General features: G+C 64.1%; 49 protein-coding genes (2 of these 49 cut by a window edge). 14 read left to right on the forward strand and 35 right to left on the reverse strand.

All coding sequences use genetic code 11. The features are described 5' to 3' along the window. From H0B56_RS14590 to H0B56_RS14665, 16 genes are all read right to left on the reverse strand, one after another. A protein-coding gene (locus H0B56_RS14590) for an MlaD family protein (protein WP_343063903.1) crosses the window boundary here: on the reverse strand, positions 1–1299 show its 5' portion. Its footprint begins 72 nt before the window's first position; only the first 1299 of its 1371 coding nucleotides appear in the window; the start codon lies at positions 1297–1299; its stop codon lies off the left edge, out of view. After that, a complete protein-coding gene (locus tag H0B56_RS14595) occupies positions 1296–2528 on the reverse strand; it encodes an MlaD family protein (RefSeq protein ID WP_180893618.1) in 1233 nt (410 codons plus the stop codon). Before H0B56_RS14595 ends, H0B56_RS14590 begins: the two co-directional genes overlap by 4 nt. Before the next feature lie 3 nt (positions 2529–2531). Continuing rightward, positions 2532–3386: an ABC transporter ATP-binding protein gene (locus H0B56_RS14600; protein WP_246361210.1), complete on the reverse strand. Its 855-nt coding sequence runs from the start codon at positions 3384–3386 to the stop codon at positions 2532–2534. 26 nt (positions 3387–3412) lie between these two features. Further along, a complete protein-coding gene (locus H0B56_RS14605) occupies positions 3413–4318 on the reverse strand; it encodes an ABC transporter permease (protein WP_343063904.1) in 906 nt (301 codons plus the stop codon). Beyond that, the gene (locus H0B56_RS14610; RefSeq protein WP_343063905.1) at positions 4315–5019 is read right to left on the reverse strand and encodes an ABC transporter permease; all 705 of its coding nucleotides are present in this window, start codon (positions 5017–5019) and stop codon (positions 4315–4317) included. Before H0B56_RS14610 ends, H0B56_RS14605 begins: the two co-directional genes overlap by 4 nt. Before the next feature lie 1548 nt (positions 5020–6567). Then, complete coding sequence (locus tag H0B56_RS14615) at positions 6568–7527, reverse strand: PDR/VanB family oxidoreductase (protein WP_180893619.1); 960 nt, start codon at positions 7525–7527, stop codon at positions 6568–6570. 275 nt (positions 7528–7802) lie between these two features. Then, complete coding sequence (locus H0B56_RS14620) at positions 7803–8378, reverse strand: hypothetical protein (protein ID WP_180893620.1); 576 nt, start codon at positions 8376–8378, stop codon at positions 7803–7805. Then, the gene (locus tag H0B56_RS14625) at positions 8375–8533 is read right to left on the reverse strand and encodes a hypothetical protein (protein ID WP_180893621.1); all 159 of its coding nucleotides are present in this window, start codon (positions 8531–8533) and stop codon (positions 8375–8377) included. The genes H0B56_RS14620 and H0B56_RS14625 overlap by 4 nt, the downstream gene beginning before the upstream one ends. Before the next feature lie 241 nt (positions 8534–8774). Beyond that, complete coding sequence (locus tag H0B56_RS14630) at positions 8775–10292, reverse strand: TRAP transporter large permease (protein WP_180893622.1); 1518 nt, start codon at positions 10290–10292, stop codon at positions 8775–8777. Continuing rightward, entirely contained in the window at positions 10289–10798 is a 510-nt protein-coding gene (locus H0B56_RS14635; RefSeq protein WP_180893623.1) for a TRAP transporter small permease, read from the reverse strand. Before H0B56_RS14635 ends, H0B56_RS14630 begins: the two co-directional genes overlap by 4 nt. A gap of 100 nt (positions 10799–10898) precedes the next feature. Then, on the reverse strand, positions 10899–12197 hold the full coding sequence (locus tag H0B56_RS14640; RefSeq protein ID WP_180893624.1) for a type 2 periplasmic-binding domain-containing protein: 1299 nt from the start codon (positions 12195–12197) through the stop codon (positions 10899–10901). A 291-nt stretch (positions 12198–12488) separates the two neighbouring features. Beyond that, complete coding sequence (locus H0B56_RS14645) at positions 12489–13682, reverse strand: acyl-CoA dehydrogenase family protein (protein ID WP_219632784.1); 1194 nt, start codon at positions 13680–13682, stop codon at positions 12489–12491. 90 nt (positions 13683–13772) lie between these two features. After that, entirely contained in the window at positions 13773–15371 is a 1599-nt protein-coding gene (locus H0B56_RS14650; protein ID WP_180893626.1) for an AMP-binding protein, read from the reverse strand. A gap of 145 nt (positions 15372–15516) precedes the next feature. Next, a complete protein-coding gene (locus H0B56_RS14655) occupies positions 15517–16533 on the reverse strand; it encodes a cyclase family protein (RefSeq protein WP_343063906.1) in 1017 nt (338 codons plus the stop codon). Positions 16534–16535: 2 nt separating this feature from the next. After that, entirely contained in the window at positions 16536–18107 is a 1572-nt protein-coding gene (locus H0B56_RS14660; RefSeq protein ID WP_180893627.1) for an AMP-binding protein, read from the reverse strand. Between the two features lies 1 nt (position 18108). Beyond that, entirely contained in the window at positions 18109–18939 is an 831-nt protein-coding gene (locus H0B56_RS14665) for an acyl-CoA dehydrogenase family protein (protein WP_246361227.1), read from the reverse strand. Here H0B56_RS14665 and H0B56_RS22945 point away from each other — a divergent pair. After that, positions 18847–19308: a hypothetical protein gene (locus tag H0B56_RS22945; RefSeq protein ID WP_246361251.1), complete on the forward strand. Its 462-nt coding sequence runs from the start codon at positions 18847–18849 to the stop codon at positions 19306–19308. The genes H0B56_RS14665 and H0B56_RS22945 overlap by 93 nt on opposite strands. A gap of 2 nt (positions 19309–19310) precedes the next feature. On the opposite strand, the gene H0B56_RS14670 is transcribed toward H0B56_RS22945, so the two are convergent. From H0B56_RS14670 to H0B56_RS14690, 5 genes are all read right to left on the reverse strand, one after another. Then, positions 19311–20204: an enoyl-CoA hydratase gene (locus H0B56_RS14670; protein ID WP_180893628.1), complete on the reverse strand. Its 894-nt coding sequence runs from the start codon at positions 20202–20204 to the stop codon at positions 19311–19313. Beyond that, entirely contained in the window at positions 20201–21091 is an 891-nt protein-coding gene (locus H0B56_RS14675; protein WP_180893629.1) for an LLM class flavin-dependent oxidoreductase, read from the reverse strand. The genes H0B56_RS14670 and H0B56_RS14675 overlap by 4 nt, the downstream gene beginning before the upstream one ends. A gap of 73 nt (positions 21092–21164) precedes the next feature. Continuing rightward, the gene (locus H0B56_RS14680) at positions 21165–22202 is read right to left on the reverse strand and encodes a Rieske 2Fe-2S domain-containing protein (RefSeq protein WP_180893630.1); all 1038 of its coding nucleotides are present in this window, start codon (positions 22200–22202) and stop codon (positions 21165–21167) included. A gap of 128 nt (positions 22203–22330) precedes the next feature. Continuing rightward, on the reverse strand, positions 22331–22519 hold the full coding sequence (locus H0B56_RS14685) for a hypothetical protein (protein WP_180893631.1): 189 nt from the start codon (positions 22517–22519) through the stop codon (positions 22331–22333). Positions 22520–22579: 60 nt separating this feature from the next. Next, on the reverse strand, positions 22580–23716 hold the full coding sequence (locus H0B56_RS14690) for an acyl-CoA dehydrogenase family protein (RefSeq protein ID WP_180893632.1): 1137 nt from the start codon (positions 23714–23716) through the stop codon (positions 22580–22582). An 804-nt stretch (positions 23717–24520) separates the two neighbouring features. Here H0B56_RS14690 and H0B56_RS14695 point away from each other — a divergent pair. Genes H0B56_RS14695 through H0B56_RS23510 form a run of 4 tightly spaced genes read left to right on the forward strand, consistent with a single transcriptional unit; the run spans position 24521 to position 28953 of the window. Then, entirely contained in the window at positions 24521–26500 is a 1980-nt protein-coding gene (locus tag H0B56_RS14695; RefSeq protein WP_180893633.1) for a flavin-containing monooxygenase, read from the forward strand. Further along, on the forward strand, positions 26497–27354 hold the full coding sequence (locus H0B56_RS14700) for an amidohydrolase family protein (RefSeq protein ID WP_180893634.1): 858 nt from the start codon (positions 26497–26499) through the stop codon (positions 27352–27354). Before H0B56_RS14695 ends, H0B56_RS14700 begins: the two co-directional genes overlap by 4 nt. Beyond that, positions 27351–27773, forward strand: coding sequence for a Zn-ribbon domain-containing OB-fold protein (locus H0B56_RS23680; RefSeq protein WP_180893635.1), 423 nt, complete (start codon positions 27351–27353; stop codon positions 27771–27773). Before H0B56_RS14700 ends, H0B56_RS23680 begins: the two co-directional genes overlap by 4 nt. Next, entirely contained in the window at positions 27766–28953 is a 1188-nt protein-coding gene (locus H0B56_RS23510) for a thiolase C-terminal domain-containing protein (protein WP_180893903.1), read from the forward strand. Before H0B56_RS23680 ends, H0B56_RS23510 begins: the two co-directional genes overlap by 8 nt. 721 nt (positions 28954–29674) lie before the next feature. On the opposite strand, the gene H0B56_RS14715 is transcribed toward H0B56_RS23510, so the two are convergent. The 4 genes from H0B56_RS14715 to H0B56_RS14730 form a co-directional block, all read right to left on the reverse strand. Next, positions 29675–31378: an AMP-binding protein gene (locus H0B56_RS14715; RefSeq protein WP_180893636.1), complete on the reverse strand. Its 1704-nt coding sequence runs from the start codon at positions 31376–31378 to the stop codon at positions 29675–29677. Positions 31379–31650: 272 nt separating this feature from the next. After that, the gene (locus H0B56_RS14720; protein ID WP_246361211.1) at positions 31651–33540 is read right to left on the reverse strand and encodes a selenium-binding family protein; all 1890 of its coding nucleotides are present in this window, start codon (positions 33538–33540) and stop codon (positions 31651–31653) included. Positions 33541–33687: 147 nt separating this feature from the next. After that, on the reverse strand, positions 33688–34191 hold the full coding sequence (locus H0B56_RS14725) for a 2Fe-2S iron-sulfur cluster-binding protein (protein WP_180893637.1): 504 nt from the start codon (positions 34189–34191) through the stop codon (positions 33688–33690). 24 nt (positions 34192–34215) lie between these two features. Beyond that, entirely contained in the window at positions 34216–36750 is a 2535-nt protein-coding gene (locus H0B56_RS14730) for a molybdopterin cofactor-binding domain-containing protein (RefSeq protein WP_180893638.1), read from the reverse strand. A gap of 775 nt (positions 36751–37525) precedes the next feature. On the opposite strand from H0B56_RS14730, the gene H0B56_RS14735 reads away from it, so the two are divergent. From H0B56_RS14735 to H0B56_RS14750, 4 genes are read left to right on the forward strand one after another with little or no spacing between them, the layout of a single operon-like run. Next, positions 37526–38359, forward strand: coding sequence for an HpcH/HpaI aldolase/citrate lyase family protein (locus H0B56_RS14735; RefSeq protein WP_180893639.1), 834 nt, complete (start codon positions 37526–37528; stop codon positions 38357–38359). Then, positions 38356–39534: an acyl-CoA dehydrogenase family protein gene (locus H0B56_RS14740; protein WP_246361212.1), complete on the forward strand. Its 1179-nt coding sequence runs from the start codon at positions 38356–38358 to the stop codon at positions 39532–39534. Before H0B56_RS14735 ends, H0B56_RS14740 begins: the two co-directional genes overlap by 4 nt. Before the next feature lie 5 nt (positions 39535–39539). Further along, a complete protein-coding gene (gene fabG, locus H0B56_RS14745) occupies positions 39540–40280 on the forward strand; it encodes a 3-oxoacyl-ACP reductase FabG (RefSeq protein WP_180893640.1) in 741 nt (246 codons plus the stop codon). Continuing rightward, the gene (locus H0B56_RS14750; RefSeq protein WP_180893641.1) at positions 40277–41173 is read left to right on the forward strand and encodes an FAS1-like dehydratase domain-containing protein; all 897 of its coding nucleotides are present in this window, start codon (positions 40277–40279) and stop codon (positions 41171–41173) included. The genes fabG and H0B56_RS14750 overlap by 4 nt, the downstream gene beginning before the upstream one ends. A 46-nt stretch (positions 41174–41219) precedes the next feature. Here H0B56_RS14750 and H0B56_RS14755 read toward each other — a convergent pair whose 3' ends face one another. From H0B56_RS14755 to H0B56_RS14770, 4 genes are all read right to left on the reverse strand, one after another. Further along, a complete protein-coding gene (locus tag H0B56_RS14755) occupies positions 41220–42665 on the reverse strand; it encodes an aldehyde dehydrogenase (protein ID WP_180893642.1) in 1446 nt (481 codons plus the stop codon). 85 nt (positions 42666–42750) lie between these two features. Further along, the gene (locus H0B56_RS14760) at positions 42751–43899 is read right to left on the reverse strand and encodes an acyl-CoA dehydrogenase family protein (RefSeq protein WP_180893643.1); all 1149 of its coding nucleotides are present in this window, start codon (positions 43897–43899) and stop codon (positions 42751–42753) included. A 5-nt stretch (positions 43900–43904) separates the two neighbouring features. Further along, positions 43905–45059 carry an acetyl-CoA C-acetyltransferase gene (locus tag H0B56_RS14765; RefSeq protein ID WP_180893644.1) on the reverse strand — a complete coding sequence of 385 codons (1155 nt, stop codon included), beginning with the start codon at positions 45057–45059 and terminating at the stop codon, positions 43905–43907. A gap of 88 nt (positions 45060–45147) precedes the next feature. Then, complete coding sequence (locus H0B56_RS14770; RefSeq protein ID WP_343063907.1) at positions 45148–45987, reverse strand: SDR family NAD(P)-dependent oxidoreductase; 840 nt, start codon at positions 45985–45987, stop codon at positions 45148–45150. A 56-nt stretch (positions 45988–46043) separates the two neighbouring features. Here H0B56_RS14770 and H0B56_RS14775 point away from each other — a divergent pair, with 56 nt between their 5' ends. The 4 genes from H0B56_RS14775 (at position 46044) to H0B56_RS14790 (ending at position 48973) form a co-directional block, all read left to right on the forward strand. Then, on the forward strand, positions 46044–46496 hold the full coding sequence (locus tag H0B56_RS14775; protein WP_180893645.1) for a MaoC family dehydratase: 453 nt from the start codon (positions 46044–46046) through the stop codon (positions 46494–46496). Between the two features lie 76 nt (positions 46497–46572). Continuing rightward, entirely contained in the window at positions 46573–47373 is an 801-nt protein-coding gene (locus tag H0B56_RS14780; RefSeq protein ID WP_180893646.1) for an enoyl-CoA hydratase/isomerase family protein, read from the forward strand. Next, positions 47363–48172, forward strand: coding sequence for an enoyl-CoA hydratase/isomerase family protein (locus tag H0B56_RS14785; RefSeq protein WP_180893647.1), 810 nt, complete (start codon positions 47363–47365; stop codon positions 48170–48172). The genes H0B56_RS14780 and H0B56_RS14785 overlap by 11 nt, the downstream gene beginning before the upstream one ends. Before the next feature lie 9 nt (positions 48173–48181). Further along, positions 48182–48973: an enoyl-CoA hydratase/isomerase family protein gene (locus H0B56_RS14790; protein WP_180893648.1), complete on the forward strand. Its 792-nt coding sequence runs from the start codon at positions 48182–48184 to the stop codon at positions 48971–48973. A gap of 187 nt (positions 48974–49160) precedes the next feature. Here the strand turns inward: H0B56_RS14790 and H0B56_RS14795 are convergent, their stop codons facing one another. From H0B56_RS14795 to H0B56_RS14815, 5 genes are all read right to left on the reverse strand, one after another. Next, positions 49161–50372: a cytochrome P450 gene (locus H0B56_RS14795; RefSeq protein WP_343063908.1), complete on the reverse strand. Its 1212-nt coding sequence runs from the start codon at positions 50370–50372 to the stop codon at positions 49161–49163. 173 nt (positions 50373–50545) lie between these two features. Further along, on the reverse strand, positions 50546–50956 hold the full coding sequence (locus H0B56_RS14800; RefSeq protein ID WP_180893650.1) for an SCP2 sterol-binding domain-containing protein: 411 nt from the start codon (positions 50954–50956) through the stop codon (positions 50546–50548). Between the two features lie 366 nt (positions 50957–51322). Continuing rightward, complete coding sequence (locus tag H0B56_RS14805) at positions 51323–52867, reverse strand: acyl-CoA synthetase (protein ID WP_180893651.1); 1545 nt, start codon at positions 52865–52867, stop codon at positions 51323–51325. A 350-nt stretch (positions 52868–53217) separates the two neighbouring features. Further along, a complete protein-coding gene (locus tag H0B56_RS14810) occupies positions 53218–53625 on the reverse strand; it encodes a hypothetical protein (protein WP_089302964.1) in 408 nt (135 codons plus the stop codon). A 159-nt stretch (positions 53626–53784) separates the two neighbouring features. Then, positions 53785–54438, reverse strand: a complete 654-nt coding sequence (locus H0B56_RS14815; protein WP_245818832.1) for a TetR/AcrR family transcriptional regulator — start codon at positions 54436–54438, stop codon at positions 53785–53787. A 145-nt stretch (positions 54439–54583) separates the two neighbouring features. Here H0B56_RS14815 and H0B56_RS23515 point away from each other — a divergent pair, with 145 nt between their 5' ends. Next, a complete protein-coding gene (locus H0B56_RS23515; protein ID WP_180893652.1) occupies positions 54584–56974 on the forward strand; it encodes a LuxR C-terminal-related transcriptional regulator in 2391 nt (796 codons plus the stop codon). Positions 56975–56995: 21 nt separating this feature from the next. On the opposite strand, the gene H0B56_RS14825 is transcribed toward H0B56_RS23515, so the two are convergent. Continuing rightward, positions 56996–57671 carry the final stretch of an AMP-binding protein gene (locus H0B56_RS14825; RefSeq protein ID WP_180893653.1) on the reverse strand. Its footprint extends 869 nt past the window's final position, so 676 of the gene's 1545 nt are visible here — the last part of the coding sequence; its start codon lies beyond the right edge, outside the window — the gene reads right to left on this strand; the stop codon is at positions 56996–56998.

Below are 57671 nucleotides of genomic sequence, written 5' to 3' on the forward strand. Positions count from 1 at the left end.
GTCTGAGCTCCCCGAATCACCGCCCACCAAATCATCGGGCACGCCTTCCGGGACCGCCGGCAACTCTTCCGATGCATCGGGCCGTGGAAGTCCAGTCTCGCCTAGTGGCGCACCTTCGTCCTCACCCAGTGGTGCACCTTCAGCAAGATCCGCAAGCGTCTTCGGTGTGACGTGGAATACGCCGCGGAAATAGTGCCCAAGCGCATCCCGCCCGTTAGTACTCAGCGACCATTTCCGCACGAATTCCATGACGCCATGAAGTTGATCATCGAGCAATACATCACCGACAGGGCGAAGGGATTCGGCCGTATCCCGGAGATCAGGACCGGCGTCACGCAGCTTTGCGACCGCGGGCGCGGCTTGTTCGAGCAACGCATCCGCACGCTTGAGCACTGGCGGTAACGATGCCAGGGCGGGATCCGCAGCTTCCGTAAACGTTTGTAGTTCACTGGTCACGTCGGCGAGGTCGTCAGTAACCGGTCGGATAGACTTGAGTGTTGGGGTGGCAGCGTCTGATACCCCAGCCACCTGTCTTAATGTTCGCCTGGCTGTTGCGATCGTATCCGGCAGCTCGCTCAACGTCTCGTTTAGGGCCTGCTTGTTCGCCGCGACGGTCGATAGTGTCCGCTCGGTGCTCTCCACAGTAGCGTCGAGTACTTCCCCATTCTTCGCCGCCAACGCGTCTGCGATCGGGCGCACCCTCTCGGTCAGCTCGTTGAGAACCGCGTTCTGCTCATGCAGTACCTTGCCCAACTTTCCCGTGTTCTTCATGGCCGGTGCCAGCGCTTCGATTGCCGCAGCAGCGTCCGCTCCTGACTTATCCATACCCTCGCCGAGTGTGGTGACCACGGCAGCGAGCGCGGTCGATGTGGGATCGTCGAAGGTGTTTAGCACGTTCTGAAGTGTCGGTCTCCAGCCTGTCTGGTCGGCTGGTATGACGGGCGGCTCCATGAACGGCTCCGACGGCGATCCAGGATCAAGCTCAACGTAATGCTCTCCAAGTAGGTCCACCGGCCGAAGCGTCACGTTCGCGTCACGGTGCAGTGGTAACACGGCCGAATCGACAGTGAGAGAGACATGAGCATTGCCGTCCTCAAGGCTGATCTTCTCGACCGCGCCGACCACTACGCCCGCTGAACGCACCTCGTTTCCTGGTTCGAGAGGTCCAGCGTCGGTGAACACACTGACCACCGTCTTCCTCGCGGGCTCATCCGAATTCGTGAGCCCTACTCCGGCAGCGGTCACGGCTAACATTACTGTCAGCGCTGCACCGATTCGAAAAGCGACCGATCGTATCATCGGATCCCGTCCCCGTTTGCGTCAGTCCACGGCTGGCCAGCGGGCGACCCGGGCGCTGGTCTCGGATCCTGCTTCAGACCTGGCGCCAGGACTCCCGGATTGTCGTTGAAGGCGCTAGCTGAACTCGTAATCAACGGTCGCGCATAGCTCCCGGATTCGGTCCGACTTCCCCATACGCCGGCCCAATTACTCAACCACCCGACTGCTTCAGGTGTATAGGGGCGGAGGAAGGCAACAGCAGGCTGCAATTCGGACGCGGCTTCGGTGACATCAGGCAGCGTGGCGTGTGCGCCATCGAGCAGGTCGGGTGTCTCCTGGAGCAAGGTACCGGCAGACCGCAGCGTAGGCTTAAGCGAACTGACCGCGGGACCCACCTCGTCCAGCACGGGATTGAGGTTGCCTGCTACGGCGGGAAGCTGTTGCGTAGCCGGCCGTATCTCCCGGAGCAAGGGCTTTGCTTCGTCCACCGCGGCCGGCACGTCGCGAAGCGTCGCTGTGGCTTCCTGCACCGTAGACGGCAATTCCGCGAACGTTTCCCCGAGCTGTTCCTGCTTCTCAACGGTAGACGACGTCAGCCGTCCGAGGTTCCCGATCGTTTCCCGGAGCTCGGTGTCTCGCGCAGCCAGCTCGCTTGTCATGTCTTGGAGCCGTTCAACAAGGTCGCGGATCGCTGGGCCGTCCTCACCCACGGCGCGCATCACTTCACCTAGCGCACCGATCGCCGGCCCAGCGGCCTTCAACGTGGCGTTCACGTCGTTCTCGCGGCCATCGAACGTCTCGTTCAGCTGATTCAACAGACCTTGCAGGTGCTTCCTTGTCGGCTCATCCAGCGCAGATAGTACGTCACCCAGCTCCACACGTTCGATCTCAGATTCAATCCGCTTTCCTGACGGCAGCGTTGGGTTATCTTCCGCTCCGGGTATAATTTCGACCACCCGATCCCCGATAAGGGACTGCCAGTTCACCCGCGCCGTAGTACCCGCGTGCAACGGTGCGTGTTTCTCGTCGATCCGCACGGCCACCAGGGCCTGGTCGCCACGCACGCCAACGTCGGTGACCTCGCCCACTACTTCACCCGCGATGGACACCCGGCCACCCTCGTAAGTCCCGTCGGCAGCGGGCATCAACACCTCGAGATCGTAGCCGTTCTGACCCCGCACCGCTGCCGTTACCACGACGGCGACCAGGGTGACGGCCGCCCCCGCGCTCAGCCACTTGAACCACCGCATAAATCAGTCCATTCCCAATGGACCCACGGCGTCACCGGAGAGAAACTGGTGTACGAACGGATCCTCCGAATCGAACGCTTCCTGCGCCTCGCTATACTCCACCAGCTTTCCCTGCCACAGCACACCGACGTAGTCGCTCAGGGTACGCGCACTCGCGATGTCGTGCGTAATCACAATGTAAGTGCCGCCGTGTTCCTTATGGACCTGCGTGATGAGCTCGCACAGCAGCTTCGTTCTTACCGGGTCCAGACCGGAATCCGGCTCGTCGAACAGCAACACATCCGGGCGCATAACCAGAGCTCGCGCCAACCCGGCACGCTTACGCATACCGCCGGAAATCTCGTTCGGAGCCTTCCCGATAGCCGCTTCCAACCCCACCTCCCGCATGTGGTTCATGACGATTTCGCGGATCTCAGACTCCGACCTGTCGGTGTGCTTGCGTAGCGGAAACGCCACGTTGTCATACAGATCCATCGATCCGAACAGGGCGCCGTCCTGGAACAACACCCCGAACCGCTTCCGCAGCTCATAACGCTCCGCCAGACTAATGCGCCATATATCCTGTCCAAAAACGCGCACCTCACCCCCGTCCGGCTCCAACAAACCGACAATGTGTTTCAGCAGCACGCTCTTTCCGGTACCAGACGGCCCTAGGATCGTCGTGATGGCGCCATCATTGATACTTGCCGTGATACCATCGAGAACTCGCGTTGTCCCGTCGAAGCTCTTGCGGATATCGGTCAACTCAATGCTGTTGCCGTTACTTCCTTCCAAGCGGCTGTTCCCGTTACTCCCTTCCAAGGGTGGAAGGCTGCCCGACATACCGCCGCGACGGTCGAACACCGATGCGATCGACATAAAGACTCCAGTCCGCTCGACTTTCCTCAATTTCCAATAGCAGCATTAGGGGAATTACCGTAGAAAAACTGCACCATTATCACCGCGAAGATGCTGATGAACACCATGTTGACGAGCATCGACTGGGCAGTGTTCCGACCGACTCCGAGTGGACCACCCTTGGCCGTATAGCCGTAGTAACATCCCACCACAATTATCGTCAGGCCCATTATCGTCGCCCATATAACCGCGAAGGTGAAGTCTTTAGTGTTTTGCATCAAGAACAATGCCGAAACGAACCCGCCGGCTGAGACCGAACCGAGAAGATGCACATTGAACAAGAACCCGGCAAGGAACTTGAACGACATCGCGATAATCCAGAAGAATGGCATAACGAAGAAGGCTGCAACAAGTCGCGTGCTTACCAAATATGCAACAGATCGTACGCCCATGATATCCGTGGCATCAATTTCTTCGTTGGTCCGCATCGCCCCTATCTCAGCCGCGATACCACAGCCGATCTTCGCAGCGATAATCCATCCGAATGGAACATGGGCCGGCCCTCGTGTCGCGGCCACGGCGCTCTCAGCCCCCATATAACTGGTTATGCCGATATTGGCGAACAAGAAGTGTAGCGTAAGCGCCAGCACAGCGCCAATCATAAACAGCATAAATACGACAATCACAGTATTCTGTCGCACTAGCAGTCCGGCGTGACGCACGATTTCTGATGGATAGTTCCGTATCGCGAACGGCACCTCGCGAATGGCATGTCCTGCGAACGCGACAAGACCTCCGAGGTCCTGTACCGCTGCCTGCCCTCGCGATGCGCTACCGCTCGGTCCCACGCTTGCGGTGTCCCCCGAACCGGACCCTACGGGGCGAGTCTGAGCTGCGCCTCGCATTTCCGTCGACTCCGACTTAGCACCCTCATGTTCTTCTCGCGTCGTCATTTCCAGGCCCCCACTTCCGGGAACAAGCCGAGAAAGATGGCTTGATACGGCAACTGCAGCACAAATACTCCAACCACGGATGCGACGACGGCCTGGTTGACGGCCCTACCGAGTCCGATTGCGCCACCACCCGCGTTGAAACCTTTGTAGCAACACACCGTAGCGATTAACAGGCCAATCAACGCAGAGTTAACTAGAAGTCCTATGAGATCGGTCGTCGTGAGGTTGACGAACAAGTTTGAGTAGAAGGCACCGGTTGGCAAATGTGCGACATAGTCCGCAGACCATTGCATAGCGACTGTTGTGATGAGGATAGACGGAATGCTGAGGATTACCGTTATCAAGGTAAGTGAGATGACGCGCGGTACAGCCAGGTCCCGGACCGGGTCCACTCCCATCACTTCCATCGCGTCAAGCTCTTCCCGCACCTTTCGCGAGCCGATGTCCGCGGTCAGGGCCGCCCCCACAATTCCTGCTACCGCTATCGCGTTAACCCATACAGTGAATGTCCGTACAGATTGAAGATACATCATGGGACCGAACAACTGCTGGCCACCGACCATGGCGAAGAACATCATCGCCACCATCGCCGTAAAAACAGTAAATGCGGCGATCGCGACGGTTAGCGGAAGCCATGCCTGCTTGATTGTACGATGCATGTCTTCGGCGACGGCGCCCCAATATCCCCGGGGATGTCGCACGGCGCTCCACACTACCTTTGCCAGTAGCCGAGCCATACCGCCAACTTCAATACTGATATTGCGTGCGAACCCGGGCACGTAGCCAACTAGCTTAGGTGCCGTCCCCGAATATGCGCGATCTATGTTTGGCGCATGATCAGTTCGTTCCGCATGCACGCTTCGCTGTCTCCCCGTCAAAGTCGACTCCTAGACTGTGCATGACTAAGTCATCAATCATTGGACACAACCAAAGTCACGTACCGTTAGGCTAGGCCTGTCAGGCTTGGCTCCGTGTTCAGACCACCGGACGCCATCGTCATCCTCGCGTCGCCACAGGATCACGCTCACCCGGACTATCCGTTAGCCGGCTAGTCCGGTGATGAACAGCATCTATCCCTGCACCCATCTACCTACGTGTGTCCGCCATCGGCTCATCGAGCCGGCGTACAGCAGACTCCTAACTCGCTTTCCTGATCGGCCACGTAACGCCCGTTCGGGGCTTCGCGCCTGCGGAGGCTCAACTTCTACAAACCAAGCAGATCGCGACACGTCATGTTACGAGCTATGTCACTACCTACAACCTTTAGCTTACCTGGCACTAATACATTGTCAACAGCCGATGCCGAACTAGTTGCTTCGTGTAGCCCTACACACGAGCTCTGTCCTCGCCCATCCTTACGGACGTCGACGGTGCAGGTGCACCGGGTTACTGCCGCCGGCCGACATCGCCGACCGATCCGGCCGGCGCCCGGGGTGGGGGCGGTGCATTCGACTGTCATAGACGCCGACGCCGCGCCCGAGTACCTAAACGATACCTTTCTACCCATCGGCCCGAGACCGTACACACGTCCCTGGGGCTCCTTAGCCTGATCGGAACTCGGCACGTTCCTCTTGTGAGAGCCATCCTGCGTCCGAAGCTGGCCTATCTCAACTTTCACGTCAGCCGCCTGAGGCGATCTAAGGACCCCGTCTGCACGGAGCATGCCACTCGGCGCCGCGCGCTAAGGTTGCTTTGTCGACATGCCCGGTCCGGTGTATCGCACCAATCCACTGACCAGGGTCACTGACACCGTCATTCAACGGCCCTATACCACGGTAGAATGTTATATTCTAGCGGATTCTTATTCACTGTCAAGTGCTCATCCAAGCAGGCTTAGCCCGAAGCTCCGTTCACGTTTGGGCACGGTATATTGCCAAAAAATCGACGCCGCATTCACGGCCTCGAGTTGGCGGTATAAACAACGTCAGTGCGGGTTCGCGCACAGCAACGCTACCCGGCATCCTTCCGTAGTTACGCAATGTAGTCGCAGCGGCACCCAGGGCGACCCTACGGGACGTCGACGTCTAAGCACGGTCGGCTCGAGATGGGCTTGTGTCACAGCTCCGATACAAGGAGTTGGACCAGGCCGACGGTTGCCAAAACCTGGTTGAGCTACATTGCGATACAACTGGACATGACTGGCGCTCCCGATGTTCTCTGACTAATTCTTGCTCCACTCGCGTTGCTTCTTTGGCTCAACACCCGCGCACGGCCCCACACGTCGCGAGCTGCTCTACCCATACAGTTCGTCATAGATCAAGACGTAGTTGCGGCGAACAACTTCGAGATACGCATAGCATCATCGCATCATTCTCCGCTTTCTCTTCCTCAGTCAAGACTGAATCGCGATGATCAGGTATACCGTCCAGAACTGCAGTCTCGCATGTTCCGCAGATTCCTTCCTCGCACGAGACATCTACGTCAATACCCACGTCGCCTAGAACGTCCACAATACTACGATCCGCCGGAACGAGTAGGGTCTTTCCTGATCGTGCGAGCTCCACTTCGAAGGCCGTCGTTTCCGCGTGGTCTTGTACCTTGGGGGAAAAGCGTTCGACGTGCAGACTGGCATTTGAGCAGGACTCACATCGATGTTCCACCGCTTCAAGCAGCGGCTCGGGACCGCAGCAGTATACCGCAGTCCCGGAATCTGCTCCGTTCAGTTCGGAGTCTAAATCCAGCATGCCAAATTCATCCTGAGGGCGAATATTTACCCGGTCTCCATAGCGAGTGACCAACTCATCGCGAAAAGCCATCGACGAGCGCGATCGTCCACCATAGAGAAGCCGCCACTCGGTTGACGTCCCCAGCGCCTCCAACATCGGCATAATCGGTGTGATACCGATCCCACCAGCGATAAATAGGTATTTTTGAGACCCAACGAGGGCAAAATTGTTACGAGGCCCTTTCACTAGTGCGGAGTCACCCTCTTCGAGTACGTCATGTATGTAGGCCGAACCGCCACGGCTTTCGTTCTCGCGCAATACCGCGATCTCGTACGTTGCAAGATCGTTCTGATCACCACACAGTGAATACTGCCTGCATGTGCCATCCTCGAGTAGTAAGTCGATGTGAGCACCTGGCGTCCACGCAGGCAACTCCGCCCCAGAGATGTCGCTCAGAACGAGCTTAACCACACCTTCCGCGATCATCTCCTTGCGAACGACCCGTACCAGCAAGCCAGGTTCAATCGAGCCACTGCCAGGCATTACACCTCCTGACGCGTCTGTGGATGACGCCATATGCTCATCTTAAGGCTTTAGGTTACCTACGTCAAGCTCTCACGATTCTGTTGAGCCCGCTAAGCGTGAAGACCCGGCCACTCACAGTCAACGCCTCCGGTATCATCGCCATCCAACCCGGGTTACTAGGGATATTGCATGCGTGCCGGAGGGCGATCGCGCGTCCTGTATGGCTCGGCTGAAGAATCAGGTGCATTGGTCAGGTCAGGTGCGAACTGATCGAACGGGCCATACCTTCTTCGTCACCTATACGTGATAACGGCGCTACGTCGTTGATTGGACTGAAGTAGTGGTTGTGCGGGCCTGTGAAGGCCCAGCTGTGCCGAGCGTTCGTGGGTGTTGGCGGTGTTCGTTGTGGCTGCGTGGTCGCCAGGGTGCCGGGTATGGGCGACGCCGATGAGCTCGAAGACGCGGTGCTGGTCGGGGGTGGCTTTGACCAGCATGGGCACCTCGGTGTCGGTGCCGGCGAAGTGCACCTGGTTCCGGGTCGGAGTGGCGAGGTGGTCGAACAGATCAGCGAAGCTGCGGTAGGGCTGGCCCGTCTCGTCGTGCTGGCGACTGGCGTCGGCCTGAGCGGATGGGGAGCGTTCCGCGGCGGCGACCGGCGTGTCGCGGTTGGGTGAGGCTCGGTCGGTGAAGGTCCGCGGCGCCCAGGCCTGGCGCAGGTGCCACAGGGGGTAGCGGGCCAGCATGCGGAGCAGCGCGCGGGCTGTGATGCGGTCGGTCAGCCGGTGGTGGATGGGCCGCAGGTCCGGGTCAACGGATTTGCGACTGAGAAAGTCGCGTTCGCTGTGGGCGAGATTTTCGTAGCCTGTCACGACTCCGGCCGCATCGAGGTGATCTTCGACGACGTTGGTGGCGGCACGGAGATCCCGTCGAGGGCGGCCGCGGCGTCGATGCTGGCCTGATCCGGCGGTAGGTGGGCTCCTCGTTGAGCTGGGCCAGGCTCGCGGATGCGGGCTGCAGTGGCCATACTCGCGCACCTCGCCCGACGTCTCCCTACAGGTGCGCCTGTCGCGGCCTACGTGCATCGCCCCGCTACCTGCCGACACGCCCCACAACATGGCGAACGATGGCGCACCATCCCGCGCGACATGCCAGGTTCAGTGGCTACACCCAGTGGATGCGCCTCCCGCCCTTCGCAGGTCACCACCACGATCTCTACGCGGCGTCACCGCGACTTCGGGCTAGCGTGAACTTCAGCCGCGTGACGGTCATTGCATCAAACTCGGCAGCCAGGTACTGATTCCGGGAAAGACAATCAGTAGCAACACGACCACGAAGGCGACAGGCAACAGCCAGCCGATGGCTCGAAATATATCGCCGAGCGTAATGACGTGGCCTTCATTAACGCGGGAATCGCGCGTGATGCCGTGAATAATAAAGGCCAGTATTCCGACAGGCGGCGTAAGCACCGCGAGCTCGGCCAACAGCACGGCGAAGACGCCGAACCAGAGCTGCGATATCTCCAGGGCTCCAACGGTAGGCAGTAGCAGCGGGACGGTCAGCAACAGCATGGATAACGGGTCCAGGAACATACCCATGACGAAATATGCGATGGCGATCACGACGAGGAATTCGACACGGCTGAGATCGGTGTTTGTGACCCATTCAGAAAACGCTCGAGCCAAGCCGGTGACAGCCAACAGGCGCGAGAATATGAGGGCGCCTATGAGCAGGAAAAATATCGCTCCGATGACCTCGATCGTCTCAGCGACCGCATCGTAGACGACCTTCCAGGGCCTACAGCCACGCTGGTACCAGAACGTCAAGGCCAGCGCGCCCAGTGCACCGAGCGCGCCAGCTTCAGTAGCCGTAGTGACACCGGCAAACATGCCACCGAGGACAGCTGCGACAAGCATCGGGACTGGCCAGACGCTGACGATGGAGCGTACCCGCTGACTCCACAACGGAGTGGCGTTTCCGGTGCCGTACGCGGCCGCACCTTCTCGCGCCTCGACTAACCGCGGACGAACAATACATGCCAGCAACATGGCCAAGCTAAAGCACACTGCGAGCAGAACACCGGGGCCTATTCCCGCGATGAGTTGCGGCCCCACTGCGACTTGCGCGACACCGGCGTAGACGACCAATAGGATGCTGGGCGGGATGAGCTGCCCGGAGAGTCCCGCGATCGCAACAGAGCCCACAGCCAGCTTCCGGTGGTAGCCCGCACGCAGCATCTCCGGGATACCGATGCGGGCGAGCGCATAGGTCGTGCCTAGGCTCGTACCCGAAACCGCAGCTAGACCCGCGCCAGCAGCAGTCGTCCCGATCGCCAGCCCACCCGGCAACCATCCCAGCCAGTGACGAGCCGCGATGTACACCTTCGTACTGATGCCTGACTTCACCAACAGAAGGCCCATCAGTACGAACATCGGCAACACCGACAGGGTCCACGAGGCTACCGTGTTATACGGTACGTCCGAGAGCACGTTCTCGATGGCGCCCTCACCGTGCATTGCGTAGAGGCCAACGATGCCGGGCACCGACAATGCGATGGCAACAGGCACCTTCCCCAGCAGCAGCACTATCAAGAGCACGATCGCTGCCGCCCCGATCTGCTCTGGCGACACATCCGCGAACATGGTGGCCGTGGTGGCGCATACGAGTCCCGCGAAGCTGAAGCGGACCAACCAGCGAACTGCGGCCGAGGAGCTCCCGCCGTTCCTCTCCCTGACGTCGTGGGACTGGCGTCGCTCATCGTGCTGCGCGCTGCTTGTCGCGGTCATGGGGACCGCCCTCCGTGTCCCCGGTGACGAACGACCGTCACGGCGTCAATGACCAATTGAACGACAAACAGTAAGAACGCCAAGGGAACGACGAACATTACCGGCCAGATGACTATTCCTGCCATTCCGCCTGTCAGTCCAAGTTTAAACGCGTCCAAGGAGGCCACGAGACCGTAGAAGGCGAACCCCGCACATACCGCCCCGGTCAGTATCAGCGAAGCCAGTTCAAGCTCGGTCCGGTTGGTGTAGGGAACTCGATCGAAGAGCAGCCGAGCTTCGATATGCGACCGAGAGCGCTGGGCGAAGTATACGCCGAGCAGGATGGCTACAGGCATGTACCAGTAGGTTACGTACTCGTTCGTCCCGGTAATCGGACTGTTGAAGAGATAACGAAGCATCACATGGGCTACAGTGTGCAGCAACAATCCCATCAGTGCGATGACCGCACATGCGCGGATAACATGGTGGATAATCGTACCCAGCCAACTTCCGCGGGTAGCTTCCATGTTCACACCTCCGCACACTTCCCTCGGACTTGTTGTAGCCGAGTAGCCAAGGGGTCATGGTGTCGCGCATGGACGCCATGACCCCTTGGACTTTCGCCCATCACTCCGGCCGGTGTTGTGTCATGAATTCTGACTTGAGGAGATCGATGTAGGGGCCCAGGTCGACATCGGCCGAATCGTGCCATTCGGCGAACTCCGGGTAACCGACTTGTTCGTCAAAGCCGAGCTCGCCGGTCACGGCATCATCCCACCTTTCCAGCGCCTGATTGACACCGTTGACGAACGATTCACCGTCGGCTATCGCGTCACTGTCACGCACGCCTTCGACGATCTTTTCATTCGCGGCACGGAGCTCCTCCCGCGCATCGGAGTCGAACTCGTGTACGGAGCCACCTTCCTTGTCGATCTGTTTCAGGCCCGCGGCCGCGGTTTTCCAGATACTGGACTTGATGGAGTGCTCGACAAAGACGTCGAGCCGGTCGTGCAGGAGCTGCTGGCCAGCCAACGGTAGGTCATCCCAGGCCAACTCACTGACAGCAAGTCCCACCATGCCCACCGACACACCGACCTCGGAATCGATAGTGTACTGGTTCGCAATCGGCAGGATTCCGACAAACTCGGCGCCCCACAACGGGAATAGGGCGCAGTCGGCAACGCCGCGCTGCAACGCTTGGTACACCTCGGAGAAGTCGAGCGAAACGGGCGACATGCCCAGGGGCTGGATCTGTTCGGCGTGCACCTCAGCGCTGATACGAGTCTGTGCACCGTCTGTCTCGCTCAGGTTGGTGCGCGGCTCGGTGCAGGCGAAGCCCACCCGATCGGTCGGAACATACGGCAGCAACGGCTTCATGCCGTTGTCTTCGTACTCCCCCATGATCTCGGGCGTGTTGAACGCCGTCTCCATGAAGGCGGCGTTGCTCTGCAACATCCCGGCTACCGGATCCTGCTTGCCGAGAGATGTCAATCTCAGTAACGCATCGTTGGCCGGATAGCGCTTCGGATCGTACGTCGGCGGCGTGTAGCTGATATCGAGCCTGCCGTCCGCCAGCGCGTCATCGATTTCGGTGGGCGGCGCTATGGACGAGGAATGCGCAAGCTCGAAAGTGATCTTGCCGTCGGACCACTCTTCTACCGCCTCGGCATACTTCGTGTACGCATCGGTGACCGGATGTTCAGCGGGGGTCGGGGTCTGCAGAGAAAGAGTTACGGCGTCCATATCCGCCAATGCCCTAGCGAATTCTTCCTGTGACGCTCCCGCTTCTACTCCTTCTGCGTCGCCCGCCGACCCGGTCTCATTATTGTCCGCACACGCGGAAAACACGAGTGCTCCTATGCACAGCAAACTGAGGAGCGTCACGGTGCGCACGCGCCTCTTCGGCCAGCGCGATCGAACAATCATTCTAGTCACCATACCTTTCGTACCCCTTCCACCTCTTTGGCCGAAGCAGGCTACCGGACCTGAGACCTACGACGTCTCGAGTTTCTTCAATCTTCGACTCTGCCCGAAACGCCGCCACGGGAGCCGGAGCGATACAACATGATCTCGACCAGAGGAAGTACCTAAAGGTAATAAACTACTTCGCCAGTCTGAGTGTCAACCAATGCGGCAAGCTACGCTATGTTCGATACCTAAATGTGATAGGTTACTGGCTCGGCGCTTCTCGCGGTGTGGCTGCTGCTGGGCCGGGTGTTATCGCGGCACGTCTCGCCAGGGGCGGTCGCGGTCGACGCGCGGTTCGGGTGGTAGTCCCAGGACCCGTTCCGCGATGATATTTCGTTGGACCTCGTCCGTGCCTCCCGCGATGCGGAAGCCGGGCGCGCCCAGCACGTGCTCGCTCCAGGCATACGTGCCGCGACGTCCGGTGTCAGCGATCATCAGGGGACCGAGTAGCAGCGCCGCGGCTTCTCCGATAGCGATCAAGCCCTGCGACCACGCCAGCTTCCCGATCGATCCCTCTGAGCCGGGCTCCTTCCCGCACCGGCGTGCGTCCTCGACCCGCTGCCGGGTGACTGCCCGGAGCCGCTCGTGCATGTATACCTGCACGATGCGTTGCCGCACGGCCGGATCGCGAACCCGGTCGGTCTCTTTCGCGAGAGTAAGCAACTGTTCCAGCGAACCTCCCACAGCTTCGCTCGACCCGCTCTGCGCCCGTTCGAATTTGAGCATCGTCAAGGCGACCGACCAGCCTTGTCCTACAGCACCTAAGCGCAGGTCGTCGGATATCCGCACATCCGTGAGGAAGACCTCGTTGAATGAGGTCCCACCGGACATCTGTCGGATCGGACGCACCTCTATGCCAGGGCTGTTAATCGGCAGCAGGAACGCCGTCATACCACGGTGTTTGGGAACATCGGGATCAGTGCGTGCGACCAGCACTCCCCACGACGCGAACTGAGCCCCTGAGGACCACACTTTGGTACCGTTGAGCACCCACTCATCACCGTCCGGGCGTGCGGTCATCGCGATTCCCGCGAGATCCGATCCCGCGTTCGGCTCCGAAAAGAGCTGACACGCGAGCTCATCACACCGCAAGAAGCTCCGGACGAACCGCTCCTGCTGCCACGGCGTCCCGACCTCCCGCAACATCGGCGCCGCTAGATTGACCGTGATTCGCAGCGACTCGTGACTGCTTGGCACCTTGAACGAGCGCTCCTCCTCCTGGAACGCCCGCTCGTGCGCGATGGTGAGGCCCGCGCCATCGAACTCGGCCGGCCAGCTGATCGCCCCGTAACCGGCGTCAAACTTCGCCTGCTGCCAGGCCATACACTCGTCAAGCAACTTCCGTTCGTCTTCGAACGACATGTTACGGAAGACGGCGACATCGTCCGGATCGGCGAGCACACCCTCGGTTCCGTCGTACTTCGACGGCCTCCGAGCTGTCAACCAGGCCCGGCACTGTTCGCGATATTCGTCAACTGTCGGTGGTCCCGTCACGGGCTGCCTTTCTGATCCGGCCGACACGTTCGAAGGAGGTCACGTCAGTGTGACGCCTTCCGCTTTTCTGTCCCATGTAGTCGGACCCACAACGGCGTTCGAGCGAAGCTCGACCTTGCGGGTCTTGCCCGTCGGTGTCTTGGGTAGCTCGTCCACCAGCTCGATGTAGCGCGGCACCATGAACTTGGGCAGTCTCGGAACGAGATAGTCGAAGATTTCCTTCGCTGTCACTTGTGTGTCCTGTTTCGTGACAACAAAGATCTTCACGTCTTGATCCGGAAGCGCGTCGCTCTCGTCCGCATAGTCGGACGGGACCCCTACGCAGGCACACTCGACAACGTCGGGATGTGTGACGACTTCGGTCTCCACTTCGACGGACGACACGTTGTGGCCACGGTGCCTGAGGCAATCCTTGAACCGATCGACGAAGTAGAGGTTGTCATCCTCGTCGAAGGTTCCGGCGTCACCGGTATGGAACCATCCGTTCCGCCACGCCTCCGCCGTCGCCTCCGGCTTGCGCAGGTACCCGTTGTTCAGCCGCCAGGGCTTGTCGTGGCGAACGACGATCTCGCCAAGCGTATCCGGCGGGAGTTCCTCGTCGTGTTCGTTGACGATGCGGACCTGGTATCCGGGGAGAGGCTTGCCGTTCGTACGGTGGTTCACCGGATTGTCGGTTGCAGTCACGAACCCGACCTCGGTGTTGCCGAATCCCGCGCTCACCCGGACGCCGAATCGCCGTTCGAACTCGCGGTACTGGGGAATGAGTGGATACATTCCGACCCGAGCGAGCGGATTATCCGAATCATCCGGCTTTTCCGGTTCGTTCAACAGGCGTCCGGAAACGACCAGCAACATCGCGTGAGTGACCCGGTAACGGCGTATGTCGTCCCAGAACTGGTCGAGCTGAAACGACGATCGCAACACCATCCGGAGGCCAAGCTGGGCAGCGTGGCACAAACCGTACTTTCCGCTACTGTGGAATGTCGGCCAACACGTGAACACACCGCCGTCGTCGTGAGCGTCAGGCTGTTCGCCCGGAAAGGCCGCCCAGGGCACCTGTTGAATATTTCCCCAGGGTTGAAGTACACCCTTGGAAGGACCGGTCGTACCGGAAGTGTAGATCACCGCATGAGCGTCGAAGTACTCCGGAGTCTCGTGCGCGACCGGTTTCGCGTCGGCCAAAAACTCCTCGACACTCATCACGCGCCACGGCAGGGAAGGTAAATCCGAAACCGAACCCACCAGTACGATGGTTTTCAGGAATTGAAGGCTGTCGGCGATCGGGGCCAGGCGGTCGACGAACTCGGCGGATACCACGAAGACTTCCGCCTCGGAATTATTTAGCGTGTAGGCGAGAATGCTGCCGCGGTACTGCGTGTTGATCGGCACTTCCGGCGCCCTGAGCCACGACAGTCCGATCCAGCAGTGGTAGGACGTCACCGAGGTAGGAAGCATCGTAGCCACCAGAGAGTCCCGACGCACGCCAGCTGCAGCGAACGCGTCGCACCAGCGCAGCGCTTCCGTGTGGAAGTCGGCGTACGAGTGGTCACTGCCCTCGATGTCCTGGATGAGCACGCGACCGGGATCCCGCTCGGCCGTGTCGGCGATAATCCTGGGTACTGTCGTCTCGTTAACCATGTTCAACTCCTCGGCTTAGGAGAAAATGCACAATCGGCATAGTTCAAAAGGATGAATCTCTAGAACCACCGCCATTCACCTTCCGTGCGCGGTCGCTTTCCGAATATTTTCCGGCGATACGTTGATATTCCGTTCATAGCGATTCCTAGAAGACTGCGAGAGGGTTGATCGGGGATCCGATTCCGCCCGTCACCTTCAGTGGTTGGGCCGCGAAGAAGAACTCGTGTCGCGCCTGCTCGTGACAGGTACGTGCCAGCTCTTCGAGGTCGAAGATTTCACCCAGCCACAAGCCCATGTGCACGATGAAGATGATGTGCAGCGGCTGCGAGACATCAGGAGTTTCGGACGGTACGACCTCCAATGCCCACGTATCGGTCGCCACACCGGCGATGTCGCGTTCGTGGAGCCAGTCGGCGCTGTCGAGGCCGAGGCCGGGTGCGTCGCCGCCCGCGTAGTCGGCCCACTCGCCACGCTCCCGGACTCGGGCCATGGCTCCGGTCCTGATGAGCACGAAGTCGCCCGGGCCGACGGTTACGCCCTGGTCGGTACAAGCGTCTTCGAGGTCTTGCGCACCGATCGCGTATCCCGGGTCGAGCGAAGACGTTCCCTTGACCGCTGGCAGATCGAGGAGGACGCCTCGCCCGACGATCTTGTCAACCGCTCCGGTGATCGCGTTCCGCTGGGCCCCGCTGCTCGTCACGTACGACGCCGAGTAGCCGTTGTACATCTGCTGTTCGAAGAAGACATGGGCGAGACCGTCCCACTGGGTCGCGGCCTGCAGCGGCAAGATCAAGATGTCGTCGGCGTTCTGCAGGTAGCCGCGTCGCCGGTCCCTCTCCTCTGGCGTTCCGGAACCGGCCATGAAGTCGCGCCCGTCGACGCTCATGAGATGGATCGGGTTGAACCGGCCGCTCCCGGGATGTTGTGGGCCGCCAGATCCGAACGGCACCGACAACGACATCACTCGGCCCGTCCTGATCAGCGATGCCGCGGCGACGACGTTCGCCGGGGTGACGTTGTTGAGCGTGCCCAACTGGTCGTCGGCTCCCCACCGTGCCCAGTTCGAGCATCGTGAGCCGATCTCCCGTACGGTCTCGATGTCTGGGGTACGGCGCCGGCACTCGCCAGTCGAGCTCGTATCCATCGTGAACTTCTGGGTCACGGTCAGTCTCCTTCCCCGCTCGCCACTGCCGTTGCCCAGCGCAAGTCAGGTTTGCCCGAGGGTGATCGAGGGACGCTGTCCACGAAGACGACCTGTTTGGGCACCTTGTAGGAGGCCAGCTGGTCTCGGCAGTGCGTTCTGAGCGCGGCTTCGTCGACGGCCCTGCCCGACACGGGAGTAACCAGGGCGACGACCCGCTGGCCCCACCGGCTGTCGGGAGAGCCGACGACTACAGTGTCGGAAACTCCGGGGTGCTGTCGCAAGACGTTCTCGACCTCGTCCGGGTACACCTTCTCCCCGCCAGTGTTGATGCACTGCGAGCCACGCCCAAGGACGATGATCCTGCCGTCGGCGGTGACTTTACCCAGGTCCCCGGTTAAGACGTGGCGCACGCCGTCGATCACGCGAAAGGTAGCGGCGGACTTCTCCGGATCACGGTGGTAGCGGAGTGGGATGGCACCGCGGCGGGCGATGATGCCGTGCCGGTCGTTACCCGGCTCAAGTGGATCAAGGGTGTCGGGGTCGAGGACTACGGTATTCCGGACGAAGAAGGGCGCCGCCGGGTCCGCTCCTGCCGTGTAGACGGACCACCCGTGCACGCCGGTCTCCGAGGACCCGAACGTGTCTTTCACCGTCAGCCACGGCAGGGCCAACACCAGATCCCTGCGCATTGCTGGGCTCAGCGAGGCACCACCCGAGGCAACGGTCTTCAATGACGAGAGGTCGACGGTGCCGGGGTCTGGTAGCGCTTCGAGTAGTGGACCGGCCATCGCGTCGCCGACGATATTCATAACGTTCACCCCGTGGTGAGCCACCGCTTGCCACACCTCCCCTGGAGCGAAGCGCGGGAGCAGGACGACCGTTCCACCGGCGAACAACCAGCGCAGTGTTGTCCACACGCCTGCCGCGTGCACCAGCGGGGCTGCCGGCAGGAAAGTCACCGGCCTACCCAGCCGCTCGAGGACGTGGGAAGGCGCGGGCACCGGACCCAGCTCACCGGTCGGATCACCACCGCCTATGCAGGAGAAGAAGGCGTCCTCCATCCTCCAGACAACACCTTTCGGCTGGCCAGTGGTGCCACCGGTGTACAAGACATAGAGGTCATCTCCCGAGCGGGCGGAAAAGGGCGGAGCGCTCGAGGAGCTCTGGACGGCCGCTTCGTACGAGCTGCCGCGTTCGAGACTCCAAGGAACCGCCACCGCGTCGCACGCCTCCTTGACGCGATCGGCGTCGTCCGGATCGTGCACGACGCCGACGACACCCGCGTCGTCGAAGATCGCGCGCAGCTCGTCGGCCAGGTACCGGTAGTTGACATTGACCGGTACTGCCCGAAGCTTGTAAGCGGCGAGCAACGTCTCTACATACTCGACTCCATTGCGCATAACGATGCCGATGAAGTCATCCTTGGCCACGCCTTGCTCCGCCATCCACGCTGCGAGCCGCGTGGCGCGGTGGTCGAGCTCTGCATAGGTGCGGCGGTCATCGCCACACGTCACGGCAACCCGGTCCGGGACAGCTTCGGCGACTCCTTCCCAGAGATCCGCGAAGTTGTACGTCGTCGGTGCGGTGCGCATCTCAGGACCTCGTCAACTCTCGCCACGGCCGGTCTTTATCGACCCGGATGTCGGCGGGTAGTCCGAGAACGCGCTCGCTGATGATGTTACGAGAGATCTCGTTGGTTCCACCCTCGATAGACATAGCGCGGGTTCGGAGTAGATAGCGATGCGGCGGTAGTGCCGCGAATCGGTCGGAGGGGGACTCTTCGCCTGTCCTGTCCTCGGCGAATGCCTCGTCGTAGTCGGCTCGCGTCAAGATGTCAGGGCCGAGTACCGCAGCCATCACCGTACTCAGCCGCTGTGCGTGCTCGCTAGCCGCCACCTTCGCGATGGCGCCCAGCCGCACCGCGTCATCGGTGCCCGCCACGGCTCGCTGCCGGTTGCGCGACAGCTCGAAAACCGCGGCATCCATCCACATCTTGACGACATCGTCGCGCATCGCGGCAGGCAGGAAACGGCCTCGCCCGCGCCACGAGTCCAAAAGATCCTCGACAGGGCGGATGAAGACGTCACTCGCGCCGCTGCGCTCGGTCTGCAACACACGCAGCGCCACGCCCCAGCCGTCTCCGACCGGTCCCAGTCGCATCGCGTCCGGTATCCGTACATCGGTGAGAAACACCTCGCTGAAGCGAGCGCCACCGTCTGCCTGCCGTAACGGCCGTACCTCGACGCCATCGGCCGACATGTCCACGATGAACATGGTCATACCGCGGTGCTTAGGAACATCCGGATCCGTACGAGCGAGAAGGAGAGCGAAATGCGCCTGGTGGGCGCCGCTGGTCCACACCTTCTGGCCGGTTACGAGCCAATCGTCATCTTCCCGGGCGGCGAGTGTCGCGACACCGGCCAAGTCGGAACCGGCTCCTGGCTCACTGAACAACTGGCACCAGTGATCCTCGCCGGTGAAGATGCTGCGCAGAAATCGCGACTGCTGGTGCGTCTCTCCAATGCTGTTGAGCGTCGTGGCCACCTGGTGAACCGCTACGAAGTCGGCGCGTCCGGCAGGTGCGCCGACCTCGGTGAGTATCCGATCGATCTCGCGCTGGAGACCAGGGTCTTGCCCGAGCCCGCCGTTGCCGGGCTCGAAGTGAACCCAGGCCAGCCCGAGATCGAACTGTGCGCCCAGGAACGCAGCCGGATCCGCCTCCGCGGGCCGTGGAAACAACCGGAGGAGTTCGGCAACGGCAGCATCCACCACGTCGACGCCGCAGGACCTTAGCTTCATGCCCGGTCCTTCGTCCGCGAGCTCAGGGCCGCCGTGCGCCAATCCGGAAGCCCGTATTCTGGCGTGCCCAGGCTCGCCTCACCCTGCGTCAGCTCGGCCCAGTGGGCGTGGTTGAGCTCGTGCAGCGTGAAGCAAGCGTTGAGCGCGTTGTAGAAGCCCATGTTGTCCACCGACTGATTGACGCATTCCTTAACGAGCAGGGAGGTCATGCTCGGCAGCGCCGCGATCCGTCGGGCGAACTCCAGGGTGTCGTGCTCGAGTCGGTCACGCGGGAACACCTTGTTGACCATGCCGATTTGGTAGGCCTCGTCGACGCCGAGCGCATCACCCGTCAGCATCAGCTCCTTGGTACGCCTCGGCCCAAGCTCCCAGGGATGGGCGAAGTATTCCACCCCGCACATTCCAAGACGCGTCCCCACGACGTCGGCGAATTCGGTTTCATCCGCAGCAACGATCAGATCACATGCCCACGCCAGCATCAGACCGGCTGCCAGCACTTTGCCGTGCACTTGGGCGATAGTGATCTTCCGCAGGTTCCGCCACCGCCGAGTATTCTCGAAGAAGTAGTGCCACTCCTGCAACATCCGCTGCTCGGCCGCCGAGCGCGTCCCGCCGTTGACGGCCCGTGTCGGATGCTGGCCGGGGCCCGGTTCCCGTTCCGTACGAGCAGTATCCGATCCGATGTCGTGCCCGGACGAGAACATCGGTCCGGACCCGGCGAGGATCACCACCCGAACGTCGTCGTCGGCCTCCGCCCGGAGGAAGGCGTCGTCCAACTCCACCAGCAAGCCTCGGTTCTGAGCGTTCCGAGTCTCCGGACGGTCGAGGGTTATCCGCACTATCTTGCCGTCCTCGACGGTTTCATAGCGAATGAACGAGTAGTCTGTCATTGTCGCACCTCGTCACAAGGATCCGAGCCGGCAGGTGACTCGAGACCTTCGAGCAGTGGCATGACCTTGGTCGCCAGTGCCCGAGCCTGATCAGACCAGTCAGGCCCCGGCACGTAAAAGCTCACGTGCTGCACACCCGCCTCCACATATTCCTGTACGCACTCGACGACATCCTCAGGCGTGCCGAACGCGGTGTACTTTTCCAGCGCCTCCGGATCGAGATCCAATTTGCGCAACGACTGATGGATACTGCGACGTGCAAGGTCCTTGCTGTCATCGATGCGCGTAAGTAACTCGAGCCCGAACGTGAAGTCCTCGGCGCCACCGCGTGCCTCGATGACCTCCTGCCGGATCGCCGCACACCGGGCAGGACTCACCCACATGTTCAGTGTGCCGTCGCACCGCGCGGCGCGGCGCACGGCAGCGCCACTACGACCACCCACCCAGATTGGCACGTGGCCACCGACAGGCGGTGGCGCGACGGCCACGCCAGGACTCGTAGCGTATTCGCCTTCCGCGCGTTGGCCGTCCCAATACCACTTCAGCGCGTCGATCGCCTCGTCGCAACGCTTGCCTCGGCGGCGCGGATCGACGCCGGCTGCCTCCCATTCGGGTGTGTACTCGCCGCCGACTCCGATGCCAAGGATGACGCGCCCGCCCGTCAGATGGCTGATCGTCGCGTAGGTCTTCGCCACATCGATGGGACGCCGGAGCGGCAGTTGAAGGACATTCGTGCCCACGTTCACCCGCTCGGTCATCGACCCCAGCAGGGCCACGCTCACCGCGGAGTCGAGAATCGGCGTGGGGTACAGCAGATGGTCACCGACCCACAGTACGTCGAAGCCGTACTCGTCACCGAGCGTGGCAGCTTCGCGGAGCCGCTCCATGCCACACGGCTCTGACTCCATTAGCGTGGGAACGAGTAGTCCACATCGCATTTGCTTCGCAGCCCTCCTCGCCTCAATTGACAACCGAGTCGGCCGGAGGCTTCGCACCGTCTCCCGCATCGGCCGGGTAGTGCTTCTCGATCCACTTGCGCAGGTTCCGCAGCGCGGTCGCCTCGGCTTGGGCGAACGGCGGCTTATGTACGTAGGTCATGTTCTCCCAGACGGGCACATCGGCAGCGTGCTGAGTGATCTGTTGCCGGGCCCACCGATCCCGGATCTTCTCGTCGAGCGGGCTGCCGTCGCCCCGCACTCTCGGAACCCACACGGTGCACCGATGATCCGACGTCTCGTAGTCGATGGGCGTCGTCGCCGCCAACGTATATGCCGTATCGAATGACTCCACATGACCGCCTGCGAGGCCAAGCCCGTACGCGGTTGTCGTGATACGGCCGTCCACGGGGCCGTTCGGCGTCGCCCAGGTACTGTCAAAGCCGTCGCCAAATCGGAAGGAGAACCTGGTTCGGAACGAGTGCTCGTCCCAGTCGTAACCCAGGATCTCGGGAACCTGGCCCGCGCCGTGCACGTACTTGAAGTGCGCCGAGTCAGCGGCGTTCTCCTGCACGACCTGGGGTGGAAAGCGCACTCCCTTCCACACTTCCGTCGTATCGGGATAAATCTCCCAGAAGTCGTCTTCAAGAGACGCGCTGGTGGGAAGGAAATGCGGTGGATCCGACGTCGGTCCCTCGCCGTCGGCGCCGTACCACATCAGAACCAATCCGTCGACCTCCCGGACAGTCCAGGTACCCAACGTCAGGTTCATCTGGTCCGGCTGGCTATACGGAATCTCCACGTTCTGCCCGTCAGCGGCCCACTTCCATCCATGGAACGGGCAGATAATGCAGTCACCCTCGACGGTGCCGCCGTACCCGAGGTGAGCGCCGAAATGCCGGCAAAACGCGTCACTGATATGCATATCGCCGGATTCGCCGCGATAGGCAACGAAATCTTTATTGAAGTAGCGAAGCGGCACCACTGTCCCACGAGGGAACTCGGCGCTCCAGCCGACCTGATACCAGCTACTAGCAAAGTACTTGTGTGGAAAGTTGTACATAGGATTCTCCAGGCTTGTCGTGCCGACTCGAAATTCGAATTTCCGGGTGAGCTCGCTCAGCGCTTCACCGTGCTGGCGCGAGCGGAAGTGTCCTATTCGACCCGCTCAATCGTGCTCCCTTTATCGCTTCACGAGGTGAGCTTATTGGCGGCCTGCCCCAACTCCGGCTGCCCGGTGCCAGGCGGGGTAGCCGGCTTCGCGCTGGCCACGTAATCCGGCATCCGCCCGTACATCGCCCAGGGGACGGCTTCGAACGTGGTGCGAGCGGAGTGCTGATCGATGCTTATCACGGTGTATGCACTTACCTTGCTGGACATTGGGCCTCCTTGCTGCGTGCGCAGTGCCGGGAACCGGATCGAATCGCCCTAATATCAACCTCACAATCCGAGCCGGTCAGCGAGGACAGCGCGGTGATGAATCGGATCACCGAGATAAAGCTCGTCCGCCTTCGCCCGCTTGAAGTACAGATGCGCCGGGTGCTCCCACGTGAAGCCGATTCCACCGTGTATCTGGATGCATTCAGCTGACGTATACGTGAACGCTTCCGAGCAGTACGCTTTCGCGAGACTAGCCGCCAAGGGCAAGTCCTCCGCACCCGCTGCCGCCGCCTTTCCCGCGTAGTACGCCGCCGATTTCGCCGACTCCACCATGAGCAGCATGTCGGCGCACTTGTGCTTGACTGCTTGGAACGAGCCGATTGGACGGCCGAACTGATAACGCACCTTGGCGTAGTCCGTTGCCATGTCCAGGCAGCGGTCGGCTCCACCAACCTGTTCCGCTGCCAGGCCCACGGCCGCGAGATCCAAGAGGCCCGCCACTGTCTGCCACCCCTGCCCCTCGCCCCCGACGAGCTCGGCAGATGTCGCGTGGAATTCGAGCCGCGCCTGCTTGCGAGTCTGATCCATCGTCGGCAAGGTCTGACGAACGAGACCGGGACTGTCAGCCGAAACCGCGAACAGGGAGATCTCACCGTCGAGGCGAGCCGGTACGAGGATCAGCGACGCGACATTCCCGTCGATGACGAAATTCTTCACCCCGTCCAGCACGAATCCCCCGCCCGACCTCGTCGCCCGCGTCTCGATCCCGCACTCGTCAAAGGTCCCAGCATCCTCGGACAGGCCGACCGTAGCTATGCGCTCACCCGAAGCGATCTCGGGCAAGTACCGCTTCATCGCGTCCTCGTCTCCGGACAGCAGTAACGCATTCGTGGCGAGTACGGCCGTGGAGAAGAACGGCGCACACAGCAGGGCCCGGCCCATCTCCTCCAGCACCACCACGAGCTCGGCGAACCCGAACCCGGAGCCGCCGAAATCCTCGGGAACGATGATGCTTTGCAGGCCAAGCTGTTCAGCCATCTGCATCCAGACGACCCGGTCGTACCCGGCATCGTCTTCCATCAATCGACGTACTTCCGCCTCGGGTGATTTCTTCTCCAGAAACCCCCGCACGACCTGACGCAGCTCCTCCTGTTCGTCAGTGAACGCGAGCGAGACCGTGAAGTCGAAGCACGTCATCGGCCGCACCATCCTGTAATACACGTTGACACGTCATGTTCATATGTCAGTATCGCGTGCCTTGGCCTGCGGGTCAACCCCGCTGAGCGTCCGGAAGCGCAGGAGATGGCCGCACCAGCGCATCCGATCGTGCGACCAAGCTCGAGCTTGGCAGGCGACCTAAACCTTACACTTTAAGGTTAAAGTGACGCCCGCTCGTCGTGAGGCTGGGACCGCGGGCGAGACATGACGTCCGCGCTCATCGCCGGTGACCGAGAACCGAAGAGCGACCCGCGTCCGCCTGCATGCGGGGCACGATCACCGCACCGGCCACCATGCGCTGCTGCTGCGCCGCGTGTTGGCCGGCTTCGACACCACTACCAGCGACATCGCTGCACTGGACGGCATGAACGGCGAGAGGTTAACCGTTTCGCGACCGCGAGCGGCCGGCTTGACGAAGGCCCCGGCATCGGCCGCGCCGCCTGAGCCAACCACAACGCCACACGCGGCTGCACTTCGCTCCGCCGGGGCGAGTTTTGCCTGTCAGCTCACCGACGATCTTCGGATGAGGTCCGTGGATCCATCAACCCGTTGCGCACCAGCACCAGAGCCGCCGAGCACACCGCGACGGTTCGAGGTGCCGCGCCCCGCGGGAACCGGCCAAGCACCTTGACGGGCAACCATGAGTGCATGATACTGACACTCGGACGCTTCGCGTTTGAATGTCAACACCGAATGCAATCACTCTCGGAGCGGCGGCGAGGCCAGCTAGCCGTCACCGCTCGGGTCGTGAACCGATGGCCTGCGGGCTGGATTGAGAGTCTTATGACTGTGGCGTCAGATGGCGGGCGTCGCGAGCGTCTCGCCGAAGCGGTCGACAGCGCCAACATTCCCACGCTCCTCATGGTGAACACGCAGCTAACGGGTGATCTGGGCTGGTTGTCGGAGCGGTACCGGCCATCGCCCACGCGCGGGTTGGAGGACAACGACACCGGAGACTTGCCGGCCGATGTTCAGGCGGAAGTACGCACCGCTGCGGTCGAAGCGATCTCAGCGTGGCAAGCCGGCGAGCCACCGGCGATTCCCACTCCATCGGACGAGCTCATGGTCCGAATGCTCAGCTTCTGCATGGGTGACGAAGTCCCGGACGAGTACGGCCCCATGCTTGCCGATGATCTCGAACAGGCTTTGCGGGCATTCGATGAAGAAGTTCCCGCGCCGGCCACGACATCACGCCCGACGCCATCGGACGGCTTCCGCGTCCTCGTTGTAGGCGCCGGCATATCCGGCCTGTGTGCTGCGGTGATGCTGCAGCGTCTGGGGGTCGAGTTCGAGATACTCGAGAAGTCAGAGGAAGTGGGCGGTACGTGGCGTGAGCACCAGTATCCCGGCGCTGGTGTGGATACACCCACCCATCTCTACTCGTTTTCCTTCGCACCGTACGACTGGTCGCAATACTTCGCCCTCCGAGGAGAGATCTTCGAGTACCTCCAGTACGTGGCGTCGGAATTCGATGTACGCCAACGGATCCAGTTCCAGACCGAGGTACGAGAAGCTGCCTGGGACTCAGAGGCGCAGCTGTGGAAAGTGGATGTCCAACGCCCGAACGGCGTTCACGAGACACTCGAAGCCAACGTAGTCATCAGCGCCGTCGGTGCGTTCAACCCCCCCGTCACACCAGACATACCCGGAGTGGACCGCTTTCGAGGACCCGCATTCCATACCGCACGCTGGCCCGACGGGCTGGACGTCGAAGGCAAGCAGGTTGCAGTCATTGGCAACGGCGCAAGCGCGATGCAGCTGGTCCCCGCGATCGCGGGGCGTGCGTCATCGGTCAAGATATTCCAACGCTCACCACAATGGGCACAGCCCTTCCCCAAGTTCCAGCAGAAAGTGCCGGACGGCGTGCGGCACCTCTTTCAAGAGATACCGCTCTACTATGCCTGGTATCGGCTGCGACAGGCCTGGATCTTCCACGACAAGCTGTACGACTCACTTCAGAAAGATCCACAGTGGCCACATTCCGATCGATCCATCAACGCCACCAACGACCGTCATCGCAAGTACCTCACCAAGTACATCCAGTCTGAACTCGGTGACCGGACCGACTTGCTCGACAAGGTACTACCGACGTATCCGCCGTTCGGGAAGCGTATGCTGCTGGACAACGGCTGGTACCGCTGTCTAACGCGGGATGACGTGCAGCTCACTACGGACTCGATCAGCCGGGTCGATCCCGGGAGCATTGTCACTTCCAGCGGTGACGTGCACGAGGCGGACGTGCTCGTCTTCGCCACGGGTTTCGATATAACCCGGTTCGTCTCCACGATGGAGGTCCGGGGCAGGCACGGTAGCTCCTTGCGCGAAACGTGGGACGACGATGACTGCCGTGCGTTTCTCGGCATGGCCGTGCCGGGATTCCCCAACTTCTTCTGCCTGTACGGGCCCAACACTCAGCCAGGCCACGGAGGCAGCCTCATCACCACCGTCGAGGAGCAAGTGCACTACCTGGAGGACCTTCTCCGCCAGATGCTCGATTCGCAAATCGCCGTCGCCGAATGTCGACCAGATGTATACGACCGCTACACGAAGCAGGTCGATGAACGTCATGCGCGAATGGTGTGGACCCATCCCGGCATGCGGACGTACTACCGGAACTCACAAGGCCGCGTCGTGGTCAACAGCCCTTTCCGCAATCTCGATTTCTGGCGGATGACCAGGAACGCTGACCTAGAGGACTTTGTGACCGAGCAACGAATGGCCGACCAAAGCCGTGACGTGCAGCATGAGGAGACCAAGTCATGAGCTCCGAGTTCATGATGATCGACGGTTGGGTCAACGAGAACCCGCCCGGCCAGGTCACGGACTCGGCCGTGACGGCACTCTTCAAAGGCCTGAAAGAGCGGCGCGAAAGGGGCACCACCCTGCCGCAGCTGATCGACGAGATGGACACCGCAGGCGTCGAGCGTGCCGTCTTGTGCGCCGGGTACGGAGGACGAGACAACCTCTCCTGGATGACAGATGCGATCGCTCGGTATCCGGATCGGTTCACCGGTTCGTTGGTGATCGATCCCCGCGACGGCATGGCGGCGGTCCGACAGCTCGAAGAAGCGGTCAACAACTGTGGCGTGCGAATGGCCCGCGTCCTCGCCCTCCAGACACAGCTTCCGTACGACCATGCCGCCTATTACCCGATTTACGCCAAGTGCGCGGAACTCGGGATCCCGATCGGCGTGAACGTCGGGATACCGGGACCTCGCGTGCCCGGCCGTCATCAACATCCGATGGGTCTCGATGAGGTCTGCTACTTCTTTCCCGAATTGACCGTTGTGATGTCACACGGTGGCGATCCGTGGGCGGACATCTGCGTCAAGCTGATGTCGAAGTGGCCAAATCTCTATTACATGTCGTCGGCATACTCGCCCAAGCACCTCCCGCCGCAGATCATCGACTATGTGAATAGATGGGGCTCGGACAGGGTGATGTGGGCGAGTGACTACCCGATTCTGGACTTCGAGCGTTGCCGCAAGGAAATCCTTGAACTCGACTTCAGAGATGAGGAACGAAGGCACAAGTTCGCATATGACAACGCACGGAAAATGTTCTTCGACGGTGACGAGCGTGCGGCGTCCCATGCTCGCGAGGACGATCAGAAATGAATGTATTTTCCAATTTAGGGGTCCGCCCTGCAATAACCGCTGAGTCGAGAGAATTCTGGAATGCCACCGCATCCGGAAAAATTTCCGTCGAGTACTGCGCACAGTGCGAGCTGCACATCTTTCCACCTCGATCGGTATGCCGTCGATGCCACGACCGATCGCTCGGATGGGTAACGATCGAGCCGCCCGGAGTCATTTACTCCTACACGGTCAATCATCATCCTTGGATTCCTGATCTGAACGACTCGTATGCTATCGCACTGGTCGAGTTCCCGGAATACTCGAACGTGCGTTTTGTCGGCCGACTCGTCGGATTCGATCGAGAACCCTCGATCGGCGACCAGGTGGATTTCTCCTTTGAATCTGCGTTCGGTGACCTGTATCGTCCCTACTTTACACCTTGGTGGAATCGTGAGTAGCACGCAACTCTGGCGACGGCCGTTGATCTCTGGAATCGGGCAATCCCAGATAGGTCGTAGAATTGAGCGCTCAAGCTATCAGCTGACGATCGATGCGGTCCTGGCGGCAGTCGCGGACGCCGGCCTGGAGGTGCATGAGATCGACGGGCTCGCAACATCGCCCGGTCAGGCCGTCGAACTGAACCCCGGATTCAACGGTCCCGATCTCTATGAGGTTCAGGACGGGCTCGGCCTCGAAGTCAACTGGCATCTGGGCGCTTCGCAAGGACCGGCGCAGTTCATGTCCCTCATCGCCGCGGCGACAGCGGTCTCGACCGGGCTGTGCCGTCATGCCATCGTCTTCCGCACGACGACCGAGGCAAGCGCACAGGGCAAGCAGCGCCGGCGCGGCCTTGGCGAAACCATGACAGAAGCCGAAGGCGTGCTGTCCTGGCTACTCGCCTCCGGCGCAGTCTCCGCAGCGAACTGGACGAGCTTCTACCTGCGTCGTCACATGCACGAATTCGGTACGACAAAGGAACAACTCGGCTGGGTCCCGATCACCGAACGCAAGCACGCCATGGACAACCCTGACGCGATCAAGCGCGAGCAGCTGACCATGGACGAGTATCTAGCGAGCCGCTCGATCTCGACCCCGCTGTCGCTGTTCGACTGCGACATCCCGGTTGACGGATCTACGGCGGTCGTGATATCGGCACCAGAAACGCGTGACGGTCTCCGACACTGGGTCGAGATCGAATCCGTGGGAACCTCGATGTGGCATCGCCCCTACTGGGAACATTGGCCCGACCTGACAACGATGGCTCCCCACGATGCCGCCGCGCACATGTGGTCGCAGACGTCTCTCAAGCCATCCGATGTGGACGTCGCACAGATATATGACGCGTTCAGTCCTTTCGTGCTCTTTTGGTTGGAGGCAATGGGTTTCTGTCAAACAGGTGAGAGCGGACCGTTCGTCGAGGGAGGAACCCAGATCACCCATGGCGGGAAGTTGCCACTGAACACGTGGGGCGGGCAGCTCTCCGGCGGGCGGCTCCACGGCTGGGGATTCCTCGCCGAGGCCGTTCGTCAACTCCGACACGACGCGAAGGACCGCCAGGTGGCCGACACCGAGGTAGCGGCGGTCGGCGTCGGCGGTGGCGCAGCCGCGAGCGCCATGTTGCTCACGACGGGTCGCTGAGGTCATCGGGTAGTGGGTCAACGCCGGTTCCTCTCGTACTCCTCTCCATCCCGCTCACCGGACCCACGTCATCTGGCAGTGCTGGCGCGTCCCGGCCTTGTCAGGGCTCCTCCCGCCCTCCCCGGCACCACTCCGGATCAGGCTGCCTTCAGCTCCAGCGACCTGCTACGACAGGCCGAAAACGAAGGTCTCTCACCTCCACTCGAATCACAGCACCTCACGGCGCAAACCGCTCGTGCGACAGTCCTCACCTTCCGTGGAATCAATCGTGGTGCGAAACAGGGTCCCAACGTGTCCGTGGAATACGATCGCCGAGACCGTGCGGCATTAAACCTGCAGGTAGGCGCCCTAGTGTGCTCGGACGTCCAGCCTCCTAAGCGGTAGGTCGCAGGTTCGAATCCTGCCGAGGGCGCCCTTCTGACCAGCGGCGACAGGCACTGCCGAGCGCGGTTCGCGCCAAGGTGCATGCGGGCATCGACCAGGTCTCGGGGAAGCGTCACTGCCGCACGCGGACCGTGCCTGCCGGGCCGGACGCCGAGACCGAGACGCGAAGGCGCACGGATCATCCTCACCGGGGCCGGAGACGATCCGGACCGGGCAACCCTGAGCCGGATCGCGATGACCACCGGTGCACGTCGCGATGAACGCCAGGAATGCGCTGCTTACCCTGTGGTCGAGGTCGTTCTCCGCGACGGACCGGCTCGCTGGTTACGGGCCGGACTCAGCTGCGCAGTTCGGGGATGTCGGTGTCGCGGTACTCGTCCTCCGGCCGTACCTCGCCGTTGGAGTACTGCTCGTCCTCACGGTCGCGCAGCTGGACCCGCCGGATCTTTCCCGAGATCGTCTTGGGCAGGTCGGCGAACTCGAGCCGCCGTATCCGCTTGTAGGGGGCGAGATTCTCTCGGGCGAACCGCAGGATGGTCAGCGCGGTGTCACGGTCGGGCTGATGCCCCCCGGCCAGCAACACGTAGGCCTTGGGAACCGCCCCCCGCACCGGGTCGGGGGAAGGCACCACCGCGGCCTCGGCCACGGCTTCGTGTCCGATGAGCACGCTTTCCAGCTCGAACGGCGAGATCCGGTAATCCGAGGCCTTGAACACGTCGTCCGAGCGCCCGACGTAGGTGATGTAACCCTGCTCATCGCGAGCCCCGACATCACCGGTGTGGTAGTAGCCACCGGACATCACCTCGGCATTGCGCTCCTCGTCGTCGCGGTAGCCGGCCATCAGGCCCAAGGGCCGTTCCGCGAGGTCCAGGCAGATCTCGCCCTCATCGGAAGGTTCGCCGGTGACAGGGTCGATCAGCTCAACGGTGTAGCCGGGCACCGCGCGGCCCATCGAGCCCAGCTTGACCGGCTGGCCAGGAGTGTTGGCCACCTGCACAGTAGTTTCCGTCTGGCCGAACCCGTCCCGAATCCGCAGCCCCCAGGCCTTTTCCACCTGCTCGATGACCTCTGGGTTGAGCGGCTCCCCGGCGCCGACCGCCTCGCGTAACGGAACCAACGCCCTACCCAGGTCGGCCTGAATGAGCATCCGCCACACCGTCGGCGGAGCGCACAGGGTGTCCACCCCGCAGCGCACCAACGTATCCAACAGCCCGTCCGGATCGAAACGGCTGTAGTTGTAGATGAATATCGTCGCCTCGGCGTTCCACGGCGCGAAAACGTTGCTCCACGCGTGCTTGGCCCAGCCCGGCGAGGAGATGTTCAGATGGACGTCTCCTGGCCGCAGTCCGATCCAGTACATCGTGGACAGGTGACCGACCGGATACGAGGCGTGCGTGTGCTCGACCAGTTTGGGTAACGATGTCGTCCCCGAGGTGAAATACAGCAGCAGCGTGTCCGATGCCAGAGTCGGCCCGTCCGGCTCGAACTCCGGCGACGCCTCGTAGGCCTCCGCGTAGTCGCGCCAACCGTCGACGGGTGTACCGACACTGATCCGGGTGTAGTCGCCGGGAACATCGTCGAACTGGCCGGTGATGTCCGACCGGGCAACGACGTGACGCACCTGGCCGCGCTCAACCCGGTCACGCAGATCCGCCGCCGCCAACAGCGTGCTGGCCGGGATGATCACCGCGCCGAGCTTCATGGCCGCCAAGATCGTCTCCCACAGCTCGAGCTGGTTGGCCAGCATGAGGATCAGGCGATCACCACGACCCACTCCCTGCTCACGCAGCCAGTTCGCCACCCGGTTGGACCGCTGCGAGAGCTCCGCGTAGCTCCAGCGGCCCTCGCCACCGTCCTGCTCGACGATCCACAGCGCCGGCCGGTCGGCGGTATCCGGGTCCGCCGCGACGGCGTCGAAATGATCCAGCGCCCAGTTGAACTCGCCCAACCGCGGCCAGCGGAACTCGCGACAAGCGGTGTCGTAGTCCTCCCGGTGTGTCAGCAGCAGATCGCGTGCTGCCCGGAACTCGGCAATGCTCAACGAGAACTCCTAGACTGGTTCGAGGCTTCGGAGGAAACCGGGTGACGATATGCGGAGGGCCGGAACTCGGCGTCGTAACGCCTCGTTCCATGCTCTGTCCATTCGGGCCGAACGGTGGTCCGGCATCGCTACCGACGAGGATACGTTCCGCGCCATCCAGCGCTACCACCGAAAGTGGGTAACGTGGACGGCGGAAGGAGCGCGGCCGCCGGGATTCTCCGGGACCCGGGTTTCCCGGTCATCAAGCGATGTCCGGTACCCGGGACCGATGGCTACTCCACGTCCTGGTCCGCCACGACGAACAGTCCTTTGTGTGGCTTGGCGTTGCCGAACGGACCGTGCGGCCAGGCATCCCGGTTGAAGTCCCAACCCGGCGAGTTCGTAGCGTCGTCGCGGAAGTCGTCGTCGACGGACAGCTCGCCGTTCTCGCCGACATCGGTCACCCAGAGCTTGTGGTCAGTGCGGTGTCCGGCCCTGGCGACGAAGTAGTCCGTCCCCGCCAGCCGGTCCGGCTGATCTGTTTCCCGGTACTTCCCGTCCGGGCCCAGCTCGAAGTTGTCGACGGTGCCGAAGTGCGGTCCCATTCCCGGCTGGTCCCGGTTGATCCCGGCGGCCCCGGCCAGCGTCGGGCAGTCGGCGGACTTCGGCTTGCCCTCCGGCTTGGAGTGGAGGTCGCACTTCGGGTTCTTCGAGTTCACCAGCTTCGAGATGTCCAATGAGATCATGCCACCGGGCGCGCCCGGGTCGTCGCTACCCAGCGCGCCCTTCTCGCGGCCCATGATCGTGTGGTACAGGAACTGATCATTGGCGCTCGTCTGGATCCAGCCGCCGTTGGTATCCGCCGCCTCGGTACCGCTGCTCGGGTGGAACTCCTTGAGCGCGTCGCCGTCGTCCCATACCTTCCGCCACTGCGGTTCCTGCGCGGTGATGTCGGGCGCGTAGTAGATCGCCCCGCCCTGCATGGTCTGCGCGAACGCGCCCTTGTTGCCCGGCTGCTGGGTGACGGTGACCTCCATAAGCCCGCTGCTGTCGCGGTGCCGGGGATCCTCCGGGTCCTCCTGCGGATCATCGGGAAGACGCTGGACCGACGTGACCTTCGGGTGGTTACGATCGGAGATGTCCCAGATCCGCACCGTCGACCGGAACAGGTACGGCGAGGGCGGGTCGATCGGATCGAGGATGAGAGTCCTCGGTTCCACGAAGTCACCGGTGACCATCGTGTCCAGGTCCTCACGCACCTGGATGCCGTGCGGGTTCGCGCAGGTCGCCTTGTCCACCTGCGGGACATTCTCGCATTGTTCCGGGTCCCCGCCCTGCGAGGTCGCCGCCGGGGACTCCGAAAGCACGTTGCCGTTCTCGTCGAAGCGCACGACCTCGCCGGGGCTGCCGGCATAACCGTTCCCGGTGCGTACCGAACCGTCGGAGTAGCGGTGCGGGCCCGGCAGCACCGGGCCGCCCATGTAGGTGGCATAGGCGGTGCCGTCCTCGAGCACCGAGTACGCATCCGGAACGGACCCGCCAGGCGTGTCGACAGGCGTGCTCACACCCTTGAGCTTGATCTCCGGCAGGTCGGACACGTCGAAGGCGTAGGTCATCGAGTTGAACAGCCCGCCCGCGAACACGGTGTCGCCCTTACTCCACGTGTACTGCATGTGATGTGGCTCGTTCGACACGAGCGGGCCGACCGTGGCCGTGTTGACGAGCTTGCCGTAGGACGGCGAGCCCTCGGTCACGTCGATGACAGCGAGGAAGTCCGGTCCGACCGAGGCGTTCTTGACCTTGTTCACCGGATCCAGCAGCGAATCGGGCAGCGTCTCGGCGTCGTGCACGGCGGTGTCGGCGGCGTTCTCGTCGCCTGCCCACACCAGCAGATACTCCTGCGGCTTGCCGTCGGTGCCCTGCTGGGCGTACTCGCTTACCACGTGGTTGGTGACAGTGAAGGCCTGGTCGGTGAGCTGGCCGTTACCCTGCACACGGCTCGTCGATACCGATACCTCCCCGTACTCTTCGGTGTCCTTGACCAGCACCTCCCCGTCCGCCGGGGTGGGGTCGACGGGCACGTTCGCGTCCGCGTCGGGGTGGGTCACCAGCAAGCTCGCGCTCGCGAGCAGGGCGGCGGCGAGCATCACCGCCGGTGTCAGGCGTCGCCTGGTGGCCAGCATGACCGAATTCCCTCCGTGTCTCGACATCGATCGGTGCGTGCGGTCACGAAGGCAACACTCGCGACCGCACGTGCGACACACCCCGGCCGCGTCTCGCCGCGACCGCACAGTCGCAGCAAGACGCGGCCGGAGGTTCGACAACCGGTACTAGCCCCCCTTCTTCATCCCCTTCATCCGCTCGGCGCCGTCCTTCATCGCTTGGCGAATGCGGTAGTACGTGCCGCAACGGCAGACGTTGCGCATGTTGGTGTCTATGTCCGCGTCGGTGAGGTCGCGGCCCTCCGCGTGGACCTTCTTCACCAGGTCGACAGCGGCCATGATCTGGCCGGGCTGGCAGTAGCCGCATTGGGCGACGTCGTGCTCGAGCCAGGCCTCCTGCATCGGGTGCAGGTCCTCGCCGGGGGCGGTGTCGGCCAGGCCCTCGATCGTGGTGATCTCGTCGTCGGGCCCGATCTTGGACACGGGCACGGAGCAGGGGTTGAACGCCCGACCGTTGTAGTGGCTGGTGCAGGCCTTGCAGACGTTGATGCCGCAGCCGTACTTCGGGCCGGTGACGCCGAGCACGTCACGGAGCACCCACAACATCCGCACGTCGTCCTCGATGTCGACCGTCACCTGACGACCGTTGACGGTGAAACTGTGCTCAGGCACTGGATCTCCTCGCTTCGAATCGGGTCAGGGGTTGAGCGATGTTTCTTCGGAGGCCTTCGCCGGAGCGGGGTAGTGCTCCAGGCCGTTGGTTGGCGACTGCGGGATCGGCGGGTCGTGGGGCTTGACCTCGAACGGGATGCCCGCGTTGTGGCTGATCGGGAGGTAGTTCGGGTAGCTGCCCCTTGCCGCACCGATGGCGCACGCCACCGCTGCGCACGTGGGCGCGACGCCGACCTCGCCGAAGCCGCCGACCTCGGCCTCCGAATCTTCCGGAAGCAGGATCACCTGCACGTCCGTCGGGACGTTCCACTGGCGGGTGTAGCGGAAGTCGTCGTAGCTGCCTTCCAGGAAGGCCCCGTCCTTCAGGTGCAGGCTGTTGGTCTGCGCCAGGGAGATGCCGTCCATGATTCCGCCCTGCAGCTGCGCCTCCGCGCCCAGCGGGTTCACCAGGTGCCTGGCGACGGTGCTCACGAAGACCACACGCAAAACCCGCGGTCCGGTTGTCCCACCCGGGATCTTCCGGTTGACCGTCTCCGGCCGGCAGTCGACCTCGACCAAGCACGCCGCGTGCTGCTTGTACTCTTCGTGCACTCCGATGCCCTGCGCAACGCCGTCCGGCAGCGACCGGCCCCAGTTGCCGGCTTCGGCAACCTTCTCGATCACCTCGCGGAACTTGTCGTCCTTGGCGAACTCCCGACGGAACTCGTAGCGATCCCTGCCCATCTCATTGGCCAGCTCGTCGACGAACAGCTCTTGAGCGGCGACCACGTTGGGGTTGTACACCTGGCGCATGGCGGTGGTGTTGAAGGTGGTGAGGTTGTGCTCCGTCCCTGTGGATTCCGTCGGCTGCCTGACCTCCATGAGCAGCTGCTTGGTGGGACCCATGCTGTACGGCCAGACCGCGGTCAACTCGAAGATCGTTTGCGAAAGGGCCAGGGCCGAGCCTGGGTTGGTAGCCAGGGGTGTGTCGGGGTTCACCGATGTATAGTACTGGGCCATCAGATCGCCGAACCCGTGCCCGAAGTCGGTGAACACGCTGGTGTAGCGATTCTCGAGGGAGTGCACCACCTCGCCGTCGTGGAAGGCGCGGATCTTCGACACTTGCATCGGGCGCCCGCGTCCGTGCCGGTACTCATCGGCACGGTGCCACATCAGCCGCACCGGCTTGCCCATCTTCTGCGACGCCTCGGCCGCGTCGAGGGGGCCATCATTGAACAACCTGCGGCCGAAGGAGCCGCCCGAGCCCACCACGTTGAACGTCACCGCGGTGGCCGGCAAGCCCAACAGGGACGCGATTTCGCCCTGGGCCGTGATCGGAAGTTTCGCGGCCGCCCAGATCTCCGCGCTGTCTTCCTTGACGTCGGCGATCGCCGTGGCGGGTTCCAAGGGGGCGTTGTTGGTGAAGGCGAAGGTGTACTCCCTCTCGAACGCCTTGGTCCCCGGTGTGCCGGGGATGACCCACGGTGGGTGGGCGTCCTTCAGCTCCTTCTCGATCGAGGTGTCGGAGGTGCCTTCCACCGGCCCGCCGTTCCAGCTCACGTCCAATGCGTGGATCGCGTCGACGCACTGACCGAACGTCTTGGCGCGCACGGCCACCCCGGTGGTGATCGTCGCCACGTCGGTCACGCCGGGCATGTTCTGGACCTCGTCAGCGTTGTTGACGGACTTGACGGTGCCGTTGATCGTCGGCGGCCGGCACACCATGGTGGGCAAGGCGTCCGGCATCTCCATGTCCGTGGCGAATTCCTTTTGGCCGGTGACGATATCCATCGCATCGACGCGCCGTTGCGGCTTGCCGATGACCTTGAAGTCCGAATCCGGCTTGAGCTCGGTCGATACCTTCTTGTTCTCCGTGACGGCGGCCGCCTCCGCCAGCTCCCCGAAGGACAAGGCCTGCCCGCTCGGGCGGAGGACCCTCCCGGCGTGGGCGGTCAGCTCCGACTTCGCGAGGTCCCACTTGGCTGCCGCCGCATCCAGGAGCCGGCCCTTGGCGATCGCGGCGGCCACCCGCACGGGGGTGAACTGCGAGCCGATGGCGGTCGATCCGCCGGTGAGCTGGTTCCACACCAGCTCGGGACGGGCGGGGGCATGCGTGACATTGACCTTCTCGATCGGAATGTCCATCTCCTCGGCGATCAGCATCGCGATCGCGGTCTGGACGCCCTGGCCGACCTCGGTGCGGACCATCTCGTGCGAGACGGTGCCGTCCGAGTGGACCTGGACCGTGATCAGGTCGGACGTGGGCTTCGCCGCGTCGTATATCGCGTCGCTGAGATCGTAGTTGTCGGCGACCTGCGGGTTCGACGGCACCGGCTGCGCCGCGCCCGCCGACTGCGAGCCGAGCAGGGACCCGCCCAGCTGGGCGGCCGCCACCACGGTGGGCGCGGCCAGCAGGTAACCGAGGAACCGGCGCCGGTCGGCGAGGTGCCCGCCAACGGATGCGAGCCCCCCAGCAAATCCCTCCGAACCGGCAGACGTGGAATCAGTGTCCCCCGCGCCGGGCTTGTTCGGACGGTTGCCGTCACGGGCGTGACGTGCGTTCGCGCTGTGTTTGGCCATGAATGAAGACCTCCCTGATAGGCCTTGGAAATCCAGCGGGTGAACTGTTCCTCCGCGAGGTGATGACGGCCGCTGGTCGGGCGCTCACGGCGTGTCAACTGTCGAGGTCGGGGTCGGGGTCGAGGTCGGGGAGCCTGGACAGCGACGAGCCGTAGAGTCGATCCATACCTGCGTTCCTGGTCATACCTTGTTGCGTTGTGAGCTGCTCAACAGCCGACAAGCTGCCAGGTCGCGCATGTGCCCACTACCCCTGAAATGGGGTGACACAGAACATTCACCCGTTCGTGTCTTGTGTCCCGGCAAGGAGGGCTCAGCCGGATTTTCGCTGGCACGGGCGGTGATTCGCGGTGCTGCCATACGTACTCGGTGTACGACACCGCACCACCCGGCCCGCGCCAAGCATGTTCCCGCCGGCCCACGGACAGGCGGCGCAGAGCGATCCACTGCCGCAGCCATCACCGGAACCGGATGGTGCAGCCGGTCACACGCGAGAACGCGCCAGTTGCACATCGCAGTTCATATAATCTATATTCAATTTTGTAGGCACATCGATGCGCCCTCGGTGTCTACACGAGCGCACGTCATGCCCACCCTCCGAGACGGAAAGCAAGCACGTGTCGAACCACGCGAAGACAGCCCACTCCGACGCAGCTCCTGCCTCCGGCCCCGGGGCCGTCCCGCTCCGAACCGCCCACGGCCGGTCGCCGTCGGACCGACACCGGCGTCGGGGTGCGAGCTCCTCCGCATCGCTCACAACGACAGGCCCGGCCGCCCGATGAGCTCAGCCGTAGAACGGGCGCGCGACGCGCGGACATGGTTGTTCGTGCCCGGCGACGCCCCGGATCGCTTCGCGAAGGCGGAGGCCGCGTCCCCGGACGTGGTGGTCATCGACCTCGAGGACGCTGTGGCAGAGCCACGCAAGCACGATGCCCGGTCGGCCGCCGCGGAGTGGCTCGACACCGGTCACCCGGCCGCCGTCCGCGTGAATCCGCCGGATACCGAGTGGCACGCCGATGACATTTCCATGGTCGGCAGCCGCGAGTGCATCGTCATGGTGCCCAAGAGCGAAGACGCGGCGAGCATCGAGCAACTCACCACCCTCCTGGCACCCGGCTCGTGTGCCGTCGCGCTCATCGAGACGGCCAAGGGCGTGTCCGGAGCAGAGAGTCTCGCCATGGCGAGCGGAGTGGAACGGCTCGCCTTCGGTAGCTTCGACCTCGCGGCGCAACTCGGAGTGGCGGCGAGTGATGCGACCGCGATGGCGTACCCGCGCACGGCGCTGGTGCTCGCGTCCGCGGTCGCCGGGCTCGCGCCACCCGTTGACGGTGTATGCGGTCAGCTGACCGACGATGCGCCGTTGCGCGAGGAGACCGCCCTCGCGGCACGGCTCGGCTTCGCAGGCAAGTTGTGCATCCATCCACGGCAGATTCCCATCGTCACCGAAGGCTTGAGTCCGACGGAAAGCGAGCTGCGATGGGCTCGTGCGGTCGTCGACGCCGAACGGCACGATGGAGTCGCCGTACTGGACGGCCAGATGGTCGACAAACCCGTAGTCGAGAGGGCACGCAGGATCCTGCGGCTGTCCCGCACCGAGCAGGAGGCACCATGACGGCGGCGACCAGTATGTTGAGCCAGGAGGAGCGCGACATGGTCGCGCTGGTCGCCGAGTTCGTCGACCAGCGCGTCCGCCCGAAGGTACGCGAGTACGAGCCGGGCGACATCTACCCCGAGGAGTTCATCGAGGAGATGAAGAAGCTCGGGTTCTTCGGTCTGCTGGCGCCCGAGGAACACGGCGGCGTGGATGTCAGCACAGCGTGCTTCGCGCTCGTGACCGAGGAGCTGGCACGCGGCTGGATGAGCCTGGCAGGGGCGATCGGCGGGCACTCGGTCATCACCTACCTGATCAGGCACTTCGGGACCCCGGAACAGCGCGATGCCTACCTGCCGCGCATGGCTGACGGCAGCCTGCGCGCCACGATGGCCCTGACCGAACCCGGCGGTGGCAGCGACCTCCAGGCGATGCGTACGCAGGCCCGGGCCGACGGTGACGAGCTGGTGATCAACGGATCCAAGATGTGGATCTCCAACGCCCGCCACTCCGGGCTGATCGGGCTGCTCTGCATCACCGACCCGGAGGCGGAACCGGCACACCGCGGAATGAGCGTGGTACTGGTCGAGGCCGGTGAGGGGGTCGAGGTGTCGCCGAACCTGCCCAAACTCGGCTACCGCGGTGTGGAGTCCTGCGAGGTCGTCTTCGACGCCGCCCGGGTGCCGACCAGCGCCGTTCTCGGCGGCGAGCCGAACAAGGGCTGGGCGCACATGATGCGCGGCCTCGAGGTCGGACGCATCCAGGTAGCCGCACGCGCGGTCGGGGTCGGCCAGGCGGCTCTCACCGAGGCCGTGGCCTACTCCCAGCAACGCGAGTCGTTCGGCAAACCGATCTGGAAGCACCAGTCGGTGGGCAACCTCCTCGCGGACATGGCGACCAAGGTGCGGGCGTCCCGGCTCATGACGGTGGATGCCGCCGCGTGCCTGGACGCGGGAGAGCGCACGGACATGGAAGCCGGCATGGCCAAGCTGTTCGCCTCGGAGAACGCGATGCAGGTCGCCCTGGACGCCATGCGCGTGCACGGAGGATACGGCTACTCGAAGGAGTTCGACGTCGAGCGCTACTTCAGGGACGCACCGCTGATGATCCTCGGCGAAGGCACCAACGAGATCCAGCGCAACGTCATCGCCGCGCAGCTGATCGCGCGCGAGGCACAGGACAACGAGGGGAGGTAACCGGCGTGGGACTGCTGGACGGGCGGACCGCGGTGATCACGGGAGCGGCTCGGGGAATCGGCTTCGCGATCGCGCAACGCTTCGTACGAGAGGGTGCCCGTGTCGTGCTCGGCGATCTCGACGGGGACGCTTCGGAGACCGCGGTCACCGAGCTCGGCGGCACCGAAACGGCCCGCGCGCAACCGTGCGATGTCACCCGGCCCGCCGATATCGACGCGCTACTGCGTGCCGCGACCGATCTCACCGGTTCGGTGGACGTCATGGTCAACAACGCTGGCGTCACCAGGGACGCGACCATGCGGACCATGACCGAGGAGCAGTTCGACCAGGTCGTCGACGTGCACCTCAAGGGCTGCTGGAACGGCACCCGGCAGGCGGCAGCGATCATGCGCGAGCAGCGCAGCGGAGCTGTCGTCAACGTCTCCTCGCTCTCCGGCAAGGTCGGTATGGCCGGGCAGACGAACTACTCCGCGGCCAAGGCAGGCATCGTCGGGCTGTCCAAGGCGGCCGCCAAGGAAATGGCGCACCACGGCGTCCGGGTCAACGCGATACAGCCCGGATTGATCGCCACACCGATGACCACGGCCATGCCGGAGCACGTCTGGGAGGGCAAGATGCACGAGATCCCCATGCAGCGCGCGGGAGAGCCGGGCGAGGTCGCTTCGGTCGCGCTCTTCCTCGCCTCGGACCTGTCCTCCTACATGACCGGCACGGTCCTGGAAGTCACCGGCGGAAGGTTCATGTGAGCTTCGTGTCGTGGGAGCCGCACACGGTCGTCACCGACGAGGTGGTCGAGCACGCGCCGGTGGCAGCGCTGGCCGCGCTTCTCGACGACGGCCTCGCCGCCCCGGGCGTCGGCGACGAGTTGCCGCCGCTGTGGCACTGGGTCGCCCTGGCACGGTGGCCGGTATCCGCGGAGATCGGTGTCGACGGGCATCCGCGGCGCGGCTCGTTCCTGCCCCCGATCGACCTTCCCCGGCGCATGTTCGCGGGCGGGTCCGCCAGCTTCCACGCAGGCATCACCGTCGGCAGTACCGTCCGCCGCGAGTCGCGGGTGACCTCGGTCGAGGAGAAGTCCGGCCGCAGCGGCAACCTCGTACTCGTCGAGGTACGTACCCGGCTGTTCAACGAGGACGGTGCCTGTGCCGTGGACGAGACCCAGGACCTCGTGTTCCGCGAAGGCGGCGCGGCCGGTGACGACGCCGCCACACCGGACAGCGCGTCCGGCCTCATCCCAGCCGGGTCGCCGCTGCATCGTCACGCGGCATGGGAGTGGGAGCTGGCCACCGACCCGACGCTCCTCATGCGCTTCAGCGCGGCGACCTCGAACCCGCATCGGATCCACTACGACTGGCCCTACGCGACACGGGTGGAAGGCTATCCCGGACTGGTCGTCCACGGACCCCTGATGACGCTGGCGCTGGCCGAGCTGGTACGGCTCGAAGACCATCCGTGGCCGGTCACGCATATCCGCCACCGCGTACTACGCCCGCTGTACTGTGGACAACGCGCATCGCTCGTACGCACCGGCTCCCAGGAATCCGGCGGTATGACGCTCAGCGCCGTCGGTCCTGACTCGACAGAGGGAGCGGAGCCGCGGCCGAACGCGACCGTGACTGTCGGCAGTTCTACCCGGTAGTGATCACGAGCCGTGGGCCGAACAGCCGCGGGACACCCCCGCGCGGTCATGGTTCCAGGTAGATCGACTTGGTCACCTGGTTGGCCTCGAGTCCCTCGGGACCGAGTTCACGGCCGATGCCGCTCGCCTTGACGCCCCCGAACGGCGCTCCGGGGTCGAGCATGTAGTTGTTGATCCCGATCGATCCCGTCTGTACCCGCGCGGCGACCGACTCGGCACGCTCGGGGTCGGCCGACCACACGCTACCGCCGAGACCGTACTCGGAGTCGTTCGCGATGGCGACCGCCTCGTCGACCGTGCTGTACGGGATCACGGACAGTACGGGGCCGAAGATCTCCTCCCTGGCGATGGTCGAGTCGTTGTCCACGTCAGCGAACACGGTCGGCTCGACGTACCATCCCCTGTCGAACTCCGCCGGTCGCTTGCCGCCACTGACCAGCCGCGCACCCTCGGACCGGCCGGCACTGATATAGGCCTCGACGCGGTCGCGTTGCCGCTCGCTGACCAGCGGGCCGAGCTCGGTGGCGGGATCCAGCGGATCACCCAGCTTCAGTGCACGCACCATCGCCGTCAACGCCTCGACCACCGAGTCGTAGCGATTCCGCGGAGCCAGGATCCGCGTTCCCACGTAGCACGTCTGGCCGCTGTTCATCAGGGTCGCCTGGAACAGGCTTTCGAACCTCGACGGCAGGTCGGCGTCATCCAGCACGATCGCAGCCGACTTCCCGCCCAGCTCCAGCGTGACCGGCCGGAGCAGCCGCCCGCATACCTCGCCGATCGCGCGTCCGGCAGCGGTCGAGCCCGTGAACGACACCTTGTCCACCCCGGGATGCGCGACAAGCGCGGCACCGACCTCCCGATCGCCGGGAACGATGTTGATCACACCCGGCGGCAAGCCTGCCGCTTCGGCCGCTTCGGCGATGACGAACGCGTCCAAAACCGTCTCCGGCGCAGGCTTGAGCACCACCGTACAGCCGGCGGCGAGCGCCGGGGCGATCTTGAAGAAGCTCAACGACTGCGGGAAGTTCCACGGCACGACCGCAGCCACCACACCGACCGGATCACGCCGCACAACGGTGGTGCCTGCCACGAACGCCGGCCGGCGCTCCTCGCCGGGTTGCTCCTGGATCAGGGTGGCGTAGTACCCCAACAGCAAGGACGGGAACAGCGCCTCACTCTGCTCGCCGATACTCACCGGCATCCCGTTCTGGCTACTGACGCGGCGCACGGTCTCCTCGCTGCGCGCTACCAGCTCGTCAGCCAACCGCTCCATGGCGGCCGCCCGCTCGCCTGCCTGCCAACCGGACCAGCCCGCGGGATCGTCGAAGGCCCGGCGGGCGACGTTGACCGCGGCCCCGACATCCTCCTCGCGTGCCCCGGGTACCCGGCCGATCGGTTCTTCGGTGCTTGCCGACGTCACGTCGATCCGTGACGCCGAGCTGGGTGCGACCCAGTCGCCACCGATGAAGAGCCTGTCGTACTCGACGTGCATGCGTGCTCCTGCTGTGCTGGTTGCCTACCGGACGAGCTCGCGGGTGGTTCGGGCGCACCGTCCGGCGCTGCCGCCGGGCGCCGGATCAACCCACGAGATCGCGCCCGATCAGCTCCTTCATGATCTCGGTGGTTCCGCCGTAGATGGTCTGCACGCGTGTGTCCACGAACGCCCGGGCGACCGCGTACTCGGTCATGTAGCCGTAGCCCCCGTGCAGCTGCAGGCAGCGATCCATGATCCGTTTCTGCAGCTCGCTCACGTACCACTTCCCCTTGGCCGCGTCCACCGCCGTCAGCTCGCCCGCGTTGTACGCGCGCACCGAGTCGTCGACATAGGCTTGCGCGACATCGATCTCCGTGGCCATCTCGGCGAGCTCGAAACGAACGTGCTGGAACTCAGCGATCGACCGGCCGAATGCCTGGCGCTCGGCGCAGTACTGCCGCGTCACGTCGAACACCGCCCGGCAGTTCGCGAGGGACTTGACGGTGACGCCGAGGCGTTCGCGGGGAAGGTGGCTCATCAGGTGCTGCAATCCCCGGCCTTCGACGCCGAGCAGGTTGCCCGACGGCACCCGGACGTCGTCGAAGTACAGTTCCGCGGTGTCCTGCGCAGGCAGTCCGATCTTGTCCAGCTTCCTGCCTCGCCGGAAACCCGGCATGTCCTTCTCCACGACGAACAGGCTGTACCCGTTCGAGCCTGCGTCGGGATCGGTTCGCGCGGCGACGATCGCGAGATCGGCCATGATCCCGCTGCTGATGAAGGTTTTCTGCCCGTTCAGGATCCACTCGTCGCCGTCGCGACGCGCAGTCGTTCGAATTCCCCGCAGGTCACTGCCTGCTCCCGGCTCGCTCATCGCCAGCGCCCCGATCAGCTCGCCCCGGGCGATGCCCGGCAGCCATCGCAGGCGCTGCTCCTCGGTGGTGAGGTCGAGCAGGTAGTGCAGTACCAGGTCGTCCTGCAGCGCGATGGTCACCGCGAAGGAGATCGTGTGCGCCTTGGCGATCTCCTCCGCGGCCACCATGCGGAAGCGGTAGTCCTGCTCCCCGGCACCGCCGTATGCCTCGGGGATCTGCAGACCGTAGATCCCGTGGCCGGCCGCCCTGGCGAATACCGTGCGATCGATCCACCTGTCGGCTTCCCACGATTCGTGGTACGGAACGACCTCCTTCTGCAGGAACGTTCGCACTGTCTCCCGGTACTGCTCGTGCGTATCGTCGTAGAGCTTCCGCTCCATGGCAATCATCCCAGCCGTTCGATGATGGTCACATTGGACTGTCCTCCGCCCTCGCACATGGTCTGCAGACCGAACCGGCCGCCGGTGCGCTCGAGCTCGTGGAGCATGGTCGTCATCAGCCGGGCACCGGTCGCACCGAGCGGGTGACCGAGCGCTATCGCGCCGCCGTTGACGTTGACCCTCTCCGGATCCACGCCGAGCTCCCGCTGCCACGCGAGCACCACACTGGCGAACGCCTCGTTGCACTCGAACAGGTCGATGTCGTCCACACCCAGCCCCGTCCTGGCCAGCGCGCGCCGTGTGGCGGGTATCGGGGCGGTCAGGAGGTTGACCGGATCCGAGCCGAGTACCGACAGGTGGTGCACGCGGGCCCGCGGCGTCAGGCCGTGCGCGCGTACCGCCTCTTCCGACGCGACAAGCATCGCGGCCGCGGCGTCGGAGATCTGGCTCGCCACGGCAGCCGTTATCCGGCCGTCCGGGACCACGGGCTCGAGCTCGGCCATCTTGTCCGGTGAGGTATCGGCCCGCGGCCCCTCGTCACGCTGCACACCGTCGAGCGGCAGCAGCTCCTGATCGAACCGGCCGTCCTCCCCGGCCCGGACGGCACGCCGGTGACTCTCCAGCGCGAACCGCTCCATCTCCGGGCGGGAGATGCCGTACTCATCAGCGATCATCTCGGCGGAGCGGAACTGCGAAATCTCCTGCTCCCCGTAACGCGATTCCCATCCCGCACAGCCCGTCCACGGGTCCGATGCGCCGTACGGCTCGCCCGCCTGGAACGAGCTGAGTATCGGGTACTGGCTCATGTTCTGCACACCGCCCGCCAGGACGAGCTCGGCGGTCCCGCTCATCACGGCCTGCGCGGCGAAGTGCACCGCCTGCTGCGAGGAACCGCACTGACGATCCACCGTGACACCGGGAACGGACTCGGGCACCCCCGCGGCCAGCGCACTCGTACGCGCGATGTCACCGGCTTGCGCGCCGATGGTGTCGAGGCAACCGAAGATCACATCGTCGATCGCCGCGGGGTCGACACCGGTCCGCTCGACGAGTCCGCGGATCACGTGCGCGCCGAGGTCGGCCGGGTGGACCGCGGACAGGCCACCTCGCCGGCGGCCCACCGGGCTACGCTGCGCATCGACAATGAAGGCCTCGGCCATCTGTCCTCCTCTACTCGGCTGGCATCGCAACAAGTTTAATATAGGATAAATTCTGTGTATATGTGATCCGCACGACCAGGCGCGCCGGTCACGGCATGGCGAAACCGCCGCTGACGGAGAAGACCTGCCCCGTTACCTGCCGCGCCGCCCGCTCCGAGGAGAGCCAGACAACCGCGTTGGCCACATCGCCCGGAGTCGTCAACCTGCGCAGCGGTATACCCTTGCGTAGCGACTCGACCTGCTTGTCTGTGAAGACAGCGTCCCGCCCCGCTGACCAGAGGCTGTCCGCCCCGACAGCCTCATCCCCGTCCGGAAGCACGAGACCGGGACAAACCACATTGGATCGGATCCCGTCGCGCCCGTGCTCCTTCGCGACGGTCCGGGCGTGGGCGATCATGCCCGCTTTGGCCGCGCCGTAGACACCCTGGCGGTGCTCGCCGAAGGCCGCATCGCTGGAGATCGCCACGATGGAGCCACCCCCGGCCGACCGCATCTCGTGCACCGCTGCTTGCGTGCAGTCCACGGCCGACAGCAGGTTGATCTCCACGGTGCGCAGCCACCGCCCGCGGTCCACGTCCTCGGTGATGAATGCCGGTGCGGTCCATCCCGCGTTGTTGACAAGGACGTCGATCCCGCCCCACAGGTCGACGATGCTGCCCACCGCCCGGCTTCCGGACTCTTCGGCGGTCAGGTCGACCACGGCGACCTCGGCAGCCTTGGCACCGTGCGACAACGCCTCCTCGCGCACCTTCGCCGCTTGCTCGCCATCGATATCGCAGATGACGATGCGGGCACCCTCGGCTGCGAAGCCGTGCACGATACCCCTGCCGATATTGGATGCACCTCCGGTCACCAGCACCCTGACACCTTCGAGGCCGAGCTCCATCACCCCTCCTTCCGGGCAGCTGCGTGCCACGTTGACGGGCACGCCAGATTATTTTATCATAAATTTAAAAGTGAACGAAACAGGAAAGTAGGGGTCGGATGAGGGTCTTCGCCAGCCCGTTCGAGCTTCCCGCGGCAGCGGGCGAGGAGCTGGGTACGACGGAGTGGGCGGTCGTCGACCAGCCACGTATCGACCGGTTCGCCGAGGCCACCGGTGACCACCAGTGGATCCACGTGGATCCGGAGCGCGCCAAGGACGGGCCGTTCGGCAGGACGATCGCGCACGGGCTGCTGACACTGTCCCTGCTGCCGTCGTTCCTGCAGCAGCTGTACCGTGTGGACGGCGTGACGATGGCAATCAACTACGGTCTGAACAAGGTGCGCTTTCCCGCCCCCGCCCCGGTCGGGGCCCGGCTCCGTGCCAACTCTCGCATCGCCGACGCCGCCGAGACCGACGGCACAGTCCAGGTCACGCTCTCCACCACCATCGAGATCGAGGAGAGCGACAAGCCGGCATGTGTCGTGGAATCGGTCGTGCGATACGTCCCGTAGGAACGCCCGGGCACACCGCGCCGGTGCCCGCGGCCACGCGTCGCGTCGCCGGGCCAACCCTGGAGTGCACAACCCCATGAGCACGCAAGCAGAGCACGATTCGGCGGGTGCCGTGCGCACCCGCCGCGAGGGAGCGGTCGGATACATCACCCTCGACCGCCCCGACGCGATGAACGCCGTCACGATCGACCTCGCCCGCGGCCTCGACTCCGCACTGCGCGAGCTCGGCCCGGACGTCGCCGCCATCGTGATCGAGGGAGCGGGCGGGAACTTCTGCGCAGGCGGCGACGTGCACGAGGTGCAGCGCCTGTCCGCCGACGGTCCGTCGGCCCTGCGCTCCCTCTTCGAGCACTTCCACCGGGCATGCTCGGGCATCGCCCGCCTCTCCGTACCCGTCATCGCGGCGGTGCGAGGGTATGCCGTGGCCGGCGGGTTCGAGTTGATGCAGGCCTGCGACATCGCGCTCGTTGCCGAAGACGCGCGGATCGCGGACCACCATGTGAAGGCCGCGCAGGTTCCGGGTGGCGGCGGCTCCCAGCGACTGCCCCGGCTGGTGGGCAAGCAACGGGCACTCGGGCACCTGCTCACCGGCGATCGCATTTCCGGTGAGCAGGCGGTGGAGTGGGGCCTTGCCTACCGGTGCGTCTCCCCGGCCGACTTCGACGCGGAGGTTCGCGCGTTCGCCACGCACGTCGCGTCGATGGACAGGGAGACGCTCGGCACGATCAAGCGACTCGTGCACCAGGGATCGGCGATGAGCCTGGACGACGGCCTGGCCCTGGAGACGGCGACGGTGGTCGAGCACATCACCACCGGTGCGTCGGACCCGACCACCGGCACCTCCACCACACGACACGGGAGTGATCATGACAGTTGAGCCGGTCGACGAGGGTCCGGTACTGCTCGACCTCGACGCCGACGGAGTCGCTCGCATCCGGCTGAACAGGCCGGACGCCTCCAACGGAATGAACGTCGAGCTGCTCAAGGCACTGCACGACGCGGTACTGCGGTGCCACAGCGAGCCACGGGTCCGCGTCGTGCTCCTCTCCGGCGAGGGGAAGAACTTCTGCGCGGGCGGTGATGTGGACACGTTCGCGAGCAAAGGCGAGGCCCTCCCCGAGTACCTGCGTACGGCGACATCCTGGCTGCAACTCGCCACGGCGGGACTGACGCAGCTCGAGGCGCCGGTCATCGTCGCGGCGCACGGTTTCGCGGCAGGTGGCGGGGGATTCGGCCTCGTGTGCGCGGCCGATCTCGTGGTCGCGGCCGAGTCGGCCAGGTTCATGTCGGGTGCGGTCCGGGTCGGAATGGCACCCGACGCCGGGACGTCGGTGACGCTGCCCCGGATCGTGGGATTCCGAAAGGCGATGGAGATCCTGCTGACGAACCCCACGCTCACCGCTGCCGAGGCGCTGGATCTCGGCCTCGTCACGACCGTCGTCCCGGACGACGCCCTCGGCAGCGAGGCCCGTGAACTCGCGCGGACCCTCGCCGCGAGCGCACCACGAGCGCTCGGTGCTACGAAGCGACTGCTGTGGAACGGTACAGGCGCGTCGCTGGAGTCCCGGCTACCGGAGGAAGCCCGCACGGTGTCCGAGCTGTCCGGAACGAACGACGCCCGCGAAGGGCTCGCTGCTGTCCTGGAACGCCGAACCCCGAAATTCACAGGAGAGTAGGCCCAGCGCATGACGCACCATGACAACAGCGGCGACAGCGTGGTGACCTCCGATCACGGGACGGTGCGCCAGGTCACGCTGAACCGTCCCGGTAAGCGGAACGCGATCGACCTCGAGCTCCGTGTCGCGCTTGCCGAGTCCCTCGAAGCCGCTCAGGCCGAACCAGCCGTCCGTTGTGTCGTGCTTTCCGGCGCCGGAGGATGCTTCTGCGCCGGTGGCGACATCTCCACGATGCGACGCCAGCAACCCGAGGCGACGAGGCCCCGTGCCGAGGCCGCACAGCGCGTCATCCGCGCGATCTGGAACGGCCCCAAACCCGTGATCGCCGCCGTCGAAGGGTTCGCGTTCGGCGCGGGCGCGGCTCTCGCACTCGCGTGCGATCGGGTCGTCGCCGCGGAGGACGTCACGTTCAACACCACGTTCACCGCCGTCGGTCTCGCGGGTGACATGGGTATTTTCGCCTCGCTCCCGGCGCGCGTGGGGCTCGCGCGGGCACGGCAGCTGATGCTCTTTCCGGATCGCCTCTCCGGTACGGACGCGCACTCGATGGGGCTTGTGGACGAGCTCGTGCCACCCGGCGCGTGCACGAAGCGTGCGATCGACGCAGCGGGCTCGATCGCCGGCGGCCCCCCGCTCGCCCTGGCGGGCATCAAGTCGATGCTGGCCAGCTGGCCCCGGGATCCGAACGCGGTGCTCGAGGACGAAGTGGAACTGCAAACCACGTTGTTCGCCTCCGCCGACTTCGAAGAAGGCGTCACCGCGTTCCACGAGAAGCGCGCGCCCGTATTCCGCGGCCGGTGACCCCGGGACAGTCGTTCCCCTTCGTGCGCCGCTCCGTACTCCGCCCCAGCCCGTCGCACCCCGGGGCAAGCGCAGTCACGCGCAGTCGAGCCGGGGTGCGGCGGGCTGGGGCGGCTCCGTTACCAGGGCATCCGAGCACGCATGTCCGGACCGCCGCGATCACCGCGCTGGTGAGGCTCAGGCAGCGTCAGCCCAGACGGCACGGCATGCTCTTGACGCCACGCACGAAGTTCCCGACCAGGTAACTCGGCTCACCGACCTCCAGCTTCGGCGCCCGATGCAGCAGCTGATCGAAGATCGCTCGCAGCTGTGTCTTGGCGAGCATGTTGCCGAGACAGAAATGCGGGCCCCCGCCACCGAAAGCGACATGGGGATTGGGGCGCCGTGTGACGTCGAAGCGGTGCGGGTCGGTGAACACGCTTTCGTCCCGGTTACCCGAGGAATAGAACATGACCACCCACTCGCCTGCCGAGATCTGCCGCCCGCGCAGCTCGGTGTCCTGCGTCACGGTCCGCCGGAAGGTCATCACCGGCGTCACCCATCGCACGAACTCCTCGATGGCCGTATCGATCCGTCCCTCGAAGTCCTCCAGCAACAGATCGCGCTGCTCCGGGAAGTCGCACAGGGCCTTCATCGTCAACGTGATCGTGTTCCGGGTGGTGTCGTTACCCGCGACGGACAGTAGTACGAAGAACGCGCCGATCTCCTCGTCGGTCAGCTTCTCACCATCGATCTCCGCCTGAACGAGATTGGTCATGAGATCGTTCGCCGGGTTCTTCCGCCGGTGTTCGGCGAACTCCATCCCGGTGGAAAGCAGGGTCACCAGCGACTCGTTGAGCACCTGACCCGGCTCGCGGCCCGCGGCCACGTCCTCATCCGCCCACGAGACCATCCCGTCGGCGGCCGCGGCAGCGGCCTCCCGCTTCGCGGGGTCCAACCCCATCATCTCGTAGATCGTCCACATCGGAAGGCGTTTGGACACCTGCTCGACGAAGTCGCAATCCCCGGTCGCGAGCAAGTCATCGACGATCTGCTCGGCCTGGTTCTTGATCTGATCCTCGATCTTGGCCACTTGCTTCGGGGTGAAGGCAGCGCTGACCAGCCGGCGCAGCCTGCTGTGTTCCGGCGCATCCATCCCGAGGAACGACTCCGCGGCGGCAAGGATGTCGCCCGGAACCTCTTCCTGCTGCACACCTTGCGCCGAGGAGAAGATCTCGGGATTCTTGCTGACGTACACGATGTCCTCGTGACGCACCACGGCCCAGATGCCCTGCTGCTGGGGCGGCATCAGCGAGCCTTCGAGCGGGTGCTGCCAGCTGACCGGGTCGTGTTCCCGGAGCAGGCGGAAGCTCTCCTCGCGTTCCTCCGCTGTCGTTGCCCAGAAGGACAACGGTGACACGGAAACACTGCTGTACGTACGCTGTTCGCCCGTCGCAACCATCGACTCTCCAGTGGGAGTTCGGTTCGGGACGCCCTGCACGGACGACCCGAAGCGTATACCGAGACGTGGCACCTCCTCCGGCAACGGACGCGCACGCCGAGGCCGCCCGATCCCGGATGCCGGTGCGAAACTTACTTGTCTACCAGTAGATCCTGACGACCGTCACGCTCGAGCATGCCGGTGTATACGGAAAACAACTTGCTTCCGAGCGGGGCCAGCTTCAGCAGGCTGGCCACATTCCCTTCCACAGTCACCTTTCCGCGGGCGATGGCGAACGGCAGGTTCACCGCGCCCTGCCAGTACGCGTTGGCCGTCTCGGCCTTCATGTACATCGTGGCTGAAGGATCCACGTCGTCCCGCTCTCCCTGGTACACCTGGTGGTTACCCATATCGACGGTCAGGGCCGCATCGGGTTCGGTGTACCGGAAGCTCACGACGAGGCCGGTGTCCGCCAGCGTCGGCCCGAGCTCCTCATCCTTGAAGGCTTCCTGGAAAATGCCGCCGATATACCGTGCGACTTCGTCTTCGTCCTTGAACGACATAGCTCCTCCGCAGACAGATACAGCTGACGGGAACGCCGACGCACTGGAGGCGCACCGGTCGAGTGGCACCTTCGCATCTCTGCACGAACGATACCGTATTTTTAATATATATTCAACTAGATGCCGGATCATTGCGGCTTCCGGATGCGCAACCCCGACGCGTCGCCGGTGCCGGGCGTCCGCGCCAGCACCGGACCCGGGCGCCGTGCCGCCCAAGGATCGGTGCCGATGCCGTCCACGGAAAGGGTGCGATATGTGACGTGAACGGCATCGGCACCGGGACTTACCGGACCACGCCGGACATACCGGCTCGACGGTGTCGAGCCGAACTACTCGAGCACGGGATGAGGCATCCGCACTCCGGTACTACGAGGCCGCGCCCACGTACCGCTCACGTAGCTCGCGTTTGACGAGCTTGCCGGTCGGTGTGCGCGGTAGCTCGTCGACGAAGTCGACGCTGCTCGGCACCTTGTAGTGCGCGATACGGTCCCGTAGGTAGTCGATCAGCTCGCTCGCCAGCTCGGGTCCGGGCGTCACGCCCTCCGCGGGTTGCACGACCGCCTTCACCTGCTCGCCCATCTCGGCGTCGGGCACACCGATCACGGCCGCGTCGAGGACCTTCGTGTGCGGAGTCAGCGCGTTCTCGACCTCTTGCGGGTAGATGTTGACGCCACCCGAGATGATCACGAACGACTTGCGGTCGGTGAGGAAGAGATAGCCGTCCTCGTCCACATATCCCACATCCCCGACCGTGGTCCAGTTGGGATGCTCCGGGTGCTGGGCGTCTCTCGTCTTCTCCGGGTCGTTGTGATACCGGAACGGCAGCTCGTCCCGCTCGAAGTACACCAGACCTGTGTGCCCGGGAGGCAGCTCCGCGCCGGACTCGTCACACACGTGTAGCGACCCGAGCATGGCCTTACCCACCGAACCCGGCTTCTGGCGCCACTCCTGCGGGGTGATCAGCGTGAGACCGTGGCCCTCGGTGGACCCGTAGTACTCGTAGACGATGTCGCCCCACCAGTCCATCATCGCTTGCTTGACCTCCGTGGGGCACGGCGCCGCAGCATGTACCGCGACCCGGAGACTCGACACGTCGTACCGGTTCCGGTTCTCTTCGGGCAGCTTCAGCATGCGCACGAACATCGTCGGTACGACCTGCACCGCGGTCGCCCGGTATCGCTCGATGTGCTCCAGCAGTGCCTCCGCATCGAACTTCCGCATCACCACCACGGTTCCGCCGAGCGCGTGAATCGCACCGGCCCAGCGCAACGGTGCCGTATGATACAGCGGGGCCGGGGAGAGGTAGGTGTCCTCGGCGCCCAGCCCGAGAACGTGCTGGAGGAACGGCACCAGCACGTCGGCAGAGGGATCGTCCACCTGAACCTGCGGCTCGTCAACCTTGATCCCTTTGGGGCGCCCGGTGGTACCGGACGAGTAGAGCATCGGACCACCACGCGGTTGATCGGTGAGGCGTTCCGCGGGTGCGGCTGCTAGCGCGTCCTCATAGGAGCCGAACCCGGGAACCGAACCGTTGAACGCATAGCGCATCGTGACACCGGGTACCAGCGACGTCACCTCTGTGGCGAGCTCGCTCAACGACGCGGAGGCGAAAAGGGCCACCGAGCCACTGTCCTCGAGGATGTAGGCGACTTCCTCCGCAGCCAGATGGCGGTTGATAGCTGTGACATAGAGACCGGAGCGCAAGGCGGCCCAGTATATCTCGAAGAACTGCGGGTTGTTGTCGGACAACAACGCGATCACGTCGCCCGGGCGGAGTCCGGAGTCGTAGAGCATCCTCGCCAGCCGCGCGGACCGGTCGTCGAGGTCCTGATAGGTAAGTATCTCTCCGGTCTCGGCGAGGATGACTGCCGGCCTGTCGGGCGCGGCCTCGGCGATCGTTCCTGGATACATTCCGTCGTTCCTTCCATCCCGATGACACTTGCTGGAGTCGTGCTCCTGAGGCCGGCTCGCCTGCGTGCCGGTGTGTCATGGAGCGTGTAGTTCCACCGATGCTCCGATGCGCGCCATCACGTGGATACCGGACTCGCACCGGAAAGCCACACGAACTCCCACACCGACCGCATACACGCGAAGTCGTCTACTTTTTATTCTACGATAGAATATATTACGACGTCCGGTAATGCAACGCACTCGAGCGAGACCGTTTCAGGACCGGCGCGACAGCGCCTCCGACGGCACCGGGAACGCTCGCCTCCCGTGTCCGGCACGTGGCCGGGTCCGACGTACCGGACACGGGACGATCAGCAAGCCAGCAGGTCTTGCCTGCCCTCACGCTTGAGCGTGTCCACGTACAGGTGGGCGAAGGTATCCTGTTGCGAAACCAGTTCCAGAAGCTCGTAGCCACTGCCTTCCACGACGATATCGCCGCTGGCCAGCGCCTCGGACACATCGAGCCGGCCCTGGCAGCAGAGGTTGGCGTTGTCGCCGTTCATCGCCACCATGGCCGACGGCACCGAGCTCCGGTGATCGCCCATGCGCACTTCCCTCCGCTCGGTGTCGATGTCCAGCACGCAGTCCGGGTCGATGAGCCCGAAGCGCAGCCGCAGGCGCCGTCCCTCCAGTGTCGGACCCAGTCGTGGATCGTCGAAGGCCGACTTGAAGGTCTCGCCGATGTACCTGTAGACCTCTTCCGAACCGTTCAGCTTCATCGCGCACTCCAGTCGCCGGGTGTATCCGGAGTCTTCACCCCGAGAGGATGCACCCACTCTGCAGCCGCGCGAACGGAACCGAATCGGTACGCATGCGTATTTGGGTACGTAGTGCCCGTCACGCAGGTATCAGGCAACGGTCGTGTTACGGACGGAAACCTAGCTACCCTCGGCCACGTCCGGCGCGGCCTGCAACCCGTTCCGGATGAACGATACCGCCGTCTTGGTCACGGTGGCCAGCGACTCACGCCGCGGGTTCCACCACTCGGCTGCCCAGCTGAGCGCACCCATCACGAGCATCCGAGCCACCATCGGGTCCAGATCCGCGCGCAACTCGCCTGCCTTGCGCGCAGCCTCGAACAGCTCGTGCCACACGTCCCCGTACCGCTTCGCCTCACGGTCGTACCGGCGCTTGATGTCCTCGGGCACCTGCCCCGCGTTGCGTATCGCCGCGGTCGTGTAATCGGAGATCTCCAGCTCGTGCGTGAGGTGCTCGGACACGGCGAGCTCGATCCGCTCCATCGGCCTCGCATCCGCGGAGAGGCCCTTCAGCGCGTCCTCGAGGTGCTCGCGCATCTGCGCGATCCCGACCCACATCACCTCTTCCACAAGATCCTCACGAGAGTGGAAGTAGTAGTAGATGGCAGGCGCCTGGATCTCTGCCCGCTCGGCGATATCTCCCAACCGCGTACCCGCGTACCCCTTCCGGCTCAGCACGTAGGCCGCCGCGTCCAGAATGCGCGCCCGGGTCTGCTCGGACTTGCGTGCCGAGCGTCCCGTATCCGATGCCTGAGTTGCGCGTGTCCTCGCCACACTTGACATTCTAGACGATCATAAAAGCCACGGGAGCCGGGCGGCCTCCGAGTGTCGACCCGACAGGTACCACGCTGCGTAACGATTCGGGTCGGCAAGCATCCCCGGCGCTGTACGATCAACAACCCGATCCGGTAGCGTGTCCGTGAGGACGACGTCCGAGTCCGAAGGCTGGATGATGGCTGGAAGCGCAGCGAAAAGGCATGCTGCCACGAACCTTCCTGCCGAGCTGACCAGCTTCGTCGGCAGGCGGCGCGAACGCGCCGACGCCAGGGCATTGCTCTCCGAGTCGCGTCTGGTCACGCTGACCGGACCGGGCGGGGTCGGCAAGACCCGCCTGGCGTGGCGTCTCGCGGACGACCTTCATCGCACGTTCACACACGGTATCTGGTTCGTCTCGTTGGGTGAACTGAGTGACGCAGAGTGGCTACCACATACCGTCGCCGGCAGCCTGGGCTTGCAAGGCCGGTCGAACCGCACGGCACCCGAGTCCCTGGTCGAACACCTACGGCAGCGCGATGCGCTACTCGTCCTCGACAACTGCGAACACCTCGTGGACGCGTGCGCGATGCTCATCGACACGCTCCTACGCACCTGCCCCGGGCTGAAGGTCGTCGCGACGAGCCGCGAACCCCTTCGCATCTGGGGCGAGGCGATATACTCCGTACTGCCGCTGGCCAGCCCGCCTCGTGGCGTCGAGGAGTCCACCGCACTGCGGCAGTACGAATCCGTCGGGTTGTTCATCGATCGTGCGCGAGCCGTGGTGCCCGGCTTCGAGCTGACCGAGTCCAACCGCCGTGCAGTGGCCGATATCTGCCGACGGCTGGAGGGTATCCCGCTGGCGATCGAGCTTGCCGCGGTACGGCTGCGCGCGATGTCGCCCGACGAGATCGCACGGCATCTCGCCCAGCACGCGGACATACTGACGCTGGGCAGCAGGACCGCGCCTGGCCGGCAACGAACGATGACGGCGTCCATCGAATGGAGCTTCTCGCTGTGCTCCACGGAGGAGCGTGAACTCTGGGCACGTTCCTCGGTCTTCGCCGGGGGATTCGAACTCGAGGCTGCGCGCGCGGTCTGCGCCGCCGACGACGAGGCCGTGGAGCGCATGCCGGACCTTCTGCAATCCCTTGTAGACAAGTCGATCCTCGTCACGCACCGGCAACAGGGACGCACGCGCTACCGGATGCTCCCCCCGATCCGGCAGCGGGGTGCGCAACACCTGCAGGAACTCGGCGAGTTCCGCAATGTGCGGCGGCGTCACCGGGACTGGTATGTCGAGCTCGCGGAACGCGCCGAACGGGAATGGCTCGGTCCGCGCCAGCTCGACTGGATCGAGTGGCTGCGGCGAGAGCAGGGAAACTTCCGGGTGGCGCTCGAGTACTGCTACACGGAGCCTGGCGAGGCGGAGCCGGGGCTGCGCATGGGTGCGAGCCTGCTCGAGTTCGGCATGGCCGAGGGACTGTTCCGCCCCGGCAGGCTGTGGTTCGACCGCCTGCTCAGCCAGGCTCCGGAACCGACGTTCACCAGACTGCGGGCACTGCGCACCGCGTGCTGGTGGGCTGCCATGCAGGGCGACCTGGCGCGTGCCGAGCAGTTCCTCGACGAAGCGCGGTGCATCCTCCACCAGCTCGACGAACAGGATACGGCCCTGATCGACCAGACGGCCGGTTTCGTCGCACTGTTCACCGGCGACATAGAGCAATCGATCAAGTACCTCACCGCGGCGCTACACGGGTTTCGCGCACGCGGGGACCACGCGCAGTGCGCGCACACGCTGGCGGTGCAATCACTTTCCTACACCCTGCACGGCGACTACCGGCAGGCGTTCGAGGCGCACACGGAGTGCGTCGCGCTCACGGAACCGGTGAACGAGCTGTGGTACCGCTCGCACTCGCTCTGGATAGCCGGCCTGGCTGTCTGGCATCAGGGGGATCCGGAAACGGCGGTCTCACTCGAGAACCAGAGCCTCCGTCTCAAGCGCCTGATGAACGAACAGCTCGGCATCGGGTTGTGCCTGGAAGCCATCGCGTGGATCACGACCGCACAGGCCCCGGAACGCGCGGCTGAACTGATAGGTGCCGCGCAGAACCAGTGGGATGCCATCGAGACCTCGACCAGCGCACTACCCGGGCTTTCGCACCTGCACGAACAAGCCGTGTACCGCGTGCGCGACACCCTGGGCAACGACTCCTACGAAGCCGCCTGGCGCAGCGGTAATCAGCTCACGACCGCCGCCGCGGTCAGGCTCGCCCTGGACGAGACCGCCGGGGAGGTCGCGGACCGTCCCGCAGGGAGCCCCTCGCACACGGACCTGATGACCAAGCGAGAACGGCAGATCGCGGAGTTGGTCGCGCGCGGCTTCACGAACAAGGACATCGCAGGCAGGCTGGTGATCGCCAAACGCACTGTCGACACACATATCGAGCACATACTGAGCAAGTTCGGGTTCCACTCCCGGAACCAGATCATCGCCTGGATGACCGAGCAGCAAGCTCTCGATACCGGCGCCCGGTCGCCACAGCACGACCCGTGACGGCTACGCCTGCCAACGGCGTCATACAGCCACACTGTCGATGACCGTGTAGTGCGCCGCGACCTTGCGCTTGATCAACTTTCCCGTCGCCACGCGTGGCAACTCACGGACGAAGTCGACCTTGTCCGGAACCTTCCAGTGCGCGATCCTGTCCGAAACGTGCTCGATCAGCTCGCGCGCCAGCACGGGTCCGACGTCCGTACCGTCCGCGGCGCGGATGACTGCCCTGAGCCGACGCTGTTCCTGCCCATCGTGCATCCCCACGACGGCGACATCGGCGATCACGGGATGTTCGGCGAGCACATCCTCCACCTCTCGCGGATACACGACACCCTCGTCCTTGGTCAGCGCGAACTCCTTGCGATCCACGAGGAACAGGTAACCGTCCTCCAGGTAGCCGATGTCTCCCATGGTCGTCCAGTTCTCCCGCCACGGGTGCATCACCGAACGTGTCAGCTCCGGCGCATTGCTGTATGCGAAGGACCTGCCCGGCCGGTCGAAGTAGACCAGACCCACCCGCCCCTCCGGAAGCTCGTGCCCGTCGGCGTCACAGACCCGAACCGTGCCCAGCACGCTCCGACCCACCGACCCCGGCTTGCGTAGCCACTCCATGCCCGTGATGAAGGTGAGGCCGTTGCCTTCCGCTGCACCGTAGAACTCGCACACGATCGGCCCGAGCCACTCCAGCAGCTCACGC

Source organism: Haloechinothrix aidingensis (assembly GCF_013450155.1).
GTDB classification, from domain to species: domain Bacteria; phylum Actinomycetota; class Actinomycetes; order Mycobacteriales; family Pseudonocardiaceae; genus Haloechinothrix; species Haloechinothrix aidingensis.

Coding starts and splice junctions, on each gene's coding strand:
- H0B56_RS14600 (WP_246361210.1), bottom strand. CDS start 3,386: ATGTCGATCGCATCGGTGTTCGACCGTCGCGGCGGTATGTCGGGCAGC.
- H0B56_RS14595 (WP_180893618.1), bottom strand. CDS start 2,528: ATGCGGTGGTTCAAGTGGCTGAGCGCGGGGGCGGCCGTCACCCTGGTC.
- H0B56_RS14660 (WP_180893627.1), bottom strand. CDS start 18,107: ATGCGCACCGCACCGACGACGTACAACTTCGCGGATCTCTGGGAAGGA.
- H0B56_RS14760 (WP_180893643.1), bottom strand. CDS start 43,899: ATGGAGCGGAAGCTCTACGACGATACGCACGAGCAGTACCGGGAGACA.
- H0B56_RS14740 (WP_246361212.1), top strand. CDS start 38,356: ATGACGGCGGCGACCAGTATGTTGAGCCAGGAGGAGCGCGACATGGTC.
- H0B56_RS14735 (WP_180893639.1), top strand. CDS start 37,526: ATGAGCTCAGCCGTAGAACGGGCGCGCGACGCGCGGACATGGTTGTTC.
- H0B56_RS14685 (WP_180893631.1), bottom strand. CDS start 22,519: ATGTCCAGCAAGGTAAGTGCATACACCGTGATAAGCATCGATCAGCAC.
- H0B56_RS14775 (WP_180893645.1), top strand. CDS start 46,044: ATGAGGGTCTTCGCCAGCCCGTTCGAGCTTCCCGCGGCAGCGGGCGAG.
- H0B56_RS14605 (WP_343063904.1), bottom strand. CDS start 4,318: ATGACGACGCGAGAAGAACATGAGGGTGCTAAGTCGGAGTCGACGGAA.
- H0B56_RS14625 (WP_180893621.1), bottom strand. CDS start 8,533: ATGGCCACTGCAGCCCGCATCCGCGAGCCTGGCCCAGCTCAACGAGGA.
- H0B56_RS14800 (WP_180893650.1), bottom strand. CDS start 50,956: ATGTCGTTCAAGGACGAAGACGAAGTCGCACGGTATATCGGCGGCATT.
- H0B56_RS14680 (WP_180893630.1), bottom strand. CDS start 22,202: ATGTACAACTTTCCACACAAGTACTTTGCTAGTAGCTGGTATCAGGTC.
- H0B56_RS23680 (WP_180893635.1), top strand. CDS start 27,351: ATGAATGTATTTTCCAATTTAGGGGTCCGCCCTGCAATAACCGCTGAG.
- H0B56_RS14755 (WP_180893642.1), bottom strand. CDS start 42,665: ATGCACGTCGAGTACGACAGGCTCTTCATCGGTGGCGACTGGGTCGCA.
- H0B56_RS14670 (WP_180893628.1), bottom strand. CDS start 20,204: ATGACAGACTACTCGTTCATTCGCTATGAAACCGTCGAGGACGGCAAG.
- H0B56_RS14630 (WP_180893622.1), bottom strand. CDS start 10,292: ATGACCGCGACAAGCAGCGCGCAGCACGATGAGCGACGCCAGTCCCAC.
- H0B56_RS14675 (WP_180893629.1), bottom strand. CDS start 21,091: ATGGAGCGGCTCCGCGAAGCTGCCACGCTCGGTGACGAGTACGGCTTC.
- H0B56_RS14810 (WP_089302964.1), bottom strand. CDS start 53,625: ATGAAGCTGAACGGTTCGGAAGAGGTCTACAGGTACATCGGCGAGACC.
- H0B56_RS14640 (WP_180893624.1), bottom strand. CDS start 12,197: ATGATTGTTCGATCGCGCTGGCCGAAGAGGCGCGTGCGCACCGTGACG.
- H0B56_RS14695 (WP_180893633.1), top strand. CDS start 24,521: ATGACTGTGGCGTCAGATGGCGGGCGTCGCGAGCGTCTCGCCGAAGCG.
- H0B56_RS14720 (WP_246361211.1), bottom strand. CDS start 33,540: ATGCTGGCCACCAGGCGACGCCTGACACCGGCGGTGATGCTCGCCGCC.
- H0B56_RS14780 (WP_180893646.1), top strand. CDS start 46,573: ATGAGCACGCAAGCAGAGCACGATTCGGCGGGTGCCGTGCGCACCCGC.
- H0B56_RS14650 (WP_180893626.1), bottom strand. CDS start 15,371: ATGGTTAACGAGACGACAGTACCCAGGATTATCGCCGACACGGCCGAG.
- H0B56_RS22945 (WP_246361251.1), top strand. CDS start 18,847: ATGCGCCTGGTGGGCGCCGCTGGTCCACACCTTCTGGCCGGTTACGAG.
- H0B56_RS14805 (WP_180893651.1), bottom strand. CDS start 52,867: ATGTATCCAGGAACGATCGCCGAGGCCGCGCCCGACAGGCCGGCAGTC.
- H0B56_RS14790 (WP_180893648.1), top strand. CDS start 48,182: ATGACGCACCATGACAACAGCGGCGACAGCGTGGTGACCTCCGATCAC.
- H0B56_RS14730 (WP_180893638.1), bottom strand. CDS start 36,750: ATGGCCAAACACAGCGCGAACGCACGTCACGCCCGTGACGGCAACCGT.
- H0B56_RS14785 (WP_180893647.1), top strand. CDS start 47,363: ATGACAGTTGAGCCGGTCGACGAGGGTCCGGTACTGCTCGACCTCGAC.
- H0B56_RS14765 (WP_180893644.1), bottom strand. CDS start 45,059: ATGGCCGAGGCCTTCATTGTCGATGCGCAGCGTAGCCCGGTGGGCCGC.
- H0B56_RS14690 (WP_180893632.1), bottom strand. CDS start 23,716: ATGACGTGCTTCGACTTCACGGTCTCGCTCGCGTTCACTGACGAACAG.
- H0B56_RS14700 (WP_180893634.1), top strand. CDS start 26,497: ATGAGCTCCGAGTTCATGATGATCGACGGTTGGGTCAACGAGAACCCG.
- H0B56_RS14635 (WP_180893623.1), bottom strand. CDS start 10,798: ATGGAAGCTACCCGCGGAAGTTGGCTGGGTACGATTATCCACCATGTT.
- H0B56_RS14615 (WP_180893619.1), bottom strand. CDS start 7,527: ATGCCTGGCAGTGGCTCGATTGAACCTGGCTTGCTGGTACGGGTCGTT.